Below are 49,215 nucleotides of genomic sequence, written 5' to 3'. Positions count from 1 at the left end.
ATACTTAAATATAACAAATGCTTTGTTTCTTTTCTCTTAAAATAGAACTTTTCTTACGTCGAATTCACGTTAAATAGAATTATCTTAAAATCAACCAATAAGGTCTGATTTTCAAGATAAAGAAGGTCAAATTGTAAACGTTCAATCATTTCATCTACACTTTGGGCATAACCAAACTTAACCATACCCCATGATGTAATACCAGGCTTAACCGTTAATATATGCGCATAGTGTGGTGCTTTCTCTGTTATTTGATCAATATAAAATTGACGCTCAGGACGAGGACCAACCAAAGACATATCGCCCAAAATAATATTAATAAATTGAGGTAATTCATCAATTCGCCACTTTCGCATATATCTGCCAAGCTTAGTAATACGCACATCATCTTCTTTCGCCAAAGAAGGTCCACTTTCTTCAGCATTAATATACATTGATCTAAACTTGTAAATAGTAAAAACCTTACCGTTCTTTCCTATCCGCTTTTGTGCGTAAAAAATAGGCCCTTTTGACCCCTGTTTAATTAATAAGGCAAGTATTAAGAATATAGGCGCACAAAATAGTAAACCTAACAGTGCTATTGAAAAATCAAAAACCCGTTTTATAACCCCTTGCCAAACAGGCATCTTAAAAGGGGTTATAGTAACAAAAGGTAACGTTTCTAGTGTGTTTGTTTTAACAGCCCCTTCAATTATTAAATTAATATCCGGATTTAAGCGAATAGTTATACCACTTTGTTTTAATAATGTAATTACAGAATAAATGCCTTCATGATTTCGAGGATCTAAACAAACTACAGCCTCATCAATTTCATTCTTGTTAATAATCGAGCTTAGCTTATCAATATTTCCTAAATGCTTACAGTAATTATTAATCTGAGGATTTTCTTCATTATTAGGTGATACATATCCAATAAACTTAAATCCTAAATTATATTTGAATCCCAAAAAATCTTTAATAATATCTAAAGCACGTTCGTTATTACCAATCAAAATCGTGTTGTATGAAATATTTCCATTTCTTTTTTGTTTCTGGAAAAGTTGAATCCAAATAACCCTAGATATAATAATTAGCCCTCCAAGGAGTGATAAGTACTTAATAAAAAGTATAAATTGAAAATAGCTTACGTAATACGGAACAGTTTTAATTAAAAGTAACAATAGAAGTGTTGATCCACTAAAAACGGATAAAAAACTTGGCCATATTATCGATAGTCCTGATCTCTTATCTGACTGAGTATAGGCCCCAAATAAATAAAAATTATAAACCCAATAAAAGGTTGAGGTTAAGAAAAATAAAGGTATTGCAAACCCTTTTGATAGTACTGGTAGGTGCTTATTAAGGATGTGCAATGGTAAATCAGGAAATAACTGAAGTAATATTAAATGCGACAAACAAATAAATACAATATCAGATACCACAAAAGTATATTTTACCCTGCGTTCATTTATCCTATTATTTATTGAAAATAAGTTTTTTATCATTGATCTCCATAGTGAATTAAGCCACCTCAACAAGGCTTATAACGTACAAAGTATAAGAATATTGTTTACAAAATAATAGATATAATATTACTTTTACACATATTTTTTTTGAATGATTGATACATACAGACATAAAGGACTGCGGCTAAGATTGGTAGATGAAATTGAGAGAAAGGGTATAACTGACTCTAATGTATTATCAGCAATTGGTAATGTTCCTCGCCATCTTTTTTTTGAAAGTAGCTTCATGCAATTTGCTTATCAGGATAAGGCTTTTCCTATTAGTGCGGGTCAAACCATATCACAACCTTATACAGTAGCCTTTCAAACGCAATTATTAAAGATTAAGTCAGGAGATAAAGTTTTGGAAGTTGGCACAGGATCGGGCTATCAAGCTGCGGTGCTAATTGAGGTTGGTGCAAAGGTTTATACTATTGAACGTCAAAAGGAGCTATATAATAAAACCAGTACCTTTCTACCAAGACTCGGATACCGACCACTTTTCTTTTATGGAGATGGTTATGCTGGCTTGCCTAAGTATGGTCCTTTTGATCATATAATAGTAACTGCCGGTGCCCCCTATATTCCCGAAGATTTGTTAACGCAAATAAAGATCGGTGGGAATATGGTAATTCCCGTTGGAGATAAGTCGCAGAATATGATTAGAATTACTCGAATTTCAGCAACAGAATTTGATCAAGAAGATTTTGGTAAATTTGCCTTTGTACCTATGCTAAAAGGCACTGCAAAATAGATAATAATTAAAAACGATATATCATGTTAAAAGTACATACATTACCGTATAACCCTTGGCAAGAAAACACTTACTTAATTTCTGCCGATAATGGCGAGTGTATTATAATTGATCCGGGTTGCTTAGCTGACCATGAGCAACAACACTTGGTGCAATATTTAAAAGAGAACAACCTTACTCCTACAAAACTATGGAATACACATTTACATCTTGATCATGTTTTCGGGAACCGTTTTGTATGCGATACTTTCAACTTAAGTGCCGTAGCACACAAAGGTGATGAGTTCTGGATAGAAAAAACGGTGGAATATGCGGGTTCTATGGGTATTGAGGTAAAAGAAAACCCTCCTGCTATTGGCACATACTTCGAAGATGGGCAAGAGCTCGAATTTGGCGGATCAATCATCAAAATTATTCACGTACCGGGTCATTCTCCTGGTGGAGTTGTATTATATGCTGAAAATGAAGGCTTCGCAATTGCTGGGGATGTATTATTCCGTGATAGCATTGGTAGAGCTGACTTACCTGGTGGAGATTATGATACTTTAATTTCAGGTATCAAAGCAAAACTACTTACATTACCTGCTGAAGTTGCTGTATATCCTGGACACGGACCATCAACAACCATTGGGTACGAAAAAGAGAATAACATGCACTTGCAGTAGATTAATAGTTAGTTTGTTTTTAGGCTTTAGACAATAGTGATTTTTTGTATTTCAAACAAATAACAAACACTATCAATCTATTGGTAGATAAGTCTCTTAAAGTAAAGAAATTTAAAAGTGGATACCCCTTAAGCCGAGGGTATATCCACTTTTTTTTATGATTTCTCTGATAAAAATCATCCCAAAATACTAGTTGTGTCATTTTTATAACTTGTTTAATATTATAACTTTAGCCAGGTAATTAACACAACCAAATCATTTTTTATTAAGTTGACTCATAGGTAATTAAAGACCTTCAGGTCGTTTAAAGAATTATAGAATGGCTACAGATAAATTTGTTGCGCGTCATATTGGTCCAAGAGATCACGAGATAGACGAGATGCTAAATACCATTGGAGTAAAGTCAATGGATTCACTTATTGAAGAAACAGTTCCGGCAAATATTAGATTAAAAGAACCTCTTCGAATAGCTAAGGGCTTAACTGAGCGACAGTATTATCGTAAAATAATGGCAATTGCCGATAAAAATAAGGTATACAATACCTATATCGGAATGGGATATTACGATACAATTACCCCTGCAGTGGTACTCAGAAATGTACTTGAAAACCCAGTATGGTATACTTCATATACACCTTACCAAGCTGAAATATCACAAGGTAGACTTGAAGCTTTATTAAACTTCCAAACCGTTGTATCTGAACTTACTGGTATGGAGCTGGCTAATGCTTCCTTATTAGATGAAGCAACAGCTGCTGCCGAAGCTATGGTAATGATGTTTAATTCTCGCTCACGAGCCATGGCAAAAGCAGGTGCAAATATTGTTTTTGTTGATGAGAATATCTGGCCACAAACCAAAGCGGTTCTTGATACCAGAGCTGAACCTCTTGGCATTATATTGCAATTTGGTAAGTGGAATGAGTGTGAACCTACAGAAGCCTATTTTGGTGCCATGGTTCAATTCCCAAATTCTGATGGTAATGTAGTTGACTATAAAGAATGGATTGAAAAATTACATACTGCTAACTGTAAAGTGGCTGTTGCTGCTGACTTATTAAGCTTATCCTTATTAACTCCTCCGGGAGAATGGGGTGCCGATGTTGTGTTTGGTACAACACAGCGTTTTGGCGTTCCAATGGGTTATGGCGGTCCTCATGCCGCATTTTTTGCCACTAAGGCAGATTATAAAAGACATTTACCAGGTCGTATTATCGGTATTACAAAAGATAAAAACGGAAAAAGAGCCTTACGAATGGCTCTTCAAACACGCGAGCAACATATCAAACGCGAACGTGCTACTTCAAACATATGTACTGCTCAAGCTTTACTAGCTACTATGGCTAGTTTCTACGCAGTTTACCATGGCCCTGAAGGTATTAAACAAATAGCTGGTCAAATTCATAACATTGCTAGTTTACTTACTAGTGAAATTGAGAAGTTTGGCTACAAACAATTAAACAATAACTTTTTTGATACAATTCGTTTCTCACTGCCTGATAATGCTTCGCTTGATTTAATAGAAAAATATTCATTAGAACTTGAGATGAACTTCCGCTACTGCGAAAATGGAGAAGTGGCTTTAAGTATTGATGAAACAACAAATCTTGAAGATGTTAATTGGATAATTGAAGTATTTGCTAGAGCTTCAGGAAACGAAATTGTTGAGATTAAAGAAATACCAGAAACTTGCACCATAGATAAGTCTTTCATCAGAGAAAGTTCATTTTTACAGCAAGATGTATTTAATCATTACCGCTCTGAAACTGAGATGGTACGCTACATCAAAAAATTAGAGCGCAGAGATATTTCATTAACGCATTCTATGATTTCATTAGGCTCTTGTACTATGAAGTTGAATGCTGCTACTGAGATGTTGCCACTTAGTTGGATTCAATTTGGTGGTATTCACCCTTTTGTTCCAGCTGATCAAGCTGCGGGTTACCATTTATTAATGGCTGAACTGAAGCGCGATTTAGCTGAAATTACAGGTTTTGCAGATGTAAGCCTTCAGCCAAACTCAGGTGCGGCAGGTGAGTATGCAGGACTGATGGTTATTAGTGCATATCATAAAAGCAGAGACGAAGCGCAACGCGATGTGGCTATTATTCCTTCTTCTGCGCATGGTACCAATCCAGCAAGTGCTGTAATGGCAGGAATGAAAGTTGTGGTTGTGAAGTGTGATGAAAGAGGTAATATTGATGTTGCCGACTTAAAAGAAAAGGCTGAAAAGTATAAAGATACCTTATCTTGTTTAATGATTACTTACCCATCTACACATGGTGTTTTCGAAGCTTCGGTTGTTGAGGTTTGCGAAACTATTCACCAATTTGGTGGCCAGGTATACATGGATGGTGCTAATATGAATGCTCAGGTTGGTTTAACCAATCCGGGAGTAATTGGTGCCGATGTTTGTCATTTAAACCTGCACAAAACATTTGCTATTCCTCACGGTGGTGGTGGCCCTGGTGTTGGCCCAATTGGTGTTGCAAAGCACTTGGTTGAATTTTTACCTTCGCACCCAGTAATTAATAATGGAAGATCTGGAATTAGCGCAGTTTCTGCTGCTCCTTTCGGAAGTGCTAGCGTTTTACCTATTACCTATGGTTACATTAAAATGTTAGGTAGCGATGGATTAACAAAATCTACCGAGATGGCTATTTTGAATGCCAACTATTTAGCACATCACCTTAAAGATGGTTACGGAATCCTGTACACAGGAGAAAATGGAAGAGTAGGACACGAAATGATTTTAGAGTGTCGTCATTTTAAAGCCAGCTCTGGAATTACGGAGTTAGATATAGCCAAACGTTTAATGGATTATGGTTTCCACGCACCAACGTTATCATTCCCAGTGCATGGTACTTTAATGATTGAGCCTACTGAGAGTGAATCGAAACAAGAACTGGATAAGTTCATTTCAGCACTCACAGGCATTTTAAGTGAAATCAAAGAAATTGAATCTGGCGAAGCTGATAAGGAAGATAACGTACTGAAAAATGCTCCTCATCCTGATTACAAAGTAGTATCTGATGAATGGTCGCACCCATACGGAAGAGAAAAAGCGGCGTTCCCACAGGAGTGGATTAAAGAGAACAAATTCTGGATATCAGTAGCAAGAGTAGATGACGCTTTTGGTGACAGAAATTTAATTTGTACTTGTGGTTCTCCTGAGGAGTACGAATTACTATCGTAACTTATACAGAAGATAAAATTTAATACTAAAATGGGTAGTTCTAAATACGGAGCTACCCATTTTTTTATTAGTACTAACGCATGCAAGTAATTTTTTGCCCTCTATTAGTGTACATTTCCTTCATAAGATTAACTGTTAAGCATGAATGTACTGGCAGAATAGCCAAAGTATCTCCGGGTTTAATTGAATGAATCAAATCATCCCCTACCCTAATGGTTCCATGCTCCTGTGATAAGGCAATAACCTCTCCTACCTCTTTATTAATATCCCATGAATTTCCATCAATCCCAACTACCTTCCCATAAGAGATTGTGCCATCTAGCAGTTCAACTCTATCTTTTGATAGATGAACCGCACCACAGTGTACAATTACTTGGTTTCTTTTAGGATGAACCGCAATTACGCTCACCTTCATGCAAACAGCAATATCTGGCAATTCACAGCTACCAATAATTGATTGCACATAATCGTAAAACACCATATTTCCTGGGCGAAGTTCATCAATACCTTCAAAATGTTCTAATACGGAACAACTTGGCGTATCTCCCCATGATAATTGCATTAAAGGAAACTCATCTTTTAAAAAGACCTTCAGGGCAACAAATTGATGCATTGCTGGAGTAGCTATATCAATAATCTGCTCTTTTCCTTTGGCATCATATGTATTACCTGCATGCCCTAAAAATCCGATAAATATTAAGTTCTTACACTGTTTTAATGCACCAAGCAACTTTTTTATCTGGTCAAAATCTTCAACATCAACACCCGTTCTATGGTAGCCAGCATCAATCTTTATAAACAAACCTACAGGAGAAGTAATTTGAGCTTCTAATTCGTTAATAACCGCAACATCCTCTACCAAAATATTAAGGTTTATTTTAGATGCCAGTGCATTAATATCATCGGCATAATACTGATTGACTGTTATGGCTACCGTAATATCCGTCCAACCATTATCAGCAAAATAAGAAGCCATTTTAAACGATGAACAAGTAATGCAGTCTACTCCTAATTCGCGATACAATTCGCCGACTTCTGCTGATTGATGTGTTTTAAAATGTGGTCTGTAAACAATGTTATTATCCTTACATTTAGTAAGCATGCGAGAAATATTACTACGAGCTATTTCTGTATTTAAAAGTAAGTGCGGTTCAAACATTTGAAATTGTATTATTGAGGCAAATTAATCTTTTACTAAAATCATTTGAAAGGCTAAATATAAAAGATATTTTCAATCTAAAATTGTGCCAGCACATTTATAGTAGGTCCATGTATAGCGCCATCAAACACTCCTTTGTCCAAATCTGCATTATAATACAGTCGTCTAAATGTAATTCCTGAACTAAAGTGTTTTGAAAAAACATACTTTCCACCTAATTGCAACTGATAAGAAAAAGCATCGTCTAATAACCTACTCCCCACATCAACATAAGCGCTTAGCTCTACCCTTGTATGTGGTCGGTATATATAGCGCATTGCCAAAGCCGGCTCTAACAATAAATGATCTCTAACAAAGTGAATTCCATCAACCAGAAAGATCTTAGTGTTTAAATCAACCTTAAAAAAAGCCAATTTAGCACCAAAGCTGGTATTAAATTCGTGCGCGGGATTTTTAATAATTCGATATCCAAAGGAAAGGTCTGTTCCTATATAGGTGTAACGGATGTTACCATTTTTAATTAATATTTCATGATCAGTTAATACGTTACTTTCTAATATTAAAGAACTAAAGTTCAACTTGGCAACCCAATGCTCTGATCTATATTCGCTAAGAAACATACAAGCAAACTTCAGCGAATTCAACACTTCATAGAAATCCCAATCAATATCAATTCTACGGTCTGAATATTCTGGTAGGTTGGATGGCTGAGGCGGTTTAATTATGGATCCTTCTATTCCTAAAAGCCAAAAATATGGTCCAAATCTAAAGCTCCATTTATTATGAGTATCATTTAAACGGTAGCTGTCTGAATCAAAATCTTGCGAAAATGAGACAAGCGACAATGAAAGAAGTAGGAATATAGATATGATTGCTTTAGGCATTTAACTGAAAATTAGACTTATTGAAGTTAAGCCTTTAGCAATTTAAAACAAAAAAAGCCTGATTAAAATTAATCAGGCTTTGCATATGATATGATCTATATATTAAGCTTCTTCTCTAATAATAGTTTGATCACGATCAGGACCTACTGAAACAATCTTAATTGGTACCTCAAGTTCAGATTCAAGGTAATCAATGTAAGCATTTAATTCTTCAGGGAACTCATTTTCGCTCTTCAAGCCTGTTAAATCTTCAGACCAACCAGGAAGTTCAGTATAAACCACCTCCATATTCTCTGGTAACTCAAAAGGAAATTCTTTTGTTTCAACACCATCAATAATATAAGATGTAGCAACTTTAATGGTTTTAAAAGTACTTAAAACATCTCCTTTAGTCATGATAAGTTGAGTAACTCCATTAATCATCACTGAGTATTTAAGGGCTACTAAATCAATCCAACCACAACGGCGCGGACGACCTGTTGTTGCACCAAACTCGTGACCCGCCTTACGAAGTTCCTCACCTGTTTCGTCGAACAACTCAGTAGGGAAAGGACCGCTACCAACACGTGTACAGTATGCTTTAAAAATACCATACACTTCTCCAATTTTATTTGGAGCAACACCCATACCTGTACATGCACCAGCACAAATTGTGTTTGATGATGTAACAAATGGATAAGAACCAAAATCAATATCTAATAAAGTACCTTGAGCACCTTCTGCCAATACCGATTTTCCTTCTTTTATATAATTATTGATGCTATGTTCGCTATCAATAATTGTAAAACGCTTTAAACAATCAATTCCTTCTTGTAAACCAACTTCGTATTCTGTTACATCGTACTCTTTGTCATACATTGAAAGTAATTGCTGATGCTTCTTTTTAAGATCGGCATACTTTTGATCGAAGTTATTCAGAATATCACCAACCCTTAAACCATTACGACCTGTCTTATCCATATAAGTTGGTCCAATACCTTTAAGTGTAGATCCGATCTTAGTTTTACCTTTAGAATCTTCAGAAGCTCTATCTAAAACACGATGTGTTGGAAGTATAAGATGTGCTTTTTTAGATATTAATAAGTTTTTAGTAATATCCATGCCTTTAGCCTCTAGTTCGTCAATTTCTTGCTTAAAACTAATTGGGTCTAAAACTACACCATTACCAATAATATTCATTTTATCTGTATGGAAAATACCTGAAGGAATATTATGTAATACATGTTTGATATTATTGAATTCTAAGGTGTGACCTGCATTGGGACCTCCTTGAAAACGTGTAATCACATCGTATTTAGGCGTTAGTACATCAACTACTTTTCCTTTCCCTTCGTCTCCCCACTGAAGACCAAGTAAAACATCAACTTTCATGCGTTATATTTTAATATTTCTTTTGTATTTAACCCCACACTGTGCGAGATAATGGTATTGCAAAAAACATCTTTTTTTACGACCGGTAAAAATAGTTATTAAAAATGGTATAATATCATGTTTTCACATTAAAATTTTGGCATTCACTACAAAGAAGATTATTATACTCTAAACCAACACGAATAAAATTATTGCCCATAAAAAAAGCGATCCTTACGAATCGCTTTTAAATTATTATCTTAATAAATCCTATTTATCTTTTGATGGTAACAGATTTGTTGGCTTCAACACTAACTGCTTTATCATAAACAAAAAGATCAAAATTATTGCTAGAGTGTGAGATCACCTCTACTTCTGTAGCAGAAACTCGAACCTCCATATCATTACCTTTAAATCTCAATCGGAAAGCATATTCATCCCATTGCTCAGGTATCATCGGACTCAAATAAAGTTTCTCGTCGTAGGCGCGTTTACCTCCAAAACCTTCAACAATACTCATCCAAGTACCGGCCATACTGGTAATATGTAAACCTTCGTGTACTTCAGCATTGTAATCATCCAAATCTAAACGTGCAGTACGCAGATACATCTCGTAGGCTTTCTCAATCTTACCAATCTTAGTAGCAATAATTGAATGTACACAAGGTGATAAAGATGACTCGTGTACGGTACGAGGTTCGTAAAAATCAAAGTTTCTTTCTAACTCTTCATTTGAGAATTCTTCTTCAAGAACATACATACCTTGTAAGGTATCTGCTTGCTTAATAAAGTTTGAACGAAGAATACGATCCCATGACCAATGTTGATTAATAGGGCGCTCAGCAGGATTTAAATCATCCGCCATCAGCTGTTCCTTATCCATAAAACCATCTTGCTGCATAAATACCTGCAAGTCTTCGTTAAATGGGAAGTGCATATTCTCTGAAATCTCTTTCCAACGTCGTGTTTCAGCAGCAGGATCAAGATTCATCACCTTCAATAACTCATCATAACGTGCCGCATTACTATTCTTAACAATATCAAGAGCCTCCATGGTATATTTTAAACACCAAACAGCCATTTTATTAGTATACCAGTTATTGTTAATGTTGTTTTCGTACTCGTTAGGACCAGTAACACCTAACATCACAAACTTCTTACGAGCTTCAGAGTAAGTAATTCTTTGGCTCCAGAAACGTGTAATTCCAACCAATACCTCTAAACCATAATCCGCTAAATAAGCATAATCGCCAGTATGACGGATATAATTATGAATTGCATATGCAATGGCTCCATTACGGTGAATTTCTTCAAAGGTAATTTCCCACTCATTATGACACTCTTCACCATTTGCTGTAACCATTGGATAAAGCGCAGCACCATCAGTAAATCCTAATTTAGCGGCATTTTCAATGGCTCTTGGTAAATGCTTATATCTGTAAACCAATAATTGTCGCGTCACTTCTGATGGAGACGTCATTAAAAAGAACGGTATACAGTAAGCCTCTGTATCCCAATAAGTAGTACCTCCATATTTTTCACCAGTAAATCCTTTTGGCCCTACATTTAAACGATCGTCTTCGCCTGTGTAAGTCTGATTTAAATGGAAAATATTGAAACGGATGGCTTGCTGTGCAGATACATCACCTTTAATAACAATATCACTATGCACCCACTTCTCAGCCCATGTAGCTTTGTGTTCAGCAAATAAGGCATTGAAACCTTTTGACCCTGCTGCTTGAGCTTGTTTTAAAGCATTTGCTTTTAAATCTTTCGGATCAGAATTTAAAGAAGATACTACACCAACATATTTTTCAATAGTTAATGATTCGCCTTCTGCTACTGTATCCTCAATATGATTCCCTACCCATTTGGTAAGTTGAATTACTTCTTGTTTGGGAGATATTTCACTATCGTTTTTAAGAACTTTATAGTTCATTGCAAAACCACAACGAAAATCTGTTTTCTTAGTTTGAGATTCTAAGTAAGCTTCCCCTTCTGTTGACTCGGCATTTAAAACATTCCAAAACTTCTCATCGTAATTAGAGTCTTCATTTTTGATATCTCCATCGATGTATGGACTAAATCCAATTTTACCTGAGAAATTAATTGCTTTTACCTCATAACGTATAGCAGCAATCTCCGTTTCAGAAATACTTAAGAAACGCTTGGCTGAAACATGAACCTTCTTGTTACCATCAATAATAGCATCAAATTCACGCGCAAGAAAACCTTCTTGCATATTTAAGGTACGTACAAAGTTTTCAACAGTACATTTATTTAAATCTAAATCAGTACCATCTATGGTAACATTAATACCTATATAATTTGGTGAGTTTAATACTTTGGCAAAGTATTCTGGATATCCATTTTTCCACCAACCTACTCTTGTCTTATCAGGATAATAAACCCCTGCTACATAACTTCCCTGTAATGTTTTCCCTGAGTATTTTTCTTCAAAGTTGGCACGCTGTCCCATTTTACCGTTGCCAATACTAAAAATACTTTCTGATGCTTCGTGGTTGTTCGGGTCAAAGCCCTCTTCAATTATCTCCCACTCATCATATTTTAAATATTCTTTCATTGTAATTCGTTTTTTGATAGATAGATAATAATAGTTCGTTAGTTATTAGTTAAAAGTCTGAAGCGAAAGATGCAATAGTTTGAATATTTGCCCATTACATTTAACACCAATCAAAAAACGACTATTTAACTATGAATAACATAAAAAGCTTAACGTACTTTTTAGTCTAACAACCCTAATTTTTGAATACTCATTTTGTGTAAACCATCCACAACTAAATGTGCTTTACCCAATACCTCTGAGCTTCCAATTCCTACACATTTCATACCTCCTGCTAAAGCAGCTTCGACTCCTGCTTCTGCATCTTCGAATACCACACACTCAGTAGGAGCAACTCCTAATTTTTCAGCACCCTGCAAAAATACCTCAGGGTCTGGCTTAGCTTTTGCCACATGAGTACCATCAACAATGGCATCAAAATAACCTGTCAATTCTAAACGTTCAAGAATTAACATGGCATTTTTACTTGCGGAACCAAGTGCTATTTTAATATTCTCTTTTCGTAGCACTTCTAAAAACTCTTTGGTTCCAGGAAGAATTTCTTCCGGTCCCATTTTTAGAATATACTGTAAGTAATTATCATTCTTTTTAGTAGCAAGCTCTAGTTTTTTATCCTCACCTAATTCAATTCCACCAATTGATAGTAGAATATCTAAAGAGGTCATTCGGCTTACTCCCTTTAATTTTTCGTTATCTTCTAATGTGAAGTCAAAACCAAGTTCATTTGCGAGTTCTTTCCATGCAATATAATGGTATTTAGCAGTATCAACTATAACACCATCTAAATCAAATAAACAAGCTTTAATATTTTTCATTGTAATTAGTTTTATTTTTTATTTCTCAATTTGTTGTTTATTCTGCTGCACAAAAGCAACAGATATAGACCCTAAAATCATAATAACTCCCGCAAGAACCATTACATAAATTCCTTGATTATTAAAAAATGCTCTCAAAATTGGACCACCTATAACACCACTCAATATTTGAGGCACTACAACTGTTAGGTTAAATAATCCCATATAAATACCAATACGTTTTGGAGGAAGTACGCCTGAAAGTATTGTATATGGCATTGCTAATATTGCAGCCCAAGCTATACCAATTCCGACCATAGAATATAGTATGTGATATTGATTAGTGAAAAAATAAAGACTTATAAAGCTTAATCCTCCAATAAGTAATGCTCCTGAGTATACTATTTTTCGGCTTGTAAGAGTTATTAACTTAGGCATCACAATAGAAAATAGTGCAGCTACAAGACTATACATTGCAAATGTTATACCTACCCAATTACCCGCTTCGTCAAAAGCACCTTTATAAGGTAGAAACTCAGGATCACTTGCATTAAAATCTAGTGGAACACCAAAATAGTGCTGTGAAATAGCAGTAGTAGAGTAAACCCATAATAAAAACAAAGGAAACCAGCTGAATAATTGAACTATGGCCAACTGCTTCATTACTTTCGGAGTAGTTTTTAATAACTCCCAAAAATTTACCTTTTCCGCTTTATCCTCTTCGGTAATATTTTTATAAGCTTCGTATTGCTCGGGTGGATATTCTTTGGTTTTAAATACAGTCACCAATACACTTAATAACAACAGAGATCCCCCAATATAGAAAGACCATATAACTGAAGGTGCAACCTCTCCTGCATCCGATTCGTTAGCAATTCCTAAAGCTGTTAAAATAAAAGGCAAAGCAGATCCAATAACTGCACCTATATTAATAAGAAAACTTTGTATCGAATAGCCGATATTTCGTTGCTCTTCTGGTGTCATATCAGCTACTAATGCTCTAAATGGCTGAAATGTTACATTAAATGACCCATCCATTAGAGCTAGCATAGTTACTCCAAAAATTAAAGCTGCTGTTCCCCCTGCTTTAAAAAACAATGGTGCATTAGGCATAAAGAACATAGCAATCATTGAGACAATTGCTCCACCAAGGATATAAGGAGACCTTCTACCAAGTCGAGTCCATGTTTTATCACTCGCAGCACCTACTAACGGCTGTACCATCAATCCCATGATTGGGGCAACTAACCAAAAGAATGATAAATTATGAGGATCAGCTCCCAAACTTGTTAGAATTCTACTGGCGTTTGCATTTTGAAGAGCAAAACCAAATTGAACACCCAAAAATCCAAAACTAACATTCCAAATTTGCCAAAATGACAACCGAGGCATCTTATTCATACAATTATTTTATGTGATTAGTACATGACATTAAGATTAGAAAAACTTACTTGATAAGCACTTGTACTAAAACATACAATGCATATAGATTTATTTATTACTAATAATAATATTCACAATTTCAGAAACGAAAAAAGTAAGGTGTAATGGTTTTAAAACCTGTCCATTTGTTTTAAAATCTGAATCAAAGATAGACAATGTGCACTTTTTATTCAATTATTACACATCGGTAAAATAGCTTAAAAACACAGCTTTCCGTGCACTTTTCCTTATTGCAACCGTTTGCAATAAGGTGAAAAAAAGTTAAAAAAATATGCATTTTTTTTTGCAAGCACTTATGCAAACGGTTGCAAAATATGCAAAAAACGATAGATTCTACCTTAGATACATAGGGCAAACCATCCTATTTAAATGCATTCTACCTTCAAACACAAATGTAAATAGACGTTAATTTACTGAAGCTTTGTGTACCCTTTTATTATAAAAAAAAGCCCAACCCATTTAATGAGTTGAGCCAAATTATAATGTACACTTTATTAATATAACCTTGACTTATTTGTAGATTCTCTGATTCGCAAAACAGGAGTTAGTACTTTTGTACTTGGCTCTGTAGTAACTTCATTTTCCTCAATTTGCTTGATTAAAAGTTTAACCGCTTCTTGCCCCATTTCAATTCCTTTCTGTTCCACAGTGGATAATGGAGGATATGCAATTTTTGCATTAGGTCCATCTCCGAATCCTATAACAGAAATATGATCAGGTATTTTTATGTCATTTTTCATTAATACTTGCATTGCGGCAATTGCAGTACTGTCATTTACTGCAAAAATCCCGTCTATTTCAGAAGCCATCTCTAATATTTGTCCTGCATTAGCATAAACTTCGTCCATAGTATCGCATTTAATAACATAGTTAGGATTGTACTCCATTCCATTCTCTGTTAAAGCATCTTCATACCCTTGTCTTCTGCGCTTTCCTATTTGCAAATGCTGCGGGCCTGCAAGGTGCAGAATCTTTTTACACCCTATAGAAATAAGGTGATGGGTGGCAATTTTTGCCCCCATTAAATCGTCAATAATTACTTTATCAACACTTAATTCTTCTGGTGCCCTATCAAAAAACACCAATGGTAAACCGTGATCCAAAAGGTTATTTATATGATCTAGCTTATGGGTAGTTTTACTTAACGACATTAATATCCCATCAACTCTGTTATCAAGCAAAGCTTGTGCATCGCTTATTTCTCGTTCGTAATTTTCATTTGATTGACAAATCATCACATTATATCCTGCATCGTATGCTATCTTATCGATACCTGCCAAAACTGAAGAAAAGAAATGATGCACCATTTCAGGAATTATAATACCTATGGTATTGGTTTTACTGCGTCTCAGATTTAAAGCTAGAGCGTTAGGTCGATAGTGAACTTTCTTAGCAAAAGTTTGAACCATCGTCTTCGTTTTCGGACTAATATCAGGATGATCCTTTAGTGCTCTAGATACAGTTGATGCTGATATACCCAAAATTTTAGCTATATCTTTTATTGTAATCTGGTGTGGTGCCATGAATACTATATAATATGTTTTATTTTAATTTTGTCTAATGATAATAAAATCTTATGTATAAATATACTCTTTTTATCAACAATCAAAAGACCCGAATACATCAATATTGAATGCTTGTCTCATTTCATATACTGTAATAAAGTACCCAAACTGATCCCTCTATTCAAGATAGATGCTATTACTGACTTTATTATCATGAACACTCCTAAACGCAATCCAGATGTCTACATGAGCTGTCTTAAATTGGTTTTTAAATTGATAGCTCCCAGAACTTCTCAATTCATTAGTTAAAATATAGTCAAACCTATCCTCATCAACTCTTAGCATTATTATGAGCAAATCATTCGCTTTGGCCCCTATGGGAACTTTATTGTTCCAATTAATACAAATCTCATCGGTTGTTACTTTGCATGAAATTTGATCAGCTAAGGGTAAATCACCTTTACAAAGTAATGCAAATTTTTTGTCAACGTATTGATCAGGGTATTCACCTGCTATGGCATATTTTAAGTTATAAGCTTGTGCTGATTGGTATGCAGTTCGCCCAGAGCCTTTTTCAAAAAATGTAAGTTTTAACAGGTCTCTAAAAGGCTTAATAAAACCATGAATCAAGCTCATTTTTTGTCGTTGTCGCAATTGCTTATCGCTTTTCTTATCTCGGTAATGACTAGGCATGGAGCGCATACAGGCCACGCCGTTTCTTTCATACAAAAGCACATTACCAACTTTGCCTGAAGCAGCATCTAATATATTTGTTTTTAATCGTGCCATAATTATCGTTTGTTAAAATAGTGATCAGTTTTTAGTAGTAGGCGAAGTAGAATATTAAGCTTTAATACCAATTTACAATGTCCAATAAATCCCTACGGTGTGAAACCCTATTTAATAGGACTACTTCAATGACTTGCTTACACTTGCTTAATTACTAAGATATAACATTATCAGTTCAAAGTCAAATTAAATTCATATCAAATACAGATCAAATTCACGTTAACGTGAGTTTGATCTGTATTTGATATGAACTATATCTGCATTTTATACGTATCAGTTCCTACCATACCCTAGGGAGCATATGAACCTGAAAGAAAAGAGAATGATAATAACTTCATATCAAAAAATACCCTGTGGCATTTGTAATGTTAAAACTTGCTGAAACATGTAAAGAATAAACATTAATAAAAATCGACAAATGCTAACTAATGATAAAAAATGACGCTCTAATCATTATTTATGTTAAGCGTATGTTAATGTTTGTGATGCTTTTTATATGATGAATTTATGTTTTACAACATATGGTTTTATTGCAAACGAATTCGCAATCGGCTTCGCAAACGATTGCGAAGAAAAACCTCAAAAAAACGTTTCGGTTTGTTAACAAGTGTATAAATGAGTTGGTTTTTGATATAGATTTGTAATGTCCATTTGTAGGTAAAAGTACCTAATAGTAAGGTGTGTAATTATTAACTGTTTATTGATGATAAATTTCGTAAACAATGAATTATACATGTTTTAACACTTAAATTATAAATTTTATGATTAAATCATTTTGTCTTAAGAAAGCATTTTTGCTGCTTACCGGGATATTTTTTATCTCAGGTATCATACAGGCACAAAGTATTGCAATAAGTGGTAGTGTAAGTGATGCAACCACTGGCGATTTATTACCAGGAGTATCTGTAATAATAAAAGGCACAACAACTGGTAGTATTACCAATTTCGATGGTGTATATAATTTAAACGCAAATCAAGGGGATATATTAGTATATTCATTCATAGGCTATGTTGCACAAGAGGTAACAATAGGACAACAAGCTCAATTAAACATTCAATTAAAGCCAGATGTAGTTGGTGTTGAAGAAGTAGTTGTTATTGGTTACGGTAGTGTTAAAAAAGAAGATGCTACAGGATCAATATCTGCAGTATCATCAAAAGACTTTAACGCTGGTGCCATTGCATCTCCACAAGATCTTATCGTTGGTAAAACAGCTGGTGTACAGATTACATCAACTGGAGGTGCTCCTGGAGCTGGATCTACCATTCGTATTCGTGGTGGTTCTTCTTTAAATGCAAGTAACGATCCTTTAATTGTAATTGATGGGGTACCTATTGATACCGAAGGTGTAGAAGGGATGCAGAATCCACTAAACACAGTTAACCCTAACGATATTGAAACATTTACTGTATTAAAAGATGCATCTGCAACTGCAATTTACGGTTCTCGTGCCTCTAATGGTGTAATCATCATTACTACTAAAAATGGTAAAAGTGGTGATGTTGTTAAGTTTGACTATTCAGGTAATGTAAGTGTAGCGACTGCTGCAAATACATTAGATGTAATGAATGCAAGCCAATACAGCTCTTTTATAAAAGATACTTATGGTGAGGATTCTGAAGCTTACAGAAATGTTACATCATATGAGGGTGTAAACACCAACTGGCAAGATGAAGTATACAGAACTTCTATTGGTACGGACCACAACTTAAGTGTTTCAGGTGGAGTAAAAGATCTACCATACCGTTTATCTTTCGGTTACACTAACCAAGAAGGTATTGTAGAAACATCAGCAATGGAAAGAATTACAGTAGGTTTAAACTTAAACCCAACTTTCTTTAATGAGCATTTAAAAACAGCTGTTAATGCAAAATATATGCATGTGAGTAATAACTTTTCAAACGATGCTGCTATTGGAGGATCTGTAACTTTTGATCCCACAAAACCAGTATATGACGAATCTTCTAAATATGGAGGTTATTATACTTGGATTGATAACGATGGTAACCCAGTTACTATTGCTCCAATGAACCCAGTTGCTCAATTAAACCTTCATGATAATCAGTCTAAAGTAAATCGTTATATCATAAATGCAAAGTTCGACTATAAGCTCCATTTTGCTCCAACAGTTACGGCTACTTTAAATATGGGTATTGATGGTTCTACATCTGAGGGAAGAACAATTGTTCAGCCTACAGCTGCTTGGTCTTCTCCAAATGATCCTGAAAGAGCTGGGGAGTATTCTCCATACAATCAAGATAAGAACAACAAGACTTTAGATATGTACCTGACCTACAACGAAAGTTTTGGTAAGCATAATTTAAAAGCTATGGGTGGATATGCATGGCAACATTTCCATAGAGAAGGTAATAATGTTACTTACAATTATGCAGAAACAAATGAAGTAACACCATATAGAGCTTATGAAGCGCAAAACTACCTTGTATCATTCTTCGGTAGAGCTGAATATAACTACGACAACAGATATTTAGTAAATGCTACAGTAAGAGCCGATGGTACTTCACGTTTTTCTGAAGACAATCGTTGGGGTTATTTCCCAGCCGTTGGCTTAGCTTGGAGAATGAAAAATGAAGCGTTCATGACTGATATTGATTGGTTATCTGATTTAAAACTTCGCTTAGGTTGGGGTATTACAGGTCAACAAGGTGTAACAGAGGATCTTCCTTACCAAGGTTCTTATGTTCGTTCAAATGGAACCGCAATGTATCCTTGGGATGGTGGTTACATCAACACAATGCGTCCTGATGGATATGACGAGAATATTAAGTGGGAGGAAACCACTACCTACAATGCAGGTCTTGATTTTGGTTTCTTCAACAATAAACTAGCTGGTAGCTTCGAATTTTACCACAGAATAACAGATGACTTATTAAATGTTGTTCCGGTAGCAGCAGGTGCAAACTTAACAAATGAGTTATTAACAAATGTAGGTAGTTTAGAAAATACAGGGGTTGAATTAAACCTTACTTATAGAGCAATTGCAAAACAAGATCTTTTTTGGGAAATTGGTGGTAACTTAACCTACAACCAAAACGAAATTACAAGTTTAACAAATGGTGATGATCCTACATACCTAGGTATTCAAACAGGTGGTATTTCAGGCGGTACAGGTAACAATGTTCAAATCCACTCTGTTGGATATCCTGCTAACTCATTCTTTGTTTATCAACAAGTGTATGATGCCAACGGAAAGCCTTTAGAAGGTGTGTACGTTGACCAAAATGGTGATGGTATTTATAACGACTTTGATAAGATTAGAGTTGGCCAAGCTGCTCCTACCCTATTAGTGGGTATTAACTCTCGTTTAGAGTATAAGAATTGGGATTTTGCATTCTCTGGTCGTATGCAATTTGGAGCTACTGTGTATAATGATAACAAATCAAACATGGGAGTTGCACAGGATACTTACAACAGCGGTGGTAACTTCTTAAGTAATAGATTAACATCTACTCCTTCAGGTTTTAATAGCTTCCAATATTGGTCTTCCGAGTATTTAGAGGATGCATCATTCTTCAGAATGGATAATATTACAGCTGGATATCGCTTTAATAAATTAGGAGGTACAGATATGAGTTTAAAAATAACAGGTACTGCTCAAAATGTATTTGTAATTACACAATACGAAGGAGTTGACCCAGAGGTTTCTGGAGGTATTGACAATAACTTCTATCCACGTCCAAGAACATTTATATTAGGCGTTAATCTTAACTTTTAATCGTTGTTAGCAACCAAAAAAAGAAATTAATATGAAATATATAGATAAAATAAAAAAGGGGGCAGCAATAGTTCTATTGGGAGCTTTCAGCTTCACCTCTTGTGTTAATGATCTGGATCAGCTACCAATTGATCCAAATGAAAGTACAGCTGAAACCGTTTATACTACAGAAGAAGGATATAATCAAGTTGTGGCTAAAATATATGCTGCTTTAGCATTAACAGGGCAAGAAGGTCCTGCAGGTAATGGAGATGTAGGTGGTATTGATGAAGGTTCATCTTCATTTATACGTAATCTTTGGAATTCACAGGTTTTAACAACAGATGAGGCTATTTGTGCATGGGGTGATTTTGGTATTTCTCAGTTGAACCAATTACAATATTCTGCAGCCAATCCATTTATTGAAGGTTTGTATTACAGAATATATCACCAAGTTTCAATGGCCAACGAGTTTCTTCGTCAATCTACTGATGAAATGTTAGCTTCTCGAGGTCAGGAAGACTTACAAGATAAAATGAAAGTTTTACGTGCTGAAGTACGTTTCTTAAGAGCATATGCTTATTCATGTGCAGTTGATTTATTTGGTAATGTGCCATTTGTTTTAGAAGAAGACGGCTTAGGTACTTATTTGCCGGAGCAAATTATGCGTAAAGACCTATTTGACTGGTTAATTGAGGAATTAGACGCTATTGAAGGTGAAATAGGAACAATAGGTACAGCTGCATATGGAAGAGTAGATGAAGGTGCAGTAGCATTCTTAAAAGCACGTTTATACCTAAATGCGGAAGTATATACAGGAACAGCCATGTGGGATAAGGTAATCACCGAAACCAACAAAGTAATTGCTGGCTATTCTTTATACACTGGAAACTACCAACACTTATTCTATGCCGATAACAACAAAGCAGATATTGCCTCAGGGTTTATTTTTGCAGTGCCTTACGATGGTGACCAAATGCAAACCTATGGAGGTACTACTTTCCTAGCTTTTAGTGCTACAGGTGGCGGTATTACGCCGGGAGACGTTGGCCTCAGCGGTGGTTGGGGTGGTAATAGAGCCCGCCCAGAATTAGTTGATTTATTTGCAACAGGCGATTTGAGAGGTGAAATCAATGGAACTTCAGGTACTATTTTTGATTCAGGACAAAAGGAAATTGAGAATCCTGCAAAGTATGACGATGGTTTTGGAGTAATGAAGTTTAAGAATATTAGTAGTGATGGGAATAACCCTGCTAATCAAGATTTTGTAACAACAGATTTCCCACTATTTAGATTGGCTGATGCTTATTTAATGTATGCCGAGGCAGTAGTAAATGGTAGTGGAGATGCGAACACTGCAGTGGGTTATATTAATCAATTAAGAGAAAGAGCATTTGGTAATGCTTCGGGTAATATTACACTAAGCAACCTTACTGCAGACTTCATTATTGATGAGCGTGGTCGTGAGCTTTTCTGGGAGTGTACACGTAGATCTGACTTAATTCGTCATGGAAAATACACTACCAATGAATATTTATGGTCATGGAAAGGTGGAGTTTCTGCAGGAGCAGCAGTGAGCACAACAAAACGATTATTTGCCATCCCTGCAAAAGATATCGGTGCCAATACTAAATTAGTTCAAAACCCTGGTTATTAATACATATACAGTTATGAAAAAATTAAATTATATATACATTCTATTTTTTACTTTAGCATTTCTTTCGAGTTGTGCTAAAGTAACTGAGAAGCCAATGCTTGGCGAAGGTACTGCTCCAGTTTTAGCATCACCAGATGGATCATTAAACTATGTACTAACTGAAGAAAATGCAGCAAGTCCTTTTGAGACCTTTATTTATAGTGCAGTGGTATTTGATCAGCCAATAGTGTCTCAGTATACCATTGAAGTAGCTAATGTTGAGGATACTAATTTTGAGGCAAAGGTTGATATGCAAGAGTCTACAAGTCAATTGTATCAATCTATTACAAATGCTTCTTTTAATCTTTTATTGGGAGCTTCGGGTTTAGATAAAACTCCAGAAGAGCCAACTTCTGTTAATGTAAGAGTAAGGGCTTCAAATGCAAATGATAGTGTTCAAACTTTTTATAGTAATGTTATCACCTTAAATGTAACACCTTACGATGCTGTGATACCACCTATTTACGTGGTAGGAGATGCAACTTCAGCGGGGTGGACACCTAGCGACGCATTACCATTAGTATCAATATCAGCCGATGAATACCAAGGTACTGTTGAGTTAACAGCTGCTCCTAATTCTTTTAGATTCTTAGGACAAAATACAGATTGGGGTCCAGAGCAATGGTTCTATGGAGATTTAGATTTAGTAGAATCAGTGCCTGCTAACCTTGTTGGTCCAGCACCTGCAAATGAATATGGTGAAATTAACTTTGAGGCCTCTGAAGCAGGAACCTACGAGATTTTGTTCAACAAGGCTAATAATTCAGTGAAGTTTACTAAGCAATAATTTAAAAGGTGGGCTCAGCCCACTTGTTTTGTAACTTTTTATTAAAACATAATTTTATGAAGAAATTAAATATATTATATAGTTTACTGGCTTTTATCATTGTCTTTTCTTCTTGTAAAGATGATAAGGATGGTATAACCAGGATCCCATTGCAGGAAGGTGCCGCCGTAATATTAAGTCCGAATGGGTCAACATCTTACACTTTATTAGAAGAAAATTCAGACGCTGCTTTTGAAACTTTTATTTGGGAAGATGCATATTTTGGTGAAGGAGTTACACCAGAGTATACTGTTGAAATGGATTTAGCCACTGGCGATTTTTCTAATGCTGTAGTATTAGGTACTTCAGATATTCCTTACCTAAAAACAACAATTGGTCCTGTTAATCAATTTTGTCGAGATTTAGGGGTTATGGCAAGGATTCCAACTGGATTCCAAGCAAGAGTTAAAGCTACAGCTGGAGGAGATACTAAATATTCTATCCCTGTTAACTTTTTAATAGATAGATTCATTTATGCAGATGAAGTAGCAACATGGATGGTTGTTGGTTCTGGTATAGAAAATCCAGTTGCTCTTATGTTGGATACAGAATCAGGGATGTGGAAAAGTACAGACCCTATTCAATTGAAAGAAGGCGGAATTTCATTTATGAATAACAATGTATACCAAGATGAGTTAGGTGCAGATTCTGATATTTCATATGAGATGGAGATGTCTGGTTCACTTATTGATAGCGATGGTAAAGAAATTCCTTCTAAAGATTTTACATATAACATTACACTTGATGTAGAAGGAAGAATGTTTACAGTAGCTGAGGATACACATTATACAGCCACAGGAAGTGCCGTTGTAAATCCAGATGTTAGATTTAAAATGGAAGGTGATAGTTATGAGTTAAAAACAAGATTTGTAGCCGGTACTTTCTTAATTAAGTTTAATTCATCTTCACCTATGAATTATGGAGTAACGAGTGCAACAGACAATACCCTTATTGTAGATGGAGAGCCTATAGAAATTGCTACAGATGGTAACTATAAAGTTACTGTTGATGCAGACATGAAAGTTACTGTGGAAGAATCAGCTTATCCGAATGAGATGTATATAGTAGGATCGGCTACTGCATATGGATGGGATGAACCAGGAACACATGAAGATGCAATAATGCATAAAGTAGCTGGTGGTGCTGATAACGAAGGATTATTTTGGAAAATTGCTCACCTTGAAGGTGGACAAGGATTTAAAATCTCTGCTGAAGCTTGGAATGATCCTAACTTAGGTTTTGATCAGGTTGATGAGTTTGATCCTGATGGTGTTGAAGTAGTTAATAATGATACTAATATGGGAATTACTACTTCGGGTATGTATACAATAGTAGTTGATTTGAGAGAAAATGCTACTAAAGTTTCTGTTACACCTGCCCAAGTTTATGGGATGGGACCAGCCTTTGGTGGATGGGATGAAGATAAGACTGAAAACTTATTTACAGTAGATAATACTGAGAAAACAATTATCTCTCCTGCATTATCTGAAGATGGAGATATTAGGTCTTATGTAAATCATGCGTGGATACCGGCATGGTGGCAAGCTGAATTCCAACCTAAAGATGAAAGTATTCTTTATCGTAATGATGGTGGAGACTTACCGAATTTAGGAGGAACTGCAGGTACTGTTATTACATATAAATTTGATGATAACACAAGTTCTATTCAATAAATAGCTATTTCTATTATATCTAAGGCTGCCCAAGTGGCAGCCTTTTTTGTTTATTCACAAAAGTTTTTATCATGCGTTATATATCTTTTTTAGTTTTATTGGCATTAATATCTTGCCAAAGCAAACCAAATCAAGAAGTTATTAAAATACCTAATACGCCCCCCGAATGGGCTAAATCCGTAATTTGGTATCAGATTTTTGTAGAGCGTTTTAATAATGGCGACCCTACAAATGACCCTACTCCAGAAACCATTTATGATAAGTCTAATTTTATAGAAACGCCAAGCGATTGGTCTGTTACACCATGGACTACAGATTGGTTTGCCAAAGAAGATTGGGCACAAGAAACCAATCAGAACTTCTATAGCAATTTGCAATTGCGCCGATACGGTGGCGATTTACAAGGGGTGCTAGATAAGTTAGATTATTTACAAGATTTGGGCATTACCGCCCTCTACTTTAACCCCTTAAATGATGCGCCTTCACTGCATAAATACGATGCACGTAACTACCATCACATTGATGTAACTTTTGGTCCCGACCCTGAAGGTGATATGGCCATTATAGCTTCTGAAGATCCAGGAGATCCATCTACATGGAAATGGACTGCTGCCGATAAGATGTTTCTAAAAGTAGTAGACGAGGCGCATAAAAGAGGCATGCGAGTGGTACTCGATTACTCTTGGAATCATACAGGAGTAGAATTTTGGGCATGGAAAGACCTTCTAAAAAATCAAGAGCAATCAAAATACAAAGATTGGTATGCTGTAGAAAGTTTTGATGATCCCAATACCGAAGAAGATGAATTTTCTTACTCAGGGTGGTTAGGACTAAATAGCCTACCAGAACTTAAGAAAGTTAATACACATGGTGCGCACAAAGCAGGTATTCCTTTTGAAGGTGATTTAAATCCAGGTGCAAAACAACATGTATTTGATGTCAGCGAAAGATGGTTAGCACCAAATGGTGATGTGAGCAAGGGTATTGATGGCTACCGTTTAGATGTAGCCGACCACGTGCCCCTAGGATTTTGGCGCGATTACCGTACTCATGTAAAAAGTATAAACCCCGAGGCCTACTTAGTGGGTGAAATTTGGTGGAAGGTTTGGCCTGATGAATTTATGGATCCTGTACCCTATACCAGTGGTGATATTTTTGATGCAGTTATGTTCTATCACGTTTATCGCCCTGCTCGTTACTTTTTTGCTGACACTGATTATGAAATTGACGCTGCCAACTTGGTGGATAGCCTAAATCTGCAGTGGAACAGGCTAGAAGAACCTTTTAGATATGGTATGATGAATGTGAATGCTACGCACGATACGCCACGCTTGTTAAGCTCGTTTAATAATAGGGATAAATACAAGTACAAAGCAAACTTAAACGACGATCCCAATTACAAAGCTGGTAAGCCTGAAGCAGAAACATATGAGCGCGTTAAACTATATTTAATGCACCAGTTCACTAACATTGGAGCACCCCAAATTTGGAATGGCGATGAAATGGGTATGTGGGGTGCTGATGATCCTGACTGTAGAAAACCACTCTGGTGGCCTGAGTTTACATTTGATCCTGAGAATCAGAATAACATAAAAGAAGGCAAACCTAAATATACAAATGTTGGGTTTAATGCAGAGTGGCATGATTATTACAAACAATTGTGTGCTTTGCGTAATGGCAACTCAGCGCTTATTGATGGTGATATCAACTTTATTAAGGCCGAAGGTAAATTGTTGGCTTATACCAGAAGTAATGCTAGCCAGACTATATTAACAGTAATGAACGCAGGAACTTCTTCTGAAGTATTTCAATTGCCAAAAGGTACTTATACCGATGCATTAACACAAGAAATAATTTCAGCATCAACAATAGAATTAGGGGGATTAAAAGGGAGAGTTTTAATACTTAACTAATGTAGATACCCCATGCTATAAAAATTTAGTGTGGGGTTTTAATCACATAAATTTAAGATAGATGAATAGAATATATACTTTAATTAGTTTTTTGTGCATGGGTTTGCTCTTAGCAGCTCAAGTAACAACAAACCCAAATCCGCCTGTTGATAACAAACCTGTAACCATAACTTTTAATGCTGCTGAGGGTAATGCTGAGTTAAAAGGTTATACAGGCGATGTATATGCACACACAGGAGTTATTACAGATAAAAGCAGCGATGGCAGCGATTGGAAATATGTTATTGCTGAGTGGACAGAGAATACTGAAAAGGCTAAGTTAACAAGTATTGGGAATGATATTTTTACTTTAGAAATGCCTACTTCTATTAATGCCTATTATGGAGTACCAGAAGGCGAACAAATAAAGCAAATGGCTTTTGTTTTTAGAAATGCCGATGGTTCAAAAGTAGGAAAAACAAGTACTAGTGGTGATATATTTGTTGATGTCACTACTCTAAACCTAACTTTAGATATCATAAGCCCAGCTCCTAGTGCTATTTTTGCAGAGGGAGATGCCATAAGTATCCAAATAACTTCAGAAAATTCAACTAGTATAAAAGCTTTTGTTAATAATAACGAGGTAGGCAGTAGTAGTACTTCTACTCTTGATATTACTGAAACAGCAGGTGTTCCCGGTACATACACCCTAAAGGCTCAGTCTTCGGATGGGACTACAACGTTGGAGAAAATACAAACCTATTATGTGAGAGAAGATGTTGTTGAAGAGACGATGCCATCTAATCTAAGACGCGGTGTTAATAAAGTAGACAATTCAAGCATCACCTTTGTATTATTTGCTCCAGAGAAGGAGTTTGTTCATGTAATTGGTGAGTTCAACGATTGGACTCCATCCAACGAATATATGATGAAAAAGGATGGCGATTACTTCTGGTTGACTCTTGATGGTTTAGTTGCAGAAACAGAATATGCTTTTCAGTTTTATATTGATGGCGAAATACGCATTGCTGATCCGTACACTACAAAAACATTAGATCCAGATGATAAGTGGATTGATGATTCCGTTTATCCTGGATTAAAAGAATATCCATCTGATAAAACAGAACACGTAGCTTCATTATTTACAATTAATGAGGATGAATATACTTGGAAAGTAGCCTCGCACACCAACCCTGATCCAGAGCAATTGGTAATTTACGAATTACACATTCGTGACTTTACCGAAGAAGGCACCATTAAAGCAGTTACTGCTAAAATGGATTATTTTGTTGATTTAGGGATTAACGCCATTGAGTTAATGCCTTTTAATGAGTTTGAAGGTAACGATAGCTGGGGATATAATCCATCCTTCTATTTTGCTACAGATAAGGCCTACGGCACAGCCAACGATTATAAAGCATTTATTGATGCCTGCCACGAGAATGGCATTTCAGTAATCATGGATCATGTACTCAATCACTCCTTTGGTCAATCGCCATTTGCGCGTATGTACTTAAATGATGAGAACAAGCCTTCTGCTAATAACCCTTGGTATAATACAGAACACAATATGGCAGAACCTGCCGCACAATGGGGTTACGATTTTAATCACGAAAGTGTAGATACTAAAGAATTGGTAGATAGTATCTGTTCCTACTGGATTAGCGAATTTAAGATTGATGGTTATCGTTTCGATTTTACAAAAGGTTTTACTAATACGAGCTATCCTGTGGGTGATTGGGCGAGTGCCTATGATGCTTCTCGTATAGCCATTTTAAAGCGAATGACTGATGAGATTAGAAAGCGAAAAAGCGATGCTATTATTTCCTTTGAACACTTATCTGACAATGATGAAGAAAAAGAGCTCGCCGATTACGGGATCTTAATGTGGGGAAATCATAACCACAACATGGCTGAGGCAGTAATGGGCTATAATGAAAATGGGAAATCAGATTTCTCATGGGCATCTTACCAAAAAAGAGGTTGGGATAGTCCACATATTATCAATTACATTGAGAGTCATGATGAAGAACGTATTATGTATAAGGCGCAAGAATATGGCGCTTCATCGGGTGATTATAATGTTAAAGATCTGTCAACCGGACTAGAACGCTCAAAAGCTGCTGCGGCATTTATATTCTCAGTACCTGGTCCTAATATGATTTGGCAATTTGGTGAGCTTGGATATGATTATAGCATTAATACTTGTACTGATGGCAGCATAGATGAAGGATGTAGAACTGGCCGTAAACCTATTAAGTGGGATTATGCCGAAGATACAGATCGAATGAATCTTTATAAAGTATATGCTCAAATGGCTACTTTAAAAAAGGAAGAGCCTGTATTTTCAACGGATAATTACAGTTTGGATGTTAGTGATGCTATTAAACAAATTGAATTAAACTATAATGGTTCAGACGTACGCTTAGTGGGTAATTTTGGAACAACAACAGCCACTGTATCTCCTAGCTTTAGTAGTACTGGTATTTGGTACCGTCACTTTAGAGGTGATGAAATAGAAATTACTGATCTTAACCAAGAGTTTGAATTATCTCCAGGGAAATTCATCATGTTTACTGAGAAAAAGCTAATCGGATTTGGTATTGACACCAGTACTGATGAATTAGAGCCCATTCAGAATGTACGCATAAGTCCAACACTAGTTGAAAGTTCTCTGACTATAAATTTCAGTAATCAACCAGCCAATAAGGCACTTATTTATAACTTATCGGGTAGTGTAATTAAACAGTTTATAATCGACAATAATATACACACCGAAAACTTAAGTGAATTACCATCGGGCATTTACCTTATTAAATTTGAAGGTGGGGATAGTAATTCTGCTGTAAAGAAATTTATAAAGCGATAAACCTTGAATAGGGTATAAATTTAGAAAGGCTATCGTTTTAGGTAGCCTTTTTTTGTACATCAACTCTTATTTTATGGCGCTTATAGAACCATCATTAATTAACAAAGATACTTTGTACTATACAGAAGTTAAAGATGAACAAATCACTATGATCATGGAAATCAATACCCTTATGGGTATGCTGAAAATAAGCAGTTGATTCAACTGAGGTATTTGTATTGACTCTATACCCCACTCCAAGACCATGCCTTCCTCTTTCAAAGAAATTATATTCTCCTTTTATATGCCCAGTGAAGTTGAATGTAATTTCACTAGAAGCAATCCAATAAAAGGTTTTGGGTTGAATAAACTTTTCAAGATTAAAAGCACGTTTGGTTTTTAATTCATACCTAAAACGCGAAGTCATTTGCGTTTTTTCAGTAGAACTCCTATATATGATTTGTTCTTCTAGTCTAAATCGATGATTAATCGTCATCCGCGAAAACCTAGGATAAGCTAATTTTACAGTTTGGTGTGGCCTATATTCATTGGTATGGGTTCCATCATGATTATTTACATGGTTAAACATAAAGCCCGCATCAAATTGAACCTTAGAATTAAGTCGTCGCTGTGCAATTGCACGAATGCCGTATCGGTCCCATCCACTTCCATTTAATCCTCTATAATAACCTCCGTCAAGACTTCCTCGCCAGTCACTATTAAAATCAAATTTAGCCAAGAATAGTGTTCTCAACTCATTTTGCTGAGCAGTGCCTACTATACAAAATAGTAATAAAGGAATGAGAACTAATAATCTTTTTAATAACACTATAATTATTTCTATTTATGCGATGTTACTTTCTATAATTTCGGTGAATACATCCTTTATATCTAACTTAGCTGCTGCTATTTGTTGTGGAATAAAACTAGTTTTAGTCATACCAGGTGTTGTATTAACTTCTAGCAAATATATTTGATTTTCGCTAATAATATAATCAACCCTAACAATTCCTTTACAAGCTAGTATATCATAAATCATTGAACTGATTTGTTGTATTCTATTTGTAGTTTCTTCAGGCACGCGGGCTGGCGTTATTTCTTGAACCTTATCAGCATTATATTTGGCTTCAAAATCAAAAAACTCATTGGCAGGGATTACTTCTGTTAACGGAAATATACTGGTATTATTGTGGGTTTTGTATAAACCACAAGTTACTTCGAGTCCTTTAATAAACTGCTCAATAATTACTTCATCACTCTCACTAAAAGCATTCTTCAACGCTTCCTCCATTTCTTCGGCTTTCTTCACCTTAGTAATTCCAAAGCTCGAACCGCCAGCATTAGGCTTAACAAAACAAGGTAAGCCTAATTTTTCAACAATGGCATTTGCATCGTAATTAATTCCTTTTCTGATCATTAAGGAATCAGCTACCTTTAATCCGAAACCTTTAAGGTAATTGTTACAAGCAAATTTATTAAAGGTAAGAGATGAAGCTAACACCCCACAACTTGAATATGGAATATCTAACAATTCAAAATAGCCTTGTAATTTACCATCTTCACCAGGTGTACCATGTATGGTTATATAAGCAAAATCAATACAATACTTTATGTTGTTGATGGTATAGCTAAAGTCATTTTTATCAATGCAATATTCATTATTATCGATAATTGCATTCCAACTTTTACCTTCCATGCATACCGATACGATATCATATTTATCTGTATCAATAAACGATTGAATTCCTTCAGCACTCTTACGAGATACCACTATTTCAGAAGAATCACCACCGTATATTATTGCTATTATTTTTTTTGAATTCATTTTATTGTAAAGGTCTAGTTTATTCGTCTCTACCAGCTATGTAAGAGCTCCATTTTTCAATAGCTTCTGTCATATCTGTAGGTATTTCTGTATCAAAAGTCATTTTCTCTCCCGTATGTGGATGGATGAAACCTAGCGATTTAGCATGAAGAGCCTGTCGCGGTAATATTTTAAAACAGTTGTTTACAAACTGTTTGTATTTACTAAATGTAGTACCTTTTAATATTTCATTACCTCCATAACGCGTATCATTAAATAAGGTATGACCAATATATTTCATATGCGCCCTAATCTGATGCGTTCTTCCCGTTTCGAGCACACATTGAACCAAGGTTACATAGCCCATTCTTTGTAATACTTTATAATGAGTTACAGCATGCTTTCCGAATTCTCCATCAGGGAATACGGTCATTTCCATCCTATTTTTTAAGCTTCTACCAATGTGTCCTTCTATGGTTCCTTCTTCTTCTTTAACTTGCCCCCACACAATGGCTACATAGCTTCTTTCTGTGGTTTTATCGAAGAATTGTTTTGCCAAATGAATTTTAGCCTGTTCTGTTTTCGCAACCACTAATAAACCTGAGGTATCTTTATCAATACGATGAACTAATCCTGGGCGGGGATCCTCAGACTCGAAAATAGGCACTCCTTTTAAATGATAAGCAAGTGCATTCACTAAGGTACCCGTATAATTACCATGACCAGGATGCACAACCATACCAGGCTCCTTATTGATGACTATTAAATGCTCATCTTCATAATGAATATTTAAAGGAATATCTTCTGGAATAATGGTTAACTCCCTTTTGGGAAATTCCATTACTATAGTAACAACATCATTAGGTTTAACCTTATAATTAGATTTTACAACAACATCGTTTACTCTTATATGTCCATTACTGGCTGCATCCTGTATTTTATTACGCGATGCATTTTCCATACGATTTACAATAAATTTATCGATGCGAATCATGGCTTGGCCAGGATCTGCCTCAAAGCGATGATGCTCAAATAATTCATTGTTAGAATCATTAAAATCGTCCTCCTCGTATCCAGTAATATCAGTACTCATCCTTTGTTTTATTAACTTCCTGTATGTAAATATAAATGCTATTGTTGTTGATCTTGCTCAGCTTCTTCAATTGCTTCTTCCAACTCAATTCTAAAAGCTTCCACTTTTGTAGAATCGTTGGTAAGCCATATATTAATTGACGACCCTAATCGAACTTTACGATTTGATAATTCATTATTCTGAGGTGATTGCTTCCAGATAAAGGCACTCAATGAGTCTTCCTCTGTTTCAATCGATTTATCGTAGACTGATGCCCCAATACTTAGCATATTACTTTGGCATATTGAGTTTGCCTCCTCAAAACCTAATCCAATAAGCTCAGGTATATTTGTTTTTTTATTACTCAAGCCCTTACCTATCAATAAATCAATTTCTGATCCTTTACTTAAAAGCGTACCTGGCTCAATTGGTTTACCCTTATAGTGCTGACCTAAAATCAACTGCGAGTATTCCGAAGGAATATAAATCAACTCGCCAATTTTTAAGCCATAGGATTCTAAAGTTGCTTCAGCATTTCTTAAAGAAGCATCAATTAAACGCGGCATAGGCACCTGCTCTGAGCTATAGGCATTAATTGTAAAAAATATGGTTCTATCCTCTTTAACAAGTGCACCAGCATTTGGGGTCTGATCTACCACAACACCTGGTGTTTTACCATTAATATGAACTGAATCTATTATTTTATATCGCAAGTTATTACTTTGCACCAAATCAATTAATTGATTCTCTTTTAATCCTGTAAAGTCAGGTGTTGCTTTACTTTCTCTATGGTGTGTATAGATACTTAAACCTATAAACGTTGAGATAAGAAGTAAAACTATTAAACCAATTGCAGCTGCTGCGTGTAATAAGAAACGCTTGCTGATTAAAAACTTTAAGAATGCCATATAATTTAAGATTTTCAGAGTGTCAAAAATAATACAAATAACTTAACGTATGAAATATATATATGCTATCTGCTAAGAATTTAATAAGTAGTGCTACCTATTAATGAGATCCCAATTTAGATATGCTATAAAAGCTTGTTTTTAAAGCAAAAAAAAAGGATTCTTCTCAGAATCCTTTTCTTTATACTGTAAGCAATTAATTATGCTTTATGTCTTTTTTCGCTTGAAACGCTTAGTTTAGCTCTTCCTTTAGCTCTTCTTGAAGCTAAAACTTTACGCCCGTTAGCACTAGCCATTCTTGCTCTGAACCCGTGCTTATTTCTTCTCTTTCTGTTCGAAGGTTGAAATGTCCTTTTCATATGCTTATATTTTATTTATGATAACCGTTAACAAACTTTTGAAGCAAAATGAACTTTCAAACTTGAATTGTTACAATTTTTGATAATCTGCAACGGCTGTTGTTATTTACTCTCTTAATTTCGGAGTGCAAAAATACACATTATTTTATTCTTACAAAACAAACCAAGTATTTTTTAATGTTTCTAATTAAAAAAAATAGACTTGTCTTATAAAGTTAGATGAATCAGTTTTTTAGTCTCAAAAAAATCTTCTTCGTAATAAGAAGTAAGATCTGTAGTACTAATGTTTTTTATAAAAGGCTTTACCTCTTCTTCAAAATCACCACCTTTAAGATATAGTATCCCATTTCCAATGGCATTAATTTGTTTTTTGTCAATTAAATGACGGGTTAAAGACACAAAACGAGGAAATGCGGTTACAGCTCTACTTACGACAAAATCGTATTTATCTTTCACATTCTCAGATCTGATTTGTTGAGCCTTTACATTGCTAAGCCCTAGTTCTTCAGCTATTGTGCTTACCACTTTTATCTTCTTCCCTATAGAATCTACCAAATGAAATTCACATTCAGGAAACATTATTGCCAAAGGAATTCCTGGAAATCCGCCCCCTGTTCCAACATCAATAATTCTGGTTCCTGGAGTAAAGTTGGTATATTTAGCAATGGCCAGCGAATGTAGAATATGTCGTACAGCTAGCTCATCAATATCCTTACGGGATATTACATTAATTCTTTCGTTCCATTCAGGATATAGAGCTTCTAGTTTATTAAAAAGCTCAACTTGTTTGCTATTTAAATTCGGAAAGTACTTATTTATCACGAAGTATAATTTGAATAACCTTAGTTAATTTGTTTTTATGTCGGTGTTTTTTAGCGTATTGAAAAGTAGCTCACGAGCTCTGAACAATTGTGCTTTTACAGTACCCAATGGCAGCCCCAATTCCTGTGCTATTTCTTCGTAAGAAAACTCATTAAAATACCTTAGCTCAATAAGTGTTCTATATCTTGGCTTAAGCTTTTTAACAACAGTACGCATTAAAATCGCTTTCTGTTGCTTTATGAGATTTTCTTCAGGATCAGGTGTCTCATCTTTTAAATGGAAAGTTTGCTCTATTTCTTTTTCTTCAGTTTGATGAGATCCATCTAAAGAAACAACATTGTTTTTTTTCTTTCGCAAATAATCGATACAATTATTTGATGCTATTTTGAACAACCAAGTACTAAATGCATAATTTGGAGAATACTGATGTATATTCTTAAACGCTTTACCAAAAGCTTCAATGGTTAAATCTTCAGCATCGCTTTTATTATTAACCATCTTTAATAGCATAAAGTAAATTGCATCTCTATACCTACCCATAAGTTCAGCAAATGCCTTCTGGTCACCACTTATAGCTAAATCGACCAAAGTAAGGTCGTGCTTGGCTTTATCTGACAAATTTGGATTTAAGTCCATCTATTACTTTTAACTTTTCGTTTACTCCCCATTAGTAAAACACCCGTAATAATCGGCAATACGAAATCCAATAGGATACCTATCCAGATTATATTCTTCTGCCCCATATTTCTTGATATTTTCCCTAAAACTAAGAATTGTACTAATAATTTTAAAAAAAACACAATAAGAATTGCATTTGCAAAAGTAGAAAAAAACATAGAAATTATTGCACTTGCCCAAAAAAGTTGTCGGCTAAATATTTCAATACCAATTAATCTCTTTGATTTGTTCTTATAATGTTTTGAAGTAGTTAAGTGTCTTTTTTTCTGATTACACCATTCACTAAAATTATTCGGAGATTCTGAAAGTGTGAATGAATCTGGGTTAGTAACGATGGCAACATTATTTTTTGTAGCAGCTTCTTGGATAAATAAATCATCATCACCTGATAAAATATGACTATGACTTTTAAAACCTCCCGTATCGTAAAATGTTTTTTTTGTATATGCCATATTACGCCCCACTCCCATGTACGTTTTTTTCTTTATGGCAAACGATATATATTGAACCGCTATCATAAAAGTATCATACCGAAGGAGCAGATTCGATAAGCCTTTTCTTTTTTTATATAAACCAACACCTAATACAATATCCTTTTGCAGCAATCCATTTGCCATATGACATAACCATTTATTTGATTGAGGCACACAATCTGCATCTGTAAATATTAGATGTTCGTTTTTTGCTGCCTTAACCCCTAATGTTAATGCCAATTTCTTTCCGTGAGAAAATTGTCTATCGTGAGGTATAGTGGTATAATATAAATTTGTATGCTCCCTTTTTAATTTTGCAAGCACTAATTCGGAGTCATCTTCTGATGCATCATTAACTACTACCACCTCAAAATCTGAGGGATATTCTTGCGAAAGTATTTTATATAAATTATTCTCAAGATTTTTTGATTCATTACGAGCACAAATAATAACTGAAACTGGTGGGAGATCTTTAGAAACCTCGGGATCTTTATATTTAGCTAATGATAAATAATATCTTAAATAGTATATGATTTGTATTAAGAAGGCTATAATACAAATACCTAATAGTATACTTTCAGTTTGGTGATCGAGAAAAAAATCAATAGAATAATTCATTCAAAAAGTTTCCCCAAAAATGAACATTTTTGTGATTCAATCCAATAATAATAGTCAATACAAATAGCTTTTTATTTATTTTCTCACTTTCCACCTTTTACATTACGCAGTATTATGAATGATAACTAAGCTTATGTATAAAAACCATCCCTTGACTAAGGAAAAAATAGAGGGACAAACATTAAAAAAAGGGACTTTTACTTCGCATATCTGTTTCTTTATCTTTTCTCTTTATAATAAGAAGTAGCAAAAGCGGAATATCCAAATCCTTATCTTTATATTTGCAAGCCGAATTATAATGTAATAATATTACTTAGTACATAATAGTGAGGCACTATACTTTATAATAAGGTTTTGAGAAATGGATTTTGAATTACAGCATACAGATACAAAAAGTAAAGCCCGCGTTGGGAAAATAACAACCGATCATGGAGAAATAGAAACACCTATTTTCATGCCAGTTGGAACTGTTGGAAGTGTTAAGGGAGTACACTTTAACGATTTAAAGAATGACATTGAAGCACAAATAATTTTAGGAAATACATATCATTTATATTTACGTCCGGGTTTAGATATTATTGAAAAAGCAGGTGGACTGCATAAGTTTAATGGTTGGGATAAACCCTTATTAACAGATAGCGGTGGTTATCAAGTTTTTTCGCTAAGTGCCAACAGAAAACTAAAGGAAGAGGGTGCAATATTTAGGTCACACATTGATGGATCGAAGCATTTATTTACTCCTGAAAACGTGGTAGATATCCAACGAATTATTGGAGCTGATATTATAATGGCTTTTGATGAGTGTGCCCCGGGTGATGCTGACCACAAGTATGCCAAAAACTCAATGGAACTTACGCATCGATGGCTACAACGTGGCATATCGCATTTTGATGCTACAGAACCTAAATACGGGCATAGTCAAACATTTTTTCCGATTGTACAGGGTGCAGGTTTTAGAGATTTGAGAAAACAATCAGCTGAATATATTGCATCCTTTGAAAGAGAGGGAAATGCCATTGGCGGATTAGCAGTTGGAGAGCCTGCTGAAGTTATGTACGAAATGATTGAAGTAGTTAACGAAGTTTTACCTGAAGATAAACCGCGTTACCTAATGGGCGTTGGAACTCCTGTAAATATTTTAGAAGCAATCTCACTTGGCGTGGATATGTTTGATTGTGTTATGCCAACTCGTAATGGTAGAAATGGAATGCTTTTTACTTCGCGAGGCATCCTTAACATGAAGAACGTAAAGTGGAAGGATGATTTCTCTCCAATTGACCCAGAGGGCACTTCGTTTGTTGATCATACCTACACAAAAGCTTATTTGCGTCATTTATATGTATCTAAAGAATTGTTAGCAGGACAAATTGGGAGTCTTCATAACCTAGCATTTTATCTATGGCTTGTTAAAGAAGCGCGCAAACATATTATTACTGGCGACTTTGCTACTTGGAAAGATCAAATGGTAAAACAAATGTCAATACGTTTATAACGTAGTATATTACTTAACCAAAGTACAGTTTATTATTATAATAAGGTAAAGCACCTATGAGAGGAATACTGCAAAAGTTAGATAGATATATCATATTTAAGTTTTTAGGAACCTATTTTTTCGCAATTTTACTAATAGTAAGTATTGCCGTTGTTTTTGATATCACCGAGAAGATTGATGATTTTATTGAAAAAGGAGCTCCTTTAAATGCGATTGTTGTTGACTATTACGCCAACTTCATTCCATACTTTGCCAATCTATTTACGCCTCTATTTGTGTTTATTGCCGTAATATTTTTCACCTCTAAAATGGCTTATCAAACAGAGATTATTGCCATTCTATCAAGCGGTGTAAGTTTTAAACGACTGATGTTCCCTTACTTAGTGGGCTCATTGGTAATAGCCGTATTCTCCTTTTGGTTAGGTGCTTATGTGATTCCTCCAGCAAACAAAACTCGTCTAGCTTTTGAAACAGTATATATTAAAAAACAAAAAGACAGAGGTTTACAAGATATTCACTTACAACTTGAACCTGGTTTATTTGTATACATGGGACGCTATTATGCATTAAGAAACAGAGGAACCTACTTTGGATCAGAACGTTTTGAGGGTAAAACTTTAAAATCTAAATTATCTGCTCAGTCAATTGTATTTAATGAGGAAGCTGATAATTGGACAATTTCTGACTACGTAATTCAAAACTTCTCTGATGATCATACTATCGAAATTATTGAAGGTTCAAAATTAGATACCGTATTTAATATGACGCCAAAAGACTTTACTGAAGAGCACAATTGGCATGAAACCATGAATAATAGCGAACTAATAGAATATATTGATGCACAGACTAAAAAAGGTGTTGGAGCTATTCAGCCTTTTAAGATTGAATATTATAAAAGGTGGGCTAATCCTTTTTCGGCCTTTATATTAAGCCTTATTGGTGTTTCCTTAGCATCGCGTAAAGTTAGAGGAGGAATGGGGCTCCATATTGGAGTTGGACTCGCTTTAAGCTTTACATACATCCTATTTATGACCATATCCACAACATTTGCTGTTAATGGTAGTATGAACCCACTTTTAGCTGTATGGATACCAAATATCGTATTCTCTTTAATCGGTGTATATTTATACCAAAAAGCACCTAAATAATTATATATAATTATTGATTACCTAATTATTTAAGGGTTTTAATATGAATATATATTCATTACAATTAATATTTCTCAAATTCTTATCTAGAATCATTATAAAAAAGAATTGAAAAGTCCCTCTCAATAAGTGATTGTATGTTAGTTACTTGATTGGAGTGTAAAAATATCTTAATTTATCAGTTTTGTGCAGAATAATTTTAGTAATTATGCACCCTTAAATTTACATGAGGCTACATTGTATTAATGTGCTGATATGTATGAAGTTAAATGAAATTATTTAATTATGTCATTAAAAAAACACATTCTTGATCTTCGCAAAAGAAAGGAACAAGTGGAAATGGGAGGTGGCGAAAAAGCCATAGAGAAACAAGTGGCAATGGGTAAAATGACTGCCCGTGAGCGTATTCTCGCCCTTCTCGATCAAAATTCATTTACAGAGTATGATCTTTTTGTTGAGCATGAAGCTAAAGACTTTGGAATGGATAAAAAACAACTGCATGGAGATGGAGTTATTATTGGAACAGGTACTATTTATGGTGCTCCAATATGTATCTTCGCGCAGGATTTTACTGTAGCTGGTGGGTCTTTAGGTCTTATGCACGCACGTAAGATCACTAAAATCATGGATCATGCTTTAAAAATGCGCGTACCTTTGATCGGTATTAACGATTCTGGTGGTGCACGTATCCAAGAAGGAGTGAACTCTTTGGCAGGATACGGAGAAATATTCTATAGAAACACTATCGCTTCTGGTGTAATTCCTCAAATTTCAGTAATCTTAGGACCTTGTGCTGGTGGTGCAGTATATTCTCCTGCGTTAACTGATTTTGTATTTGTGGTTGATAACATTTCAAAAATGTTTATTACAGGCCCAGGTGTAATTAAAACTGTTCTTGGAGAAGAGATCTCTATGGAAGAGCTAGGTGGTGCACGCGTACATGCTGAAATTACAGGTAATGCACATTTCTTTGCTGAAAGTGAGCAAGAGTGTTTCGATCAAATTAAAAAGCTCATTACGTTTATTCCTTGGAATAATAATAAGAAAGCAAAAGAGTTTCCTCCTAAGGCACCTACCTTTAAAGGAAATATCGAAGATTTGATTCCATCTGATCCACGTCAGCCTTACGATGTTCGTGATGTTATTAGGAGCATTGTTGATGAAGGTGATTTCTTCGAAATTCAAGAATTATTTGCAGCAAATATCGTCATCGGTTTTGGTCGTTTAAATGGTCAAACAATTGGTTTTGTTGCTAATCAACCTCTTGTACTTGCAGGTGTATTAGATTGTGATAGTTCGGATAAAGCAGCTCGTTTTATTCGTTACTGTGATTCATTTAATATTCCAATCGTAACTTTAGAGGATATGCCAGGTTACCTACCAGGTGTAGATCAAGAACATGCTGGTGTAATTCGTCATGGTGCGAAAGTTCTTTACGCTTATTCAGAAGCTACTGTAGCTAAAATTACAGTAATCTTACGTAAAGCTTATGGTGGTGGTTATATTGCCATGAACTCTCGTCACTTAGGTGCTGACTTTATGTTTGCTTGGCCAACTGCAGAAATTGCTGTTATGGGACCAGAAGGAGCTGCTAACATCATCTTCAAGAAAGAGATTGATGGTGCGGATGATCCGGATGCGATGCGCGAACTTAAAGTACAAGAGTACAAAGAGAAATTTGCTAATCCGTATGTTGCTGCTGCAAAAGGTTACATCGATTCTGTTATTGAACCTAATGATACCCGTAATATTTTATTACATGCATTAGAAGTTTCAGTAGGAAAAGATGTACATCATCCAGAGAAGAAACACGGTATTCCTCCATTTTAAATCATTGGATAATGAGTAAAGATAAAGACCTAGTAGGCTTTCGAGTACAAAGTTTGGAGTATCAAACCAAGTTGACAAAGAAATTTGCAAACAGACAAGCTTGGAAAGAACCCAATCCTTTAGAGATACGTTCTTACATCCCTGGAACCATTATTGACATTCAGGTAGAAGTAGGACAGGTATTAAAAGAAGGAGACAATGTACTTGTACTTCAAGCAATGAAGATGTTAAATCAAATTACTATGCCATTTGATGCCAAAGTAAAAGAGATTCACATTAAAGAGGGAGATAGAGTCCCTAAGAATGAACTAATGATACTACTTGAAGAGTAGACATAATAAACAAACAAAAAGGCTGAATCTATTGATTCGGCCTTTTTGTTTTTAATCAATTCATTAACAATCCTTATCTTAATTTAGTCTAAACAATCGTTTTTTAATCTGCATAAAATATATATCTTTAGCCCGTTCTTTTTAATTAGATTAGTTATGGATAAGGTAAAGACCAAGGAAGTGGTTAAGCAAATCTTTACTGAATTTTTGCAGAATAATGGGCATCGAAAAACACCAGAACGTTTTGCGATATTAGAGGAAATATATTCTCGCGAAGGTCATTTCGATATCGAGTCACTTTATATTTTTATGAAAAATAAAAATTATAGAGTCAGTAGAGCTACCTTATATAACACCATAGATTTACTGCTGGAGTGTAAGCTTGTTATTAAACACCAATTCGGTAAAAATATTGCTCAGTTTGAAAAAGCTTTTGAATCAAAACAGCACGATCATTTGATTTGCACTACATGTGGTAAGGTTATTGAATTCTGTGATCCTGGAATTCAAGTTGTTTTAAACAATGCAAAGGATACAATGAATTTTAATGTAACGCATCAATCATTGTATATATACGGGGTTTGTAAAGAATGTCAGGATAAGGGTTGATATTTTCATATCACACCCTCATCATATTTAAGTAATACTTTATTTAGTATCCCTTTGCCTTTAAAGTTTCAGCAAACTTAGTTCCTATACTCATCCCCCATTTTTGTCCTACTGCCATTGATTCTTGCATAATTGCTGGGGTTTTCTTTGCATATTTCTTACCTAGTGGTGTTTCATAAAAAGCTATTAAGCCTTTTAAATCGTCTAAGCTTAAATGTTTTTTATATACAGGCGTTAACTCTACTGCTAAATCAGACATCGAAGCATTTAAAAATTCTTTCTCTAATTCATTCATTACTGCGGCTGGAACTTGAGAATATTGCATCTTGATCATTCCCATCATTTGAGTAATTACTGCCTTATAGGTCTCTTCTGATCCTGATAATTCAAACATTTTTTTCAACTCCTTAGAATAGGCATCATTTGTTTGTGCCTGAGTAGCAGTTATAAATAATACTGCAAGACTAAACGTAAGTAATAGTTTTCTCATTTTAATATTTATATTAATTAATAGTTAGTGTTTATTTATTGGTTACAAAACGTTGCTTAACTTCGAGTAAACACTTGTGACACAGGCATCCTGTGAATTTAGTTTTTAAATAATCTCTAGCCGAATCATTTAATTTAACAGTGGCACAATGGCACTGAATAATGCTATCTTCTCTACACGTAAACTGAGTTCCACAATTGGCACATTTCTTCTCCATTATTGTTCTTCTTTTAATTTTGGTAAGCCAAAAGTAATGGCTAAGATTGATGATATACCCATTAAATATGGATAAAATAAATAGTTCATTATTTCAAATGGAGAAACTAGCTCATGTGTTAATCCTATAATGGCAAGAATTTGTGCTCCATAAGGTAATAAACCTTGCATAAAACAGGAGAATGTATCAAGGATACTCGCGGCTCTTCTGGGCTTGATTCCAAATTTTTGCGCAATATCTTTAGCTATTGGTCCTACAATGAGTATGGTAATTGTATTGTTAGCTGTAAATACGTTCACAACAGAAGTTAAGGCTGCAATACTAAACTCTGCACTTCTGCGTCCTTTGGTATTGCGCGATATTATTTTAATAATCCAATCAATACCACCATTGTAGCGTATTAAGGCAACCATACCTCCAACTAAAATGGAAATAATGATGATCTCGCTCATACCATCAATACCATCGCCTATGCTATTTACAATACCCCAAAAGTCGAACGCACCAATACCAAATCCGATTATTGCGGATAGAATTGAGCCAATAACTAATACTATAAAAACATTCATTCCTGCCAAAGCAGCTATTAAAACAAATAAGTATGGGACAATTTTCAGATATTGATACTCAATTTCCTGACTAGCAACATCAATAGGAGTTCCTTTAGTTAAAAACAAATACAATAAAAAAGTGATTACTGCTGCCGGGAGTACAATAAAGAAGTTGACCCTGAATTTATCTTTCATTTTGGCCCCTTGTGTGCGTGCTGCCGCAATAGTGGTATCCGATATAAACGATAAATTATCGCCAAACATGGCACCTCCTAAAACGGCTCCAAGGGTTAAACCTAAACTAACTCCTGTTTGATCGGCAATTTCCATTCCAACAGGCGTTAAAGCTACAACCGTTCCCAATGAAGTACCCACCGAAAGTGATATAAAACATCCGATAAGAAATAAGCCTGCCACTAAAATATTAGGTGGCAAATAAGTAATGCCAAGATTCACAGTCGCAGATACCGCCCCCATATTTTTTGCTAATGTGGCAAACACTCCTGCTAATATAAAAATTAAACACATCATCATAATACCAGAATCGCCCATTCCTTTTAGGTAAGTTTCAACCCTATCTGAGAAAATTCTTTTTCTATTCATGGCCAATGCAATTAGCGAGGCTACAAAGAAGGATACGGTTACCGGCATTTTATAAAAATCGCCAGATACAATGGAAGAAACTAGATATAGAAGTAGGAATATTACAATGGGAAGAAGTGCAAGCCACTTCTTCTTTAATGGTGTTGACTGATCCATTATAGACACTTTAAAATTATATTTATACAAACGTATGAAAACGAATTACATTAAGCCAATAATTATATTTTTTTATGAATGTGAATACATATCTCGAGAACTTCTTAAGCTACCAAAATAAACTCATACAATAAATATATGTGTCCTTATAAGCTTCTAATAACATTTAATTTATCCACTTCACACATGCCCTACTAATACTTCTCAACGTTTAGTATTGTTATATACAATAAAAGCGTTTACTTTTGCAACCTTATTTATAAAAACACGTTTCACAAAACTTATAACTTAATAATCTAAAAAAAATGATGAAGACAAACTTAAACATTGCCTCTTTAATTTTATTGGCTGCAACTACCTTGTTCACTGCCTGTAAAGATGACTCTGACGAAAACAAAGGCTTTGATGAACCTAACGGAGATATAGTAAGCGAACTTACTGTAGAAGAGCACAAGAAAAACCTAGAGAATGAGGGTATTGCATTTGTATCAAAAATGAGTAAAGCTAGCGATCTTGAAAGTTATAATGTAATAAATACATTATTTGAATTAACAGAGGAAAGCGAGTTTACTTATAGTACGGTATTAAGAAGAATCTCAAATCCAACACAAAATGCTCATTTAAAATCTTCGTTTAGCGACGATTTAGGACTTAGCATATCTGATACATTCGATGAAGAAGCTGGAATATATGAATGGAGTGACTCTAAGGCTGATTTTATTAAGGTAAGCGATGCTACCGATAAAATATCGTACAGCTTTAAGGTAGATAATGAAACTGCTATAGTATTAATTAATAATGTTAATACAAAAACTGTAATGAATTCTGACGGAAGCATGTCGTTAGAAGTTCCTACTTCTTTCAACGCTAATTTAACACTTGGAACTTCAGTATTAATCAACTTTACATTCACAGGTGAATATTATGATAATGCTACTCCTAAATACTTAAAGGAAGCTTTAAATGTTGAAGGTTTTTATGTTGAATCTGTAATTGATTTAAAAAACAAAGAAGTAGTTAAAGTCGATAACAAATTAGAGTACAATAGTGATAACATTTTTGCTTTTGGTTTTGCCATAAATGGAAACATTGATATGGACGAGATTATGGATGAAGCTTCTGATATGGATGAAGATGGAAACCCATCAGCGAATCAAGATATTATCAATAAAGCAAATGCCTATTTCCAAATTGGGAATATAAAAGTAGATGGATTGGTTAATGCTAAAGAGTTAATCAAATACATGAGCCAAAATAGTAACAACGGCTTTAATGATGAATGGACTGAAGAAGATGCTACTGAAGAAGCTAATAAGTTAAATGAGTATATCCAAACCTACATCAGGTATGCAGATAGTAAAGCTATATTTGCTAAAGGAGAGTTCTTTGTTAATAAAGAAGTTTATTCATGGTACAATGATTACACACAAGAAGAAGAATCTGAAACATATTACAATAGCGAATTACGTGTAGTATATCCTGATGGGTCGGCTGTAAGTTCTGATATTTTTGAATCAGGCTTTTCTGACTTAATTGTGGATATGAATAAAATGATTGTGGATATGAATAATAGCTACGATTTAGATTTAGAAGAAATGTAACATAACAGTTATTCTGAATAACATATTGAATTGGGGTTTTTACAACCCCAATTCTTTTTTCTTACCTCCTGCAAATGGCAAATGCTAAAACAAATTATATTATCGATAAGCTTCTTTATCTGCATTAATAGTTACACTTATGCACAAAGTAATTGGTGCCTAAGAGGACAAGTTATTGATGCCAATACCAACGAAAGTATCCCTGGGGCTTATATTGCAACAATCGATCTTAAAAATGCCGCACCTTCAAATAAAACAGGGCAATTTAAACTGTGTCATCTCAAATCTGATTCAGTAAAACTAATTGTAAGCCATACTTCTTACAACGCCATATACCCAACTATTATCAAAAACAAAAAGGCAATAATTTTTAAGCTAACACCAAAAGATTATAAAACTCAAGAAGTAACCGTAACTGCTCAAAGAAGTAATCTAGTAAAAAGCTACGTACCTGGTAAATTATCGCTGAACAGCGAAGACATTTTACTTTCTCCCGCATTATTAGGTGCACCTGATGTTATTAAAACCCTTCAATTACTACCTGGCATACAATCTGTAAACGAAGGGAACTCTGGAATATACGTAAGAGGTGGGTCTCCTGGCCAAAACTATGTGGTATTTGACGGTATTGAATTAATGAATCCATCCCATATAATGGGAATATTTTCGGTATTCAACCCCAACCTAACTAACAGTGTTGATTTTTATAAAGGCAATGCTCCCGTGCATCAATCTATGCGATTAGCCTCTTCAATTATAGTATCAACAAAAGATGAAAAGTCAGAAGGCTATAATTGGTCTGGTAATATTGGGAATATCTCATCTAACCTAAGTTACCATGGGCAAAGTAAAAATAAACGTTGGTTCTTCAGTAGTGGTATAAGGCGTAGTTATATTGAACTTCTTAAATTCGCAACAAAACCATTATTGAGCGACGAAAATAATTACTTCGACAACAATAACTATTACTTTTTCGATTTTAATGGAAAAGTAAAATATCAAACTAGAAAGGACAAAGTTCAATTTACTTGGTATTATGGAAACGACAAATTTTCGATGACCAACCCCTCAATTAATTTCAACGGAAACTCGAATTGGAGTAATGCTGGAGCATCCTTATTGTGGAACAGAAAATTATCAGATACCAGTGGCTTCAATACTGGTTTTGATTATACATCGTACTACTCCTATTTTTCAACTACAATGAATAATGAGTTAATGTACTTTAAAACAAGGCTAAATCAACTACAACATAAATTAGACTATTACAAACAAGCCAATAAACATTTGTTTCGCATTGGTTCAAGAATAAAGTACGGAGAATATACACCACAAGATATAAAGTACAACATACAAAGTGTACCTATCTCACAAACTGATAATTATAATAATTTAAGTACTCAAATATATTTTAGCAATCATTATTCGATATCGGAAAAATGGGATGCTTATTTTGGCTTACGGTATGAGCATTATGGACTAATCGACAACAATTCCTCATCTTTATTAAAAGAACAAAGTAATCATATTAACTCGGTAATCACGTTAAGCTATTTTATAAACAAACAGACATCCATAAAAGCATCTCACGCCTACACTGCACAAAATATCCATTTGGCTTCCATGGCTTCCATTCCCTTACCCACAGATGTTTGGATGCCTGCTACCGAAAGACTTCCTCATGAAAAAGGGCACCAGGCAACAATTGGTATTTTCAAGGATTTAGCGCAATCGAAATATGAGTTTGGCATTGAATTTTACGGTAAGTCTATTGATAATCAACTATTACTGAACCCGAATATTGATGGTGATGAGAGTTTACATTTTGAAGACAATTTCTTTATAGGTAAAGGCCTTGGTTATGGGGCCGAGTTTTTATTTAAAAAGAATAGAGGAAAAACAAGAGCTACCCTCAGTTATACTTTGGGGCAAATGAAGCAGCAGTTCCCAAACATGAATAGTGGAGAGTGGTTTAATGCTAAATACGATCGCCGCCACGATGTGAATATTGTGCTTACCCACAAACCTAACAAACGTTTTGATTACGGACTTGTTTTTATGTATGCTACCGGAAATACAGCCACATTACCAAAGGGCAGATACTTTATGATGGGAAACATTGCAAATGACTATTCAAGCATCAATAATTACAGAATGCCTGCATATCATAGACTCGATCTTTCAATGAATTATTACATTGAATCCAACATTTTTCATGAATCAGTTCTTAACTTTTCAATCATCAACATATATAACAGAAGCAACCCATACTTTATCTATTTTGAAACCCAAAAAGGAGACCAAAACTACGATATGAGCATTAATGCCAAACAGAGTAGTTTTTTTCCTATAGTTCCTTCCATTAGTTGGCGCTATAAATTTTAATTAAATTAATGTAGCATATGCACCTCATCAATAAAAATACATTCTACAACCTTAAAATACTATACGTGTTTATAGCATGTAACTTGTGTTGCATGAGCTGTACAAAAGTTATTGAAATAGATTTACCTGATTATGAAACGAAGGTTGTTGTAGATGGGTGGATAGAAACCAATCAGCCAGCTCATATATTTCTTACAAACAGCTCACCTTATTTTACAGATTACGATTCTGCCAGCATTCGCAATTTATTTATTAACACCGCAAAAGTAAGCCTTATTTGTAGTGATGGAAATTCCGAAATTCTTACACTATTTAAACAAGATGAATTCTTCCCTCCTTTTGTATATAAATCAGTTGAAATAATAGGCGAAGAAAACAAAAGTTACCAAATAATAATAGAAACAAATGGTGAGAAAATAACTGCAGGAACAACAATTCCATCAAAACCCGATATGGATAAAATGGAAATTGAATTTGTATCGGATACCACAACAACTATAAATGCATTTATAAATGGTAATACAGAAAACTCTATTTACTACTACTCTGAAATATTTACCCAAAACTTTGATACACAATACCACCCTAGTCAGAATCCTCTATTTTCAAATGCTCGCACAAATGGAGAAGATTTAAAACATTCAGTGCATCGGTCTAATCAGCCCGATCCTCTTAACTTATTTAATATTGATGACAAGCGAGATTTACCAAGAAAGGAGTACCATTATACAGATAGTATAAAAGTAAAAATATCGTGTATTGATGAAACTTCTTACAAGGTACTAAATGCTATTTATGTTGATAACTTTAACAATGGCAACCCCTTTGCTTTAGTAAATCAGAAAACTGAAACCAATATAGTTGGTGGAATTGGGAGATGGACAGGCAAGGCATCGCGCTCATATTACATGTATATTAAATAAAGCCAATATATTTGCACTCAGAATTAAAACTAATTAAAGAGTGCATTTAAAATGGATATTAATATAGAATCAGGCTGGAAAAAGCTATTAGAAAGTGAACTTGATACCGATTATTTTAAACAATTAAATTCATTTGTGAATGATGCTTATCACACAACAGAGATATTCCCCCCACGCGAATTAATATTCGAAGCATTTAACCTTTGTCCGCTTGATAAAACCAAAGTGGTCATTTTAGGCCAAGACCCTTACCATGATGTAAACCAAGCACACGGTCTTTGCTTTTCGGTGAATAATAGTATTACATTCCCGCCATCGTTGCGAAATATCTTTAAAGAATTAGATAGCGATGAAGAGGTAGATTTTAGAATGCCTGAAAATGGAAACCTTGAGCAGTGGGCCAAACAAGGGGTACTTTTACTCAACGCTACTTTAACGGTAGAGGCCCACAAAGCGGGTTCGCACCAAAAACAAGGCTGGGAAACATTTACTGATGCAGTAATAGAAAAGCTTGCTAAGGAAAAAGAAAACATTGTTTTTATACTCTGGGGTGCATATGCGCGTAAAAAAGTAAGTCTTATCGATACCAATAAGCATTGTATTTTAGAATCACCTCATCCTTCTCCTCTCTCAGCGCATCGAGGTTTTTTTGGTAATAAACACTTTAGCAAAACTAATAATTACTTGCAAAGTAAAGGTTACGCGCCTATTATCTGGGATTTACCTCAAGTACAAAAAACTTTGTTTTAGTTAATAAAAGTTAAGCTGATATATAATAATATTCTTGGCATACACTTTGCAATATTCCTCATCGAAGAGCAAGAGAGTTTTTCATAGATTAGGTTAGGGTTTAGGTTATAAGATGGGAATGTTTCTAAAACATTCCCTC

Annotated in this window: 38 protein-coding genes; 18 read left to right on the top strand and 20 right to left on the bottom strand. The window is 34.9% G+C overall.

The features are described from left to right. Positions 1-53 precede the first annotated feature (53 nt). Entirely contained in the window at positions 54-1,484 is a 1,431-nt protein-coding gene (locus QMO11_RS20515; protein ID WP_282039723.1) for a sugar transferase, read from the bottom strand. Positions 1,485-1,596: 112 nt separating this feature from the next. On the opposite strand from QMO11_RS20515, the gene QMO11_RS20510 reads away from it, so the two are divergent. The 3 genes from QMO11_RS20510 to gcvP all read left to right on the top strand — a co-directional run bounded on the left by QMO11_RS20510 (position 1,597) and on the right by gcvP (position 6,096). Further along, the gene (locus QMO11_RS20510; RefSeq protein WP_075602281.1) at positions 1,597-2,238 is read left to right on the top strand and encodes a protein-L-isoaspartate(D-aspartate) O-methyltransferase; all 642 of its coding nucleotides are present in this window, start codon (positions 1,597-1,599) and stop codon (positions 2,236-2,238) included. 23 nt (positions 2,239-2,261) lie between these two features. Beyond that, the gene (locus tag QMO11_RS20505) at positions 2,262-2,903 is read left to right on the top strand and encodes an MBL fold metallo-hydrolase (protein ID WP_282039721.1); all 642 of its coding nucleotides are present in this window, start codon (positions 2,262-2,264) and stop codon (positions 2,901-2,903) included. Positions 2,904-3,222: 319 nt separating this feature from the next. Next, positions 3,223-6,096, top strand: a complete 2,874-nt coding sequence (gcvP, locus tag QMO11_RS20500; RefSeq protein WP_282039720.1) for an aminomethyl-transferring glycine dehydrogenase — start codon at positions 3,223-3,225, stop codon at positions 6,094-6,096. A 73-nt stretch (positions 6,097-6,169) separates the two neighbouring features. Here the strand turns inward: gcvP and QMO11_RS20495 are convergent, their stop codons facing one another. The 8 genes from QMO11_RS20495 to QMO11_RS20460 all read right to left on the bottom strand — a co-directional run bounded on the left by QMO11_RS20495 (position 6,170) and on the right by QMO11_RS20460 (position 16,604). After that, positions 6,170-7,255 carry an alanine racemase gene (locus QMO11_RS20495; protein ID WP_282039718.1) on the bottom strand — a complete coding sequence of 362 codons (1,086 nt, stop codon included), beginning with the start codon at positions 7,253-7,255 and terminating at the stop codon, positions 6,170-6,172. Between the two features lie 77 nt (positions 7,256-7,332). After that, positions 7,333-8,139 (bottom strand): hypothetical protein, encoded by an 807-nt coding sequence (locus QMO11_RS20490; protein WP_282039717.1) that lies wholly within the window; start codon positions 8,137-8,139, stop codon positions 7,333-7,335. Between the two features lie 102 nt (positions 8,140-8,241). Further along, the gene (locus QMO11_RS20485; RefSeq protein WP_075602276.1) at positions 8,242-9,510 is read right to left on the bottom strand and encodes an adenylosuccinate synthase; all 1,269 of its coding nucleotides are present in this window, start codon (positions 9,508-9,510) and stop codon (positions 8,242-8,244) included. 253 nt (positions 9,511-9,763) lie between these two features. Next, complete coding sequence (locus QMO11_RS20480; protein ID WP_282039715.1) at positions 9,764-12,073, bottom strand: family 65 glycosyl hydrolase domain-containing protein; 2,310 nt, start codon at positions 12,071-12,073, stop codon at positions 9,764-9,766. 161 nt (positions 12,074-12,234) lie between these two features. Continuing rightward, entirely contained in the window at positions 12,235-12,888 is a 654-nt protein-coding gene (gene pgmB / locus QMO11_RS20475; protein WP_282039714.1) for a beta-phosphoglucomutase, read from the bottom strand. An 18-nt stretch (positions 12,889-12,906) separates the two neighbouring features. Then, positions 12,907-14,268 carry an MFS transporter gene (locus QMO11_RS20470; protein WP_282039712.1) on the bottom strand — a complete coding sequence of 454 codons (1,362 nt, stop codon included), beginning with the start codon at positions 14,266-14,268 and terminating at the stop codon, positions 12,907-12,909. Positions 14,269-14,804: 536 nt separating this feature from the next. Then, positions 14,805-15,833, bottom strand: a complete 1,029-nt coding sequence (locus tag QMO11_RS20465) for a substrate-binding domain-containing protein (protein ID WP_075602272.1) — start codon at positions 15,831-15,833, stop codon at positions 14,805-14,807. Positions 15,834-15,992: 159 nt separating this feature from the next. Next, positions 15,993-16,604, bottom strand: a complete 612-nt coding sequence (locus tag QMO11_RS20460; RefSeq protein WP_282039710.1) for a DUF6266 family protein — start codon at positions 16,602-16,604, stop codon at positions 15,993-15,995. A 761-nt stretch (positions 16,605-17,365) separates the two neighbouring features. Here QMO11_RS20460 and QMO11_RS20455 point away from each other — a divergent pair. The 6 genes from QMO11_RS20455 to QMO11_RS20430 all read left to right on the top strand — a co-directional run bounded on the left by QMO11_RS20455 (position 17,366) and on the right by QMO11_RS20430 (position 29,276). After that, positions 17,366-20,341, top strand: a complete 2,976-nt coding sequence (locus QMO11_RS20455) for a SusC/RagA family TonB-linked outer membrane protein (RefSeq protein WP_282039708.1) — start codon at positions 17,366-17,368, stop codon at positions 20,339-20,341. A 31-nt stretch (positions 20,342-20,372) separates the two neighbouring features. After that, complete coding sequence (locus tag QMO11_RS20450) at positions 20,373-21,977, top strand: RagB/SusD family nutrient uptake outer membrane protein (RefSeq protein WP_282039707.1); 1,605 nt, start codon at positions 20,373-20,375, stop codon at positions 21,975-21,977. Between the two features lie 13 nt (positions 21,978-21,990). Further along, positions 21,991-22,803, top strand: a complete 813-nt coding sequence (locus QMO11_RS20445; protein WP_282039706.1) for a SusE domain-containing protein — start codon at positions 21,991-21,993, stop codon at positions 22,801-22,803. A 56-nt stretch (positions 22,804-22,859) separates the two neighbouring features. Further along, positions 22,860-24,515: a SusF/SusE family carbohydrate-binding protein gene (locus tag QMO11_RS20440; RefSeq protein WP_282039705.1), complete on the top strand. Its 1,656-nt coding sequence runs from the start codon at positions 22,860-22,862 to the stop codon at positions 24,513-24,515. A 71-nt stretch (positions 24,516-24,586) separates the two neighbouring features. After that, positions 24,587-26,428: a glycoside hydrolase family 13 protein gene (locus tag QMO11_RS20435; protein WP_282039703.1), complete on the top strand. Its 1,842-nt coding sequence runs from the start codon at positions 24,587-24,589 to the stop codon at positions 26,426-26,428. Between the two features lie 61 nt (positions 26,429-26,489). After that, positions 26,490-29,276 (top strand): alpha-amylase family glycosyl hydrolase, encoded by a 2,787-nt coding sequence (locus QMO11_RS20430; protein WP_282039701.1) that lies wholly within the window; start codon positions 26,490-26,492, stop codon positions 29,274-29,276. A 94-nt stretch (positions 29,277-29,370) separates the two neighbouring features. Here QMO11_RS20430 and QMO11_RS20425 read toward each other — a convergent pair whose 3' ends face one another. From QMO11_RS20425 to QMO11_RS20390, 8 genes are all read right to left on the bottom strand, one after another. Further along, on the bottom strand, positions 29,371-30,009 hold the full coding sequence (locus QMO11_RS20425) for a DUF2490 domain-containing protein (RefSeq protein WP_282039699.1): 639 nt from the start codon (positions 30,007-30,009) through the stop codon (positions 29,371-29,373). A gap of 90 nt (positions 30,010-30,099) precedes the next feature. Further along, entirely contained in the window at positions 30,100-31,080 is a 981-nt protein-coding gene (locus QMO11_RS20420; RefSeq protein WP_282039698.1) for a D-alanine--D-alanine ligase, read from the bottom strand. Between the two features lie 19 nt (positions 31,081-31,099). Beyond that, positions 31,100-32,152, bottom strand: a complete 1,053-nt coding sequence (locus QMO11_RS20415) for an RluA family pseudouridine synthase (protein ID WP_282039696.1) — start codon at positions 32,150-32,152, stop codon at positions 31,100-31,102. Between the two features lie 38 nt (positions 32,153-32,190). Beyond that, positions 32,191-33,039 carry a PASTA domain-containing protein gene (locus QMO11_RS20410; protein ID WP_282039693.1) on the bottom strand — a complete coding sequence of 283 codons (849 nt, stop codon included), beginning with the start codon at positions 33,037-33,039 and terminating at the stop codon, positions 32,191-32,193. A gap of 200 nt (positions 33,040-33,239) precedes the next feature. Beyond that, complete coding sequence (gene rpmH, locus QMO11_RS20405; protein WP_075602260.1) at positions 33,240-33,398, bottom strand: 50S ribosomal protein L34; 159 nt, start codon at positions 33,396-33,398, stop codon at positions 33,240-33,242. 207 nt (positions 33,399-33,605) lie between these two features. Beyond that, positions 33,606-34,220, bottom strand: a complete 615-nt coding sequence (gene rsmG, locus QMO11_RS20400) for a 16S rRNA (guanine(527)-N(7))-methyltransferase RsmG (protein ID WP_282039691.1) — start codon at positions 34,218-34,220, stop codon at positions 33,606-33,608. A gap of 24 nt (positions 34,221-34,244) precedes the next feature. Continuing rightward, on the bottom strand, positions 34,245-34,856 hold the full coding sequence (locus QMO11_RS20395) for an RNA polymerase sigma factor (protein ID WP_075602258.1): 612 nt from the start codon (positions 34,854-34,856) through the stop codon (positions 34,245-34,247). Next, complete coding sequence (locus QMO11_RS20390; RefSeq protein WP_282039688.1) at positions 34,847-35,989, bottom strand: glycosyltransferase; 1,143 nt, start codon at positions 35,987-35,989, stop codon at positions 34,847-34,849. Before QMO11_RS20390 ends, QMO11_RS20395 begins: the two co-directional genes overlap by 10 nt. A gap of 361 nt (positions 35,990-36,350) precedes the next feature. Between QMO11_RS20390 and tgt the strand changes: the two genes are divergently transcribed. The 5 genes from tgt (at position 36,351) to QMO11_RS20365 (ending at position 41,400) form a co-directional block, all read left to right on the top strand. After that, the gene (gene tgt, locus QMO11_RS20385; protein WP_282039686.1) at positions 36,351-37,481 is read left to right on the top strand and encodes a tRNA guanosine(34) transglycosylase Tgt; all 1,131 of its coding nucleotides are present in this window, start codon (positions 36,351-36,353) and stop codon (positions 37,479-37,481) included. A gap of 56 nt (positions 37,482-37,537) precedes the next feature. Beyond that, positions 37,538-38,629 (top strand): LptF/LptG family permease, encoded by a 1,092-nt coding sequence (locus QMO11_RS20380; RefSeq protein ID WP_075602255.1) that lies wholly within the window; start codon positions 37,538-37,540, stop codon positions 38,627-38,629. Positions 38,630-38,914: 285 nt separating this feature from the next. After that, positions 38,915-40,459, top strand: coding sequence for an acyl-CoA carboxylase subunit beta (locus QMO11_RS20375; RefSeq protein ID WP_282039684.1), 1,545 nt, complete (start codon positions 38,915-38,917; stop codon positions 40,457-40,459). Between the two features lie 11 nt (positions 40,460-40,470). After that, on the top strand, positions 40,471-40,791 hold the full coding sequence (locus QMO11_RS20370) for a biotin/lipoyl-containing protein (protein ID WP_075602253.1): 321 nt from the start codon (positions 40,471-40,473) through the stop codon (positions 40,789-40,791). Positions 40,792-40,947: 156 nt separating this feature from the next. Next, positions 40,948-41,400 (top strand): Fur family transcriptional regulator, encoded by a 453-nt coding sequence (locus QMO11_RS20365; protein ID WP_282039681.1) that lies wholly within the window; start codon positions 40,948-40,950, stop codon positions 41,398-41,400. Positions 41,401-41,443: 43 nt separating this feature from the next. Here QMO11_RS20365 and QMO11_RS20360 read toward each other — a convergent pair whose 3' ends face one another. From QMO11_RS20360 to QMO11_RS20355, 3 genes are read right to left on the bottom strand one after another with little or no spacing between them, the layout of a single operon-like run. Beyond that, positions 41,444-41,890, bottom strand: coding sequence for a DUF2059 domain-containing protein (locus tag QMO11_RS20360; protein ID WP_282039680.1), 447 nt, complete (start codon positions 41,888-41,890; stop codon positions 41,444-41,446). Positions 41,891-41,921: 31 nt separating this feature from the next. Further along, positions 41,922-42,107, bottom strand: a complete 186-nt coding sequence (locus QMO11_RS22010; RefSeq protein ID WP_425595556.1) for a cysteine-rich CWC family protein — start codon at positions 42,105-42,107, stop codon at positions 41,922-41,924. Further along, on the bottom strand, positions 42,107-43,417 hold the full coding sequence (locus tag QMO11_RS20355; RefSeq protein WP_282039679.1) for a Na+/H+ antiporter NhaC family protein: 1,311 nt from the start codon (positions 43,415-43,417) through the stop codon (positions 42,107-42,109). Before QMO11_RS20355 ends, QMO11_RS22010 begins: the two co-directional genes overlap by 1 nt. A 305-nt stretch (positions 43,418-43,722) precedes the next feature. On the opposite strand from QMO11_RS20355, the gene QMO11_RS20350 reads away from it, so the two are divergent. The 4 genes from QMO11_RS20350 to ung all read left to right on the top strand — a co-directional run bounded on the left by QMO11_RS20350 (position 43,723) and on the right by ung (position 49,076). Continuing rightward, positions 43,723-45,018, top strand: coding sequence for a hypothetical protein (locus tag QMO11_RS20350; RefSeq protein ID WP_282039677.1), 1,296 nt, complete (start codon positions 43,723-43,725; stop codon positions 45,016-45,018). A gap of 81 nt (positions 45,019-45,099) precedes the next feature. Further along, positions 45,100-47,403, top strand: a complete 2,304-nt coding sequence (locus QMO11_RS20345) for a TonB-dependent receptor (protein WP_282039676.1) — start codon at positions 45,100-45,102, stop codon at positions 47,401-47,403. Between the two features lie 92 nt (positions 47,404-47,495). Next, complete coding sequence (locus tag QMO11_RS20340; protein ID WP_282039675.1) at positions 47,496-48,326, top strand: DUF4249 domain-containing protein; 831 nt, start codon at positions 47,496-47,498, stop codon at positions 48,324-48,326. A 51-nt stretch (positions 48,327-48,377) separates the two neighbouring features. After that, complete coding sequence (gene ung / locus QMO11_RS20335) at positions 48,378-49,076, top strand: uracil-DNA glycosylase (protein ID WP_282039674.1); 699 nt, start codon at positions 48,378-48,380, stop codon at positions 49,074-49,076. Positions 49,077-49,215 lie beyond the last annotated feature (139 nt).

Source organism: Saccharicrinis aurantiacus (genome assembly GCF_947489045.1).
Classification (GTDB): domain Bacteria; phylum Bacteroidota; class Bacteroidia; order Bacteroidales; family Marinilabiliaceae; genus Saccharicrinis; species Saccharicrinis aurantiacus.
The sequence above is the reverse complement of the archived record's forward strand: the minus strand, read 5'-3'. Positions and strand labels throughout refer to the sequence as shown.

Excerpts from the sequence above, each read along its gene's own strand:
- QMO11_RS20515 (WP_282039723.1), bottom strand. The coding sequence starts at position 1,484 with ATGATAAAAAACTTATTTTCAATAAATAATAGGATAAATGAACGCAGG.
- QMO11_RS20510 (WP_075602281.1), top strand. The coding sequence starts at position 1,597 with ATGATTGATACATACAGACATAAAGGACTGCGGCTAAGATTGGTAGAT.
- QMO11_RS20505 (WP_282039721.1), top strand. The coding sequence starts at position 2,262 with ATGTTAAAAGTACATACATTACCGTATAACCCTTGGCAAGAAAACACT.
- gcvP (WP_282039720.1), top strand. The coding sequence starts at position 3,223 with ATGGCTACAGATAAATTTGTTGCGCGTCATATTGGTCCAAGAGATCAC.
- QMO11_RS20495 (WP_282039718.1), bottom strand. The coding sequence starts at position 7,255 with ATGTTTGAACCGCACTTACTTTTAAATACAGAAATAGCTCGTAGTAAT.
- QMO11_RS20490 (WP_282039717.1), bottom strand. The coding sequence starts at position 8,139 with ATGCCTAAAGCAATCATATCTATATTCCTACTTCTTTCATTGTCGCTT.
- QMO11_RS20485 (WP_075602276.1), bottom strand. The coding sequence starts at position 9,510 with ATGAAAGTTGATGTTTTACTTGGTCTTCAGTGGGGAGACGAAGGGAAA.
- QMO11_RS20480 (WP_282039715.1), bottom strand. The coding sequence starts at position 12,073 with ATGAAAGAATATTTAAAATATGATGAGTGGGAGATAATTGAAGAGGGC.
- pgmB (WP_282039714.1), bottom strand. The coding sequence starts at position 12,888 with ATGAAAAATATTAAAGCTTGTTTATTTGATTTAGATGGTGTTATAGTT.
- QMO11_RS20470 (WP_282039712.1), bottom strand. The coding sequence starts at position 14,268 with ATGAATAAGATGCCTCGGTTGTCATTTTGGCAAATTTGGAATGTTAGT.
- QMO11_RS20465 (WP_075602272.1), bottom strand. The coding sequence starts at position 15,833 with ATGGCACCACACCAGATTACAATAAAAGATATAGCTAAAATTTTGGGT.
- QMO11_RS20460 (WP_282039710.1), bottom strand. The coding sequence starts at position 16,604 with ATGGCACGATTAAAAACAAATATATTAGATGCTGCTTCAGGCAAAGTT.
- QMO11_RS20455 (WP_282039708.1), top strand. The coding sequence starts at position 17,366 with ATGATTAAATCATTTTGTCTTAAGAAAGCATTTTTGCTGCTTACCGGG.
- QMO11_RS20450 (WP_282039707.1), top strand. The coding sequence starts at position 20,373 with ATGAAATATATAGATAAAATAAAAAAGGGGGCAGCAATAGTTCTATTG.
- QMO11_RS20445 (WP_282039706.1), top strand. The coding sequence starts at position 21,991 with ATGAAAAAATTAAATTATATATACATTCTATTTTTTACTTTAGCATTT.
- QMO11_RS20440 (WP_282039705.1), top strand. The coding sequence starts at position 22,860 with ATGAAGAAATTAAATATATTATATAGTTTACTGGCTTTTATCATTGTC.
- QMO11_RS20435 (WP_282039703.1), top strand. The coding sequence starts at position 24,587 with ATGCGTTATATATCTTTTTTAGTTTTATTGGCATTAATATCTTGCCAA.
- QMO11_RS20430 (WP_282039701.1), top strand. The coding sequence starts at position 26,490 with ATGAATAGAATATATACTTTAATTAGTTTTTTGTGCATGGGTTTGCTC.
- QMO11_RS20420 (WP_282039698.1), bottom strand. The coding sequence starts at position 31,080 with ATGAATTCAAAAAAAATAATAGCAATAATATACGGTGGTGATTCTTCT.
- QMO11_RS20415 (WP_282039696.1), bottom strand. The coding sequence starts at position 32,152 with ATGAGTACTGATATTACTGGATACGAGGAGGACGATTTTAATGATTCT.
- QMO11_RS20410 (WP_282039693.1), bottom strand. The coding sequence starts at position 33,039 with ATGGCATTCTTAAAGTTTTTAATCAGCAAGCGTTTCTTATTACACGCA.
- rpmH (WP_075602260.1), bottom strand. The coding sequence starts at position 33,398 with ATGAAAAGGACATTTCAACCTTCGAACAGAAAGAGAAGAAATAAGCAC.
- QMO11_RS20395 (WP_075602258.1), bottom strand. The coding sequence starts at position 34,856 with ATGGACTTAAATCCAAATTTGTCAGATAAAGCCAAGCACGACCTTACT.
- QMO11_RS20390 (WP_282039688.1), bottom strand. The coding sequence starts at position 35,989 with ATGAATTATTCTATTGATTTTTTTCTCGATCACCAAACTGAAAGTATA.
- tgt (WP_282039686.1), top strand. The coding sequence starts at position 36,351 with ATGGATTTTGAATTACAGCATACAGATACAAAAAGTAAAGCCCGCGTT.
- QMO11_RS20380 (WP_075602255.1), top strand. The coding sequence starts at position 37,538 with ATGAGAGGAATACTGCAAAAGTTAGATAGATATATCATATTTAAGTTT.
- QMO11_RS20375 (WP_282039684.1), top strand. The coding sequence starts at position 38,915 with ATGTCATTAAAAAAACACATTCTTGATCTTCGCAAAAGAAAGGAACAA.
- QMO11_RS20370 (WP_075602253.1), top strand. The coding sequence starts at position 40,471 with ATGAGTAAAGATAAAGACCTAGTAGGCTTTCGAGTACAAAGTTTGGAG.
- QMO11_RS20365 (WP_282039681.1), top strand. The coding sequence starts at position 40,948 with ATGGATAAGGTAAAGACCAAGGAAGTGGTTAAGCAAATCTTTACTGAA.
- QMO11_RS20360 (WP_282039680.1), bottom strand. The coding sequence starts at position 41,890 with ATGAGAAAACTATTACTTACGTTTAGTCTTGCAGTATTATTTATAACT.
- QMO11_RS22010 (WP_425595556.1), bottom strand. The coding sequence starts at position 42,107 with ATGGAGAAGAAATGTGCCAATTGTGGAACTCAGTTTACGTGTAGAGAA.
- QMO11_RS20355 (WP_282039679.1), bottom strand. The coding sequence starts at position 43,417 with ATGGATCAGTCAACACCATTAAAGAAGAAGTGGCTTGCACTTCTTCCC.
- QMO11_RS20350 (WP_282039677.1), top strand. The coding sequence starts at position 43,723 with ATGATGAAGACAAACTTAAACATTGCCTCTTTAATTTTATTGGCTGCA.
- QMO11_RS20345 (WP_282039676.1), top strand. The coding sequence starts at position 45,100 with ATGCTAAAACAAATTATATTATCGATAAGCTTCTTTATCTGCATTAAT.
- QMO11_RS20340 (WP_282039675.1), top strand. The coding sequence starts at position 47,496 with ATGAGCTGTACAAAAGTTATTGAAATAGATTTACCTGATTATGAAACG.
- ung (WP_282039674.1), top strand. The coding sequence starts at position 48,378 with ATGGATATTAATATAGAATCAGGCTGGAAAAAGCTATTAGAAAGTGAA.